The 42,119-nt window shown below is 40.3% G+C and carries 52 protein-coding genes and 1 pseudogene; 51 read left to right on the top strand and 2 right to left on the bottom strand.

What is annotated here, in order from left to right; genetic code table 11:
• Positions 1-99: 99 nt before the first annotated feature.
• From MSG33_RS23005 to MSG33_RS22630, 47 genes and pseudogenes are all read left to right on the top strand, one after another.
• On the top strand, positions 100-594 hold the full coding sequence (locus MSG33_RS23005) for a GNAT family N-acetyltransferase (protein WP_248382255.1): 495 nt from the start codon (positions 100-102) through the stop codon (positions 592-594).
• A 200-nt stretch (positions 595-794) separates the two neighbouring features.
• On the top strand, positions 795-1,076 hold the full coding sequence (locus tag MSG33_RS23000) for a type II toxin-antitoxin system Phd/YefM family antitoxin (RefSeq protein ID WP_000086647.1): 282 nt from the start codon (positions 795-797) through the stop codon (positions 1,074-1,076).
• Entirely contained in the window at positions 1,073-1,360 is a 288-nt protein-coding gene (locus tag MSG33_RS22995; protein ID WP_248382253.1) for a type II toxin-antitoxin system RelE/ParE family toxin, read from the top strand. Before MSG33_RS23000 ends, MSG33_RS22995 begins: the two co-directional genes overlap by 4 nt.
• A gap of 149 nt (positions 1,361-1,509) precedes the next feature.
• Entirely contained in the window at positions 1,510-1,878 is a 369-nt protein-coding gene (locus MSG33_RS22985) for a VOC family protein (protein WP_248382251.1), read from the top strand.
• Positions 1,879-2,027: 149 nt separating this feature from the next.
• Complete coding sequence (locus MSG33_RS22975) at positions 2,028-2,420, top strand: nuclear transport factor 2 family protein (RefSeq protein WP_248382249.1); 393 nt, start codon at positions 2,028-2,030, stop codon at positions 2,418-2,420.
• 187 nt (positions 2,421-2,607) lie between these two features.
• Complete coding sequence (locus tag MSG33_RS22970; RefSeq protein WP_248382247.1) at positions 2,608-3,039, top strand: hypothetical protein; 432 nt, start codon at positions 2,608-2,610, stop codon at positions 3,037-3,039.
• Between the two features lie 142 nt (positions 3,040-3,181).
• Entirely contained in the window at positions 3,182-3,841 is a 660-nt protein-coding gene (locus MSG33_RS22960) for a hypothetical protein (RefSeq protein ID WP_248382243.1), read from the top strand.
• A gap of 138 nt (positions 3,842-3,979) precedes the next feature.
• On the top strand, positions 3,980-4,438 hold the full coding sequence (locus MSG33_RS22950; protein ID WP_248382241.1) for a GNAT family N-acetyltransferase: 459 nt from the start codon (positions 3,980-3,982) through the stop codon (positions 4,436-4,438).
• 164 nt (positions 4,439-4,602) lie between these two features.
• Positions 4,603-4,959 carry a hypothetical protein gene (locus MSG33_RS22940; RefSeq protein ID WP_041061979.1) on the top strand — a complete coding sequence of 119 codons (357 nt, stop codon included), beginning with the start codon at positions 4,603-4,605 and terminating at the stop codon, positions 4,957-4,959.
• A gap of 194 nt (positions 4,960-5,153) precedes the next feature.
• Positions 5,154-5,519, top strand: a complete 366-nt coding sequence (locus tag MSG33_RS22930) for a DUF6404 family protein (RefSeq protein ID WP_248382239.1) — start codon at positions 5,154-5,156, stop codon at positions 5,517-5,519.
• Between the two features lie 137 nt (positions 5,520-5,656).
• On the top strand, positions 5,657-6,088 hold the full coding sequence (locus tag MSG33_RS22925) for an NUDIX domain-containing protein (RefSeq protein WP_248382237.1): 432 nt from the start codon (positions 5,657-5,659) through the stop codon (positions 6,086-6,088).
• Between the two features lie 142 nt (positions 6,089-6,230).
• Positions 6,231-6,740 (top strand): Sbal_3080 family lipoprotein, encoded by a 510-nt coding sequence (locus tag MSG33_RS22920; protein WP_228071953.1) that lies wholly within the window; start codon positions 6,231-6,233, stop codon positions 6,738-6,740.
• Between the two features lie 12 nt (positions 6,741-6,752).
• Positions 6,753-6,855, top strand: a pseudogene (locus tag MSG33_RS22915) (DUF3265 domain-containing protein).
• 35 nt (positions 6,856-6,890) lie between these two features.
• Positions 6,891-7,379, top strand: a complete 489-nt coding sequence (locus tag MSG33_RS22910) for a hypothetical protein (protein WP_020840814.1) — start codon at positions 6,891-6,893, stop codon at positions 7,377-7,379.
• Between the two features lie 213 nt (positions 7,380-7,592).
• The gene (locus tag MSG33_RS22905) at positions 7,593-8,435 is read left to right on the top strand and encodes a DUF4062 domain-containing protein (protein ID WP_248382235.1); all 843 of its coding nucleotides are present in this window, start codon (positions 7,593-7,595) and stop codon (positions 8,433-8,435) included.
• Positions 8,436-8,584: 149 nt separating this feature from the next.
• Positions 8,585-9,121 (top strand): GNAT family protein, encoded by a 537-nt coding sequence (locus tag MSG33_RS22895; protein ID WP_248382233.1) that lies wholly within the window; start codon positions 8,585-8,587, stop codon positions 9,119-9,121.
• Positions 9,122-9,201: 80 nt separating this feature from the next.
• Positions 9,202-9,690, top strand: a complete 489-nt coding sequence (locus MSG33_RS22890; protein WP_248382232.1) for a hypothetical protein — start codon at positions 9,202-9,204, stop codon at positions 9,688-9,690.
• A gap of 699 nt (positions 9,691-10,389) precedes the next feature.
• Positions 10,390-11,406, top strand: a complete 1,017-nt coding sequence (locus tag MSG33_RS22880; RefSeq protein ID WP_248382230.1) for a DUF4365 domain-containing protein — start codon at positions 10,390-10,392, stop codon at positions 11,404-11,406.
• 146 nt (positions 11,407-11,552) lie between these two features.
• Positions 11,553-12,623 (top strand): PIN domain-containing protein, encoded by a 1,071-nt coding sequence (locus MSG33_RS22875; RefSeq protein ID WP_182035287.1) that lies wholly within the window; start codon positions 11,553-11,555, stop codon positions 12,621-12,623.
• 170 nt (positions 12,624-12,793) lie between these two features.
• Positions 12,794-13,642: a hypothetical protein gene (locus MSG33_RS22865; RefSeq protein ID WP_248382228.1), complete on the top strand. Its 849-nt coding sequence runs from the start codon at positions 12,794-12,796 to the stop codon at positions 13,640-13,642.
• Positions 13,643-13,777: 135 nt separating this feature from the next.
• A complete protein-coding gene (locus tag MSG33_RS22860; RefSeq protein ID WP_140275656.1) occupies positions 13,778-14,506 on the top strand; it encodes an FRG domain-containing protein in 729 nt (242 codons plus the stop codon).
• Positions 14,507-14,651: 145 nt separating this feature from the next.
• Positions 14,652-15,068 (top strand): hypothetical protein, encoded by a 417-nt coding sequence (locus MSG33_RS22855; protein ID WP_248382226.1) that lies wholly within the window; start codon positions 14,652-14,654, stop codon positions 15,066-15,068.
• A gap of 755 nt (positions 15,069-15,823) precedes the next feature.
• Positions 15,824-16,333 carry a GNAT family N-acetyltransferase gene (locus MSG33_RS22845; RefSeq protein WP_248382224.1) on the top strand — a complete coding sequence of 170 codons (510 nt, stop codon included), beginning with the start codon at positions 15,824-15,826 and terminating at the stop codon, positions 16,331-16,333.
• Between the two features lie 633 nt (positions 16,334-16,966).
• Complete coding sequence (locus tag MSG33_RS22840) at positions 16,967-17,461, top strand: GNAT family N-acetyltransferase (RefSeq protein ID WP_161609123.1); 495 nt, start codon at positions 16,967-16,969, stop codon at positions 17,459-17,461.
• A 138-nt stretch (positions 17,462-17,599) separates the two neighbouring features.
• Positions 17,600-18,004: a DUF1801 domain-containing protein gene (locus tag MSG33_RS22835; protein ID WP_108678066.1), complete on the top strand. Its 405-nt coding sequence runs from the start codon at positions 17,600-17,602 to the stop codon at positions 18,002-18,004.
• 180 nt (positions 18,005-18,184) lie between these two features.
• Positions 18,185-18,529, top strand: a complete 345-nt coding sequence (locus MSG33_RS22830) for a hydroxylase (protein WP_248382222.1) — start codon at positions 18,185-18,187, stop codon at positions 18,527-18,529.
• A 14-nt stretch (positions 18,530-18,543) separates the two neighbouring features.
• Positions 18,544-18,660 carry a DUF3265 domain-containing protein gene (locus MSG33_RS23600; RefSeq protein ID WP_324169922.1) on the top strand — a complete coding sequence of 39 codons (117 nt, stop codon included), beginning with the start codon at positions 18,544-18,546 and terminating at the stop codon, positions 18,658-18,660.
• A 27-nt stretch (positions 18,661-18,687) separates the two neighbouring features.
• The gene (locus MSG33_RS22820; RefSeq protein WP_045407178.1) at positions 18,688-19,068 is read left to right on the top strand and encodes a DUF4087 domain-containing protein; all 381 of its coding nucleotides are present in this window, start codon (positions 18,688-18,690) and stop codon (positions 19,066-19,068) included.
• A 2,771-nt stretch (positions 19,069-21,839) separates the two neighbouring features.
• The gene (locus tag MSG33_RS22795) at positions 21,840-22,334 is read left to right on the top strand and encodes a GNAT family N-acetyltransferase (RefSeq protein ID WP_054868420.1); all 495 of its coding nucleotides are present in this window, start codon (positions 21,840-21,842) and stop codon (positions 22,332-22,334) included.
• Positions 22,335-23,026: 692 nt separating this feature from the next.
• The gene (locus tag MSG33_RS22785) at positions 23,027-23,425 is read left to right on the top strand and encodes a hypothetical protein (RefSeq protein ID WP_025624121.1); all 399 of its coding nucleotides are present in this window, start codon (positions 23,027-23,029) and stop codon (positions 23,423-23,425) included.
• A 735-nt stretch (positions 23,426-24,160) separates the two neighbouring features.
• Entirely contained in the window at positions 24,161-24,481 is a 321-nt protein-coding gene (locus MSG33_RS22775) for an STAS-like domain-containing protein (RefSeq protein WP_238969943.1), read from the top strand.
• A 4-nt stretch (positions 24,482-24,485) separates the two neighbouring features.
• A complete protein-coding gene (locus tag MSG33_RS22770) occupies positions 24,486-24,923 on the top strand; it encodes a hypothetical protein (protein ID WP_238969942.1) in 438 nt (145 codons plus the stop codon).
• Between the two features lie 145 nt (positions 24,924-25,068).
• Positions 25,069-25,908, top strand: coding sequence for a hypothetical protein (locus MSG33_RS22760; protein WP_248382220.1), 840 nt, complete (start codon positions 25,069-25,071; stop codon positions 25,906-25,908).
• 146 nt (positions 25,909-26,054) lie between these two features.
• Complete coding sequence (locus MSG33_RS22755; protein ID WP_248382218.1) at positions 26,055-26,576, top strand: GNAT family N-acetyltransferase; 522 nt, start codon at positions 26,055-26,057, stop codon at positions 26,574-26,576.
• Between the two features lie 247 nt (positions 26,577-26,823).
• Positions 26,824-27,579 carry a hypothetical protein gene (locus MSG33_RS22745; protein WP_047707634.1) on the top strand — a complete coding sequence of 252 codons (756 nt, stop codon included), beginning with the start codon at positions 26,824-26,826 and terminating at the stop codon, positions 27,577-27,579.
• A gap of 121 nt (positions 27,580-27,700) precedes the next feature.
• Positions 27,701-28,093 carry a hypothetical protein gene (locus MSG33_RS22740; protein ID WP_031850676.1) on the top strand — a complete coding sequence of 131 codons (393 nt, stop codon included), beginning with the start codon at positions 27,701-27,703 and terminating at the stop codon, positions 28,091-28,093.
• Between the two features lie 172 nt (positions 28,094-28,265).
• Positions 28,266-28,550 carry a MazG nucleotide pyrophosphohydrolase domain-containing protein gene (locus tag MSG33_RS22730; RefSeq protein WP_248382216.1) on the top strand — a complete coding sequence of 95 codons (285 nt, stop codon included), beginning with the start codon at positions 28,266-28,268 and terminating at the stop codon, positions 28,548-28,550.
• A 146-nt stretch (positions 28,551-28,696) separates the two neighbouring features.
• The gene (locus MSG33_RS22720) at positions 28,697-29,347 is read left to right on the top strand and encodes a hypothetical protein (protein WP_248382214.1); all 651 of its coding nucleotides are present in this window, start codon (positions 28,697-28,699) and stop codon (positions 29,345-29,347) included.
• Positions 29,348-29,487: 140 nt separating this feature from the next.
• Positions 29,488-30,276, top strand: a complete 789-nt coding sequence (locus tag MSG33_RS22710; RefSeq protein ID WP_025623988.1) for a hypothetical protein — start codon at positions 29,488-29,490, stop codon at positions 30,274-30,276.
• A 151-nt stretch (positions 30,277-30,427) separates the two neighbouring features.
• Positions 30,428-30,970, top strand: coding sequence for a GNAT family N-acetyltransferase (locus MSG33_RS22700; RefSeq protein WP_029793164.1), 543 nt, complete (start codon positions 30,428-30,430; stop codon positions 30,968-30,970).
• A 617-nt stretch (positions 30,971-31,587) separates the two neighbouring features.
• Entirely contained in the window at positions 31,588-31,995 is a 408-nt protein-coding gene (locus MSG33_RS22690) for a hypothetical protein (protein WP_005377015.1), read from the top strand.
• A 146-nt stretch (positions 31,996-32,141) separates the two neighbouring features.
• Complete coding sequence (locus tag MSG33_RS22680) at positions 32,142-33,035, top strand: hypothetical protein (protein WP_248382212.1); 894 nt, start codon at positions 32,142-32,144, stop codon at positions 33,033-33,035.
• 721 nt (positions 33,036-33,756) lie between these two features.
• Complete coding sequence (locus MSG33_RS22675) at positions 33,757-34,362, top strand: hypothetical protein (RefSeq protein ID WP_248382210.1); 606 nt, start codon at positions 33,757-33,759, stop codon at positions 34,360-34,362.
• A gap of 136 nt (positions 34,363-34,498) precedes the next feature.
• On the top strand, positions 34,499-35,281 hold the full coding sequence (locus MSG33_RS22665) for an HNH endonuclease signature motif containing protein (RefSeq protein ID WP_248382208.1): 783 nt from the start codon (positions 34,499-34,501) through the stop codon (positions 35,279-35,281).
• 137 nt (positions 35,282-35,418) lie between these two features.
• Entirely contained in the window at positions 35,419-36,267 is an 849-nt protein-coding gene (locus tag MSG33_RS22655; RefSeq protein ID WP_248382204.1) for a DUF6602 domain-containing protein, read from the top strand.
• Between the two features lie 231 nt (positions 36,268-36,498).
• Entirely contained in the window at positions 36,499-36,876 is a 378-nt protein-coding gene (locus MSG33_RS22645; RefSeq protein WP_025506701.1) for a hypothetical protein, read from the top strand.
• 982 nt (positions 36,877-37,858) lie between these two features.
• Positions 37,859-38,368, top strand: a complete 510-nt coding sequence (locus MSG33_RS22630; protein ID WP_248382203.1) for an AAA family ATPase — start codon at positions 37,859-37,861, stop codon at positions 38,366-38,368.
• A 125-nt stretch (positions 38,369-38,493) separates the two neighbouring features.
• On the opposite strand, the gene MSG33_RS22620 is transcribed toward MSG33_RS22630, so the two are convergent.
• Entirely contained in the window at positions 38,494-38,784 is a 291-nt protein-coding gene (locus MSG33_RS22620) for a type II toxin-antitoxin system RelE/ParE family toxin (RefSeq protein ID WP_005377002.1), read from the bottom strand.
• A complete protein-coding gene (locus MSG33_RS22615) occupies positions 38,774-39,022 on the bottom strand; it encodes a type II toxin-antitoxin system Phd/YefM family antitoxin (protein WP_005377003.1) in 249 nt (82 codons plus the stop codon). Before MSG33_RS22615 ends, MSG33_RS22620 begins: the two co-directional genes overlap by 11 nt.
• Before the next feature lie 216 nt (positions 39,023-39,238).
• Here MSG33_RS22615 and MSG33_RS22605 point away from each other — a divergent pair, with 216 nt between their 5' ends.
• From MSG33_RS22605 to MSG33_RS22580, 4 genes are all read left to right on the top strand, one after another.
• Positions 39,239-39,709, top strand: coding sequence for a GNAT family N-acetyltransferase (locus MSG33_RS22605; RefSeq protein ID WP_248382201.1), 471 nt, complete (start codon positions 39,239-39,241; stop codon positions 39,707-39,709).
• 167 nt (positions 39,710-39,876) lie between these two features.
• The gene (locus tag MSG33_RS22595) at positions 39,877-40,236 is read left to right on the top strand and encodes a VOC family protein (protein WP_025542660.1); all 360 of its coding nucleotides are present in this window, start codon (positions 39,877-39,879) and stop codon (positions 40,234-40,236) included.
• 144 nt (positions 40,237-40,380) lie between these two features.
• Positions 40,381-41,058, top strand: a complete 678-nt coding sequence (locus MSG33_RS22590) for a hypothetical protein (protein WP_248382199.1) — start codon at positions 40,381-40,383, stop codon at positions 41,056-41,058.
• Between the two features lie 133 nt (positions 41,059-41,191).
• Positions 41,192-41,965 carry a DUF2971 domain-containing protein gene (locus MSG33_RS22580; RefSeq protein WP_248382197.1) on the top strand — a complete coding sequence of 258 codons (774 nt, stop codon included), beginning with the start codon at positions 41,192-41,194 and terminating at the stop codon, positions 41,963-41,965.
• The last annotated feature ends 154 nt before the right edge of the window (positions 41,966-42,119 follow it).

Raw genomic sequence — 42,119 nt, 5'->3', positions numbered from 1 at the left:
TATGCGTTGAGTTCAGTGTTTATGGCGCCATGCGGTAGCTTTTGTATTGCGTGCCGGCACCCCTTAACGCGGCGTTATGTGCTTATGAGGAAAATCGACATGGAAGTGGTAGAGGCCAACCCTGATTTGGCTCCAATATTAGTGAGTTATGCGAAAGAGTGCCTAGATTCGGGTATCCCTAAGTATTTGGGTGTAGAGCAAAATCCGGAAGCTTATTTGTCAGATTTGCTCGAACGTTCTAAGGCAACTTCTGAGTTATCAAACGGGTATTTACCCAGCACAACTTATTATTGCGTATCTGACTCTGAAATCTTAGGTGCTATTCGAGTTCGTAAAGGTACTAATGCCAACGTAGAAAATGTCATTGGGCATATTGGCTACGAAACTAGACCGTCAGCTCGTGGTAAAGGTGTAGCCTCATTTCTCCTCGCTTGGGTGCGAGAGCATGTCGTCACTGACTCAGTTATTGTTACTTGTTCAATTGACAATCCTGTATCCCAAAAGGTTATCGAAAACTGCGGCGGTGAGTATCTTGGTAACTACACAAGTGAAAACGAGGGCACTGTAAGGCGCTACCGTTTAGCACGCACATAACAAAGCGTTCAAGAGGGATTCTCAACGCTTGGCAGTTTTGGTTCAAAGTTTAGCTTTTGTGATTATGGCACAATGGGTTAGGTCAGGTGGTGGCGTTGTTCACCCCTTAACGCGGCGTTATAACACAGAATCAACTTCTTGCCCAAAAGGGTCAGTTGAACTATTATTTGTACGCTATTTTGTACTAACTGGAGTTCAATATGAGTCGTATTCATTTCGATCAAGATATTCAGCCTTTGTCTGAGTTTCGTGCCGGTGTAGCTTCATACATCAAACAAATCAATGAGACTCGTCGTCCATTGGTTATTACGCAACGAGGCAAAGGCGTTGCTGTTGTTCTTGATGTTGCTGAGTATGAAGCAATGCAAGAGAAAATCGAGTTACTGGAAGAAATGCGCACAGCAGAAGCTCAGTTAGCTTCTGGTCTTGGTGTTTCCAATGATGATGCGCGTGCTCAAGTACTTGGGCGCATTAAAAAATGAAAGTAGTCTGGTCTCCATTAGCACTTCAGAAACTAGGTGATGCAGCGGAGTTTATTTCTTTGGATAATCCACCTGCAGCAGAGAGGTGGGTAAACGAAGCTTTTGATAAAACTGAACTACTTGGAAGTATGCCTGAAATGGGGCGGTTTGTTCCTGAAATGCCCCACACGAACTATCGTGAAATCATCTTTGGTCACTATCGTATTATCTACAGTTTAAGTCACGAAATCCGCGTACTAACGGTTCGTAATTGTCGTCAAATTTTATCGGAAGATGACGTGTAAAACTGTGTTATAACAAACTGTTCAAGAGGGATTCGCAACGCGTGGCATTTTTACTATGCGTTGAATTTAGTGGTTAAGGTGTTATGCGGCGGCTTCGGTATTGCGTTGCTCACCCCTTAACAGGGCGTTAGGGCGCAAGGAGTAAAACGATGATTAATCACATAGATCATATTGTTCTCACAGTCTCCGACATAGAAAAATCAGTGGACTTTTATAAACGGGTTTTGTGCATGGAAGAAGTAACTTTTGCCAATGGCCGTAAGGCTGTAACGTTCGGAAATCAAAAGATTAACTTTCAGCTTCTTGGCCAAGAACCGCGAAATGTAGCTAATGTTGGTTCAGGTGATGTTTGCTTAATTTCAGATTGGCCGTTGACATCAGTGGTAAACCATTTAGTCAAAGAAAATGTCAAAATCATAGAGGGTCCAGTCGAAAAATTAGGAGCTGTTGGTGCAATCCAATCGGTCTATTTTTTGGATCTTGATAACAACTTAATAGAAGTCAGCGTGTATCAATAGGCTCTACGCCCTAACAAACTGTTCAAGAGGGATTCGCAACGCGTGGCATTTTTACTATGCGTTGGTTTTAGTGATTAAGGTGGTTTGCGGCGGCTTAGGTATTGCGTTGCTCACCCCTTAACAGGGCGTTATGTGCTTGAAGGGAAATAATGAATTCAAAGGAAGTCGTCTTAGCTTATTGGAACGCAATGAAAACTAATGATTTCGCGAAAGCAAGTGAGTGGCTTAGCCCAGATTTTGAAGGGTTTTGGCCTCAATCTGGTGAGCTTATTGTTGGACGAGACAACTTCACAGCAATCAACTCTTACTATCCAGCAAATGGTACTTGGGAGTTCGTCGTTCATTCAATCGTCTGCGATGGCGAAACAGTAGTCACTGATGTTTCTATAACTGATAGCGTTCAAAAGGCGCGTGCTATTACTTTCCATACGGTAGAAAATGGGCTTATCCGTAAACAGAAAGAGTTCTGGCCAGACCCAATGGAAGTGCAGGAGTGGCGTTCCAAGTGGGTGACGGTGGTGCAAGAGCAGGCACGCACATAACAAAGCGTTCAAGAGGGACAGTCAACGCGTGGCGACTCCGGCTCAAATCTTTGTATTTGTGTTTTCGGTGGTAAATTGAAGTTTGGTGGCAATGCGTTGCTGCCCCTTAACGCGGCGTTATGCATCAATGGTGATTTGACTAGCTTAGGCTATGATTAAGTTTTGTTTTCAAAATGGAGGCTTAATCATGGTTCTGAATGAGTTGGACAAAAGTCTTGAAAGTATAGAAGCGCATATGGGTTCTTGTTTTAAGTTACATCTGATAAACGAAGGGCGGTTAACGCGAAACCAAGAAAAAAACTCAGATTATAGTTATGCTGTCTCAGGAATTGACTCTGGCTTGGAACCATTGACAAGGGATGAACGAGAGCAAAAGTTTATTCGGTTAGCGGTCGGTAATGTGAGAAATGCCCTTTTCGAACACTCAGTGGCAATTAAATATTTAGTATGTGATCAACTTAATTATTGTGCAAATAAAAACCATGAAGGGATCGGCATAGCTTTGACCACGCTTGATAGTCTGATAATAAAATCCATAGGGTACCCAGTACCAATTTTAATGATTGCGGCATGGGCAATTAAATCAAATTTTTTTGATAATTTATGTGAATGTAAGTGATGCATAACAAACTGTTTAAGAGTGATTCGCAACGCGTGGTATTTTTACTATGCGTTGGGTTTAGTGTTTAAGGTGGTATGCGGTGGCTTCGGTATAGCGTTGCTCACACCTTAACAGGGCGTTAGGCAAAGAAGGAAGTATTGTGGAATCTATAATTTTTAGAAATAAGGCTAGAACTGGTAGGTATGCGGATGAAATTGGAGCATACCATTTAGCTTCAAGAGTGTTTTCAAAGACGATTAATCCAGGTGATATGTTTGAGTTTGAGCAATATATTACAGGATATGGCGATATCCAAAGTCCCAAAATCCAATGCTATATATCATCTGAAATATTTGATAAAGAAAACTCTTGCGTAGTAAACAGTATCAAAAAAGATGGCGACCAAATATCATTTGGTAATCAATCGGATAAAATTGGTGATGAAGGCTTCACCTGTCATTTGTCAGGGGTTATGGCGGAAGGGTGGGATGAATCAACTTTAATCTTTGATAAGAGTGGGAATTCATCAGGCTCTAAATCTGTATTTACCGAGTCAAAAGCCGAGAACGCTCCATTTCATTACAAGCTTAAGTTAAAGGATGATGTAAAAGCAGGTGATTACTCAATTGACTTCTACTTCACATATTATGACGGGCATAGGTGGCAATGTAGTAAGGAAAGTGTTGATTTCAAAGTCAGAAATTTTTTTGAGAAACATGCAAAGGTAATATCCTCATTAGCCATCATAGCCACAAGTTTAAGCATAATTCGCTTTGGTGTTATACCACTCTTCAACTGGTTGTTGTCATCTATTGCCTAACAAACTGCTCAAGAGGGATTCACAACGCGTGGCATTTTTACTATGCGTTGATTTTTGTGATTAAGGTGGAATGCAGCGCCTTCGGTATTGCGTTGTTCACCCCTTAGCAGGGCGTTATGTGCTTTGGTGGAAATGAATATGGAAATCACAATCAGGCGTATTGAAACAGAAAGTATTGAGGACAAAAGTATATTCGAGACTCTGTTCAAAGAGTATCTATCTGGATTCTCAGTTGAACTAGATCTCTCAGTAATTGCTCAGCTATTTGCGTTGCCTTATTTCCACGGATTTATTAGTTTTGTCGACGATAAGCCCGCCGGTTTTGCGGTTTGCTTTGAATCGTTTTCAACTTATCGTGCGCAAAGAGTGATGAATATCCATGACTTTATGGTGTCGGACAACTTTCGTGGTAAAGGTGTGGGCAAAGCGCAACTGAACGGTATCGAACAGTATTGTCGTGATAATGATTACCTCAAAATCACACTAGAGGTCGATGATGATAATGTTGCAGCTAAAAAGCTCTACAGTTCATTGGACTACGAAGATTACAGAGTAGTTTTGACAGGGCAACAACATTGGCAAAAGTACCTCAATTAGCACGCACATAACAAACTGTTCAAGAGGGATTCGCAACGCGTGGCATTTTCACTATGCGTTGGTTTTAGTGTTTAAGGCGGTATGCGGCGACTTTTGTATTGCGTTGCTCACCCCTTAACAGGGCGTTAGTACCAAAATTAAATTAGGTTTCGGAGTATTTGAAAATGTTCTTTTCTAGTTCATCTCAACCCTTAGTTAACGGCGCTCACTTGTGCGAAGAGTTAACTAGATTTCTATCTGAAAACAAAAGTGACTTTGAACAGAAACTTATCCCAGATCTATCTCATATAGATCATATGGCTCACAATGTTAATGGTATAGAAGTCGAAAACATTTCTTTTGTGGGCTGTAATCAATATCAACTCGATTATTCATACGATTGGGAAGTCTATCGTGGTTGTTCTGATATGAATGAAGCTGATATCGAACATGAAAGCGTATTGTTTGTCCTTAATGATGACGGCTTCATCGAAATTGATTTCCCAGAATATGAAGAGCGTGATACTCGCGAGGAATTTTAGTACTAACAAACTGTTCAAGAGGGATTCGCAACGCGTGGCATTTTCACTATGCGTTGGTTTTAGTGTTTAAGGTGATATGCGGCGGCTTCGGTATTGGCGTTGCTCACCCCTTAACAGGGCGTTATGGCGCATGGTGGTATTTGAGCTCTCTATATAACTGAAAAATGGATATTACGAATATAAAAGGACTTATAATGGAAAATATTGCATTTATTCAACAGCATTTAGTCGAGAAAGGCGTCCCCAAAGATTTGACTAAACTAAATGCTAACCTTTGGTCAAAGCTCATTTTCTCCGAGACTAAGCCTCTAGTCTTTCAATCTCCAGTTCAAGTTTTCTTTAAGCAAGGGATAGTTTTCGGATTAATATGGGGCTTATTTATGTGGCTGTTTCTTTGGCGTGTAGAGCCAGGTAATTGGCTCATTCAATTAGTTTCTACAATATGCTTCGGATGCATTATGGGTGGCGTGTTATCATATCGTATCACTAGAGCGCATAAAAAATTGGGTAACACGAGTTGGGAAAATTGGTGTAGTGCTAACTATAAGTCTGCGCCATAACAAAGCATTTAAGAGTGATTCCCAACGCTTGGCATTTTTCATTCCATCGTTGGGTTTTGTGTTTATGGTGGTTTGGTTAGGTTTCGTGGTAGCGTTGCTCACACCTTAATGCGGCGTTATATGCACGGGAGAGTTCAGTGGAAGAAAGAATCCGAAAGAGGGAAGTCAAAGTTTGCCCTATAGTGCTTAGAAAATCAGGAAACAATCGCGAGTTACTGCTGTTTGAACATCCATTAGCTGAAGTTCAGTTGGTTAAAGGCACATTAGAACAGTCGGATATTTCTATTGAAAGTGCCGCCTTGAGAGAGCTGAAAGAAGAATCAGGGTTATCTAGCGTATCAAGAACTCGCTACCTAGGTAGTTGGGAAAGCGGGTTTCAAAATCATTTGTGGCACTTCGTGCTTTGTGAAATAGAGCAACAATTACCGAATAACTGGAGTTTCTTTACTCAAGACGACGGCGGGCATGAATTCAATTTCTTTTGGCATAAAGTAGGCAGTCAGCCCAATTTTAAGTGTCATAAAGTATTCTCTGACGCCATCAAACAAGTGGAAATTCTGTGCATATAACAAACAATTTAAGAGTGATTCCCCACGCTTGGCATTTTTGGTTTGGGTTTAGTTTAGTGTTTACGGTGTCCAATTTGAGTGTCGTGGTAACGTGGCTCACACCTTAATTGGGCGTTATAGCGCATAAACTAACAGATACAATGTGTCTGAAAAACAATATGAGAAAATAAAAATGAAAAAAATTATAGTGTTGTCTTTAGCTTCTCTTACACTAGTTGGTTGTGGGTCTCCCAGATATATGGGCACCCCTGTTCCTGAGACTAATATTAAGTCGGAAATAGTTGTTGTTAAAGATAATGAAACTCGCTCTGGGTTCCAAAATACAATTGAGTCTTGGCTACAAGAACATAACTATTCTTATGTTGTCGTACCTGATAATTCTAAGCACGACCTGAACAAATTGACTCTTGAATATGAAGGTCACTGGGGGTGGGATCTGGCGTTATATTTGAAAAACGCGGAGATAACAGCTTATCAAGGCGGGCAAAGAGTTGGGGAAGTGAAATTTAAAGTTCCTTATACCGCTAATCCTAATAAATTTGGTGATGCAAGTAAGAGAATTGGTTTTATGATGGACACGCTTTTTGGCCAAATGACACCAGAACAAGCAACTCAAGCAGCAAACGCGTCTTCATCAACTACGCCAAACTAGCGCTATAACAAACTGTTTAAGAGTGATTCGCAACGCGTGGCATTTTTACTATGCGTTGATTTTAGTGTTTAAGGTGGCATGCAGCGGCTTCGGCATTGCGTTGCTCACACCTTAACAGGGCGTTAAATGTAAATGGAGATAATTTAGTAAATGTCGAAATCCCCCTATTTAAAAAATCACAACCGGTTAGGTAATGTTATTTCAGCTATCCAAGTTATGGGTAAGTATGGGTTCTATAAGCTTGATTATGCTGGCTGGGCGATGAGAATTACAGGTGATGAAAATAATGCAGATTATTGGAAAACGATATTTGAAGAGCACCCAGAGTTTTTTCGTGTTGACGGAGAAGGTAAAAAGGTTTCTTTAGCTTGGAGGCGAAGCTATCGAAAACGATATAATGTTGATGAACAAAGAGATTTGAGTTTTCAAGAATTTAATGCGCTGAATGATGAAGAGAAAAAGAGAATCTCACGAACGCCGCTTAGTGGAGAAGAAATAACCGTTCTTATTCAAACTGCCATTGAACTTCATTCTAGAGCTATTGAACAAAATAAGGAATATAGATGGCTATCTAATCCATTATTGAGCATTCTAGGTGGTGTTCTTGCTGCTTTTATTGGATGGTTGGCCAAAGGTTGATTTACATTTAACAAACAATTTAAGAGTGATTCAGCACGCTTGGCACTTTTGGTTTGGGTCAAGTTCAGTGTTTTCGGTGGTCAAATTAGGTGTCGTGGTCGCGTGCTTCACACCTTAATTGGGCGTTATGTATACAATCTTCCAAATTGATGTGCTATCACTTGTATATTGATGAGCAGTCCCCATATCCATGCTAAAAATGGAGTACTAATAATGAGTTACAATGCTAGAGTCTTCAACGTCATGATCGCTTCACCAGGTGATGTAGCATCTGAGCGTTCAATTATTCGAGACGTAATTTACGAATGGAATGCAGTCCATTCATCCTCAAGGAATATAGTTTTACTACCAATTGGTTGGGAATCGCACTCTTCTCCTGAAATGGGGCATTCAGCTCAAACAATAATCAACAAACAAGTGCTTGATAGGTGCGATCTTCTGGTAGGTGTTTTTTGGACAAGGATTGGTACGGCTACGAATGAGTATGCCAGTGGAACAGTAGAGGAAATTGAAAAGCATATAGCTTGTGAAAAACCATCAATGCTGTATTTCTCTAGTCAGCCAGTTGTAATGGATAGCGTTGATTTTGAACAGGTCAAAGCTCTGCGTGAGTTCAAGGAAAGCTGTCAAAGTCGTGGTTTATATGAAAGTTACGATAGTCACAGCGACTTTAAAGAAAAGTTTTATCGCCAACTACAACTTAAACTTAATGAACACCCCTTGTTTCTTCCCAGTGACAATAACTTAGATGAAAGCGAACTAGTCGAATCAAAAACTAAGTATCCTTCTTTATCGAATGAAGCGAAAATATTGCTGAAAGAAGCAAGTCAGGATCAGCACGGAACTATTATGTACCTAGAGTTTCTAGATGGAACAACGGTACAAACTAATGGCAAGAACTTTACCCCAAGTAGTGAAAGGCGTGAGGTTGCCAAATGGGAAGCTGCAATCAAAGAGCTTGATGCAAATGAACTTATAGTAGCTAGAGGCAATAAAGGTGAAACTTTTGAGGTAACTAACATAGGCTATCAAGTGGCTGATATGATTGAATTGTAAACATAACAAACTGTTTAAGAGTGATTCGCAACGCGTGGCATTTTTACTATGCGTTGCCTTTAGTGTTTAAGGTGGTATGCGGCGGCTTTGGTATTGCGTTGCTCACACCTTAACAGGGCGTTATGCCTCACAAGGAAAAGGAACTTTCGATGTTTAAAATCGAGACTAAGCGTCTGATTATTAGGGATATGACTCCGAACGATGAAGACGCTTTTGTTGCTATGTCTCAGGATGCTAAATATCAGCGTTTCTATGACGAAAGCGATTGTGACCCTAATAAATACCGAGAGTTAACACGCTTGTTTATCGCTCAGGCTTCTGAGAAACCAAGAAAATCATACCAATTAGCTGTCGAGTGTAAGGTGTCAGGTGAGTTCGTTGGTACTGTTTGTTTACGGCTAGAGGATAATCAGCAGGCTTCGATGGGATGTGCATTTTCCAGAATATCTCAAGGTAATAAGTTAAGTCATGAAGCTGCTTTGGCTCTGGCAGATTTTGGGTTCTCGGAGTTGGGAGTTCACCGCATTTATGCGGAGACAATCAGTAAAAACCTGCCAGCTATTAAGCTTTGTAAGTCTCTGGGCATGCGCCAAGAAGCACATTTTAGAGAACATCGTTTTTTCAAAGAGCAGTGGTGGGATACAGTGGTTTTGGCAGTCCTGCGAACCGAGTGGGGCAAGGCATAACAAACTGTTTAAGGTGGTATGCGGGAGCTTCGGCATTGCGTTGCTCACACCTTAACAGGGCGTTATGCGATTGAGAATTTATGAACGAAGAAATTGAAACGACACTTAGAGAAAACCCAGAAGTAGCAGAACAGGTCATTGCCTCTCTTAGACAATTTATCGACCGTGATCGATATTTGTTAGAAGTTAATGCGAATGAACGTTCTCTTACTCATCGAATTGGTATGTATTTGCAAGCACAATTCGAGCGTTATGATGTTGATTGTGAGTTTAATCGAGATGGACATGACCCAAAGGAATTGTATATTGGTACAGAAGACACCACTGTATTCGATGATAATGCAATGACAGTTTATCCGGATATTATTGTTCACCGTAGGGGCAGTAATAATGATAATTTACTGGTAATTGAGTTTAAAAAATCGTCATCAAGTGTTGGTAGTGGCAAAGATATGCTCAAACTTCGTGCTTATAAAACGGATCTCCATTATAGGTATGCACTATTCGTTGAGTTAGGTACGACCAGAATGAGAGCTGAACCTGAAGTTACTCAGGCTAGGTGGGTCTAATCGCATAACAAACTGTTTAAGAGTGATTCGCAACGCGTGGCATTTTTACTATGCGTTGGTTTAGGTGATTAAGGTGTTATGCGGCGGCATCGGTATTGCGTTGCTCACACCTTAACAGGGCGTTAGTACGGGTTTGGCATCAAAGGTCACAAGCTCTGGTGTTTATCTGTTTTGGCGCTCGAATTTACACCTTTCAGTTAGTGCCTTTCACGTTCTATCCGGTGGCACTATATGCGGAGTGTTCGCTTTGATTTCACCGTTTACGGTTTCTAACTCTTAACCTATTTCTTTGGTGCTTCTTCATTTTAGTGGTGGCTTTTGAGAGAACCTTGGTTGTAATTGATGCTGTCGTCGGAGTACGAGGACCGAATCCTTTTCTAATTTGAAGCAAGTAAAAGTAGGGCAGTTCAGTGCGTTTATCTTCTAACCAACTTTCGTCTCTCAATTGCGGTAAAGTTTTGTAGCTGCCCGTCTCACTTCAGTGTTCAAAGCCTTTCATATCATGCCACTTTTCAATATCTTGGAGTGCACAAATAGAAGTAGCGCATGTACTAACAAATTGCTTAAGAGTGATTCGTAACGCGTGGCATTTTTTACTATGCGATGGCTTAGGGTGATTAGGGCGCCATGCGGTAGCTTTTGTATTGCGTTACTCACACCTTAGCAAGGCGTTATGAAACACAGGAGAACTTCGATTATATGAATTTACCAATGTCAGATACTGTGCTTTTCGAAGAAGATTACCTCGATGAGTTCAATACTAATTTTAAGAAAAAATTTGGGCTTGAACTGGCAATTCCAAAGGACTTCATCGGAATTGATACTGGCTTAATTCTCTATTCTGATGACACTCGCAAAAGCATTGGCAGTAGAAAAGTATGGTTTCAATTCAAAGGGATCGCAGCTGGTAAGCAAACATCAGATCGTTATGATACTGATTCATACATTACGGCAAGAAATATAAAAATGACGCACATTAAGTATTGGGGCAACTTCGGTGAACCCGTATATCTGACAGTGTATAGTCAAAAAGATAATAAGTTTTACTATATTGATTCAGAGCAGATTCAATGTTTCTATGACGCTGGTAAAACTCAAACTGACATCAAAATTGAGAAGAGTGCTCTTCTCAATGATAGTTTCTTTGAGAGTCAGCGATGTCTTGTCCCATCAGTTAGAGCAGAAGCTACTTACAAGGGTAGAGTTCTCGCTATAAACCTTGATCCTTTGAGAAGTTCAATTGCTAGGTTGGATCCAAATACATATACGAATCTGATTTCACGCTTATTAACGAGCCATAATTTTATTGAGTCGAGTGTGTCATCTTTTTCGACTGGTGAATGTAAAAACGGAATTTTGCTAGACTCTTTGGAAACGCCAATATATTGGACAATCAGCTATGGTTTTTCTGATTCTGTATACCGAGACAATGGAGAGTTTGAGAACACCAGTGGTGAACTGGAAATTTATATTGTCCCAAATGTAAGTGACTTTGATTTTGAAGCACTACCGATCATACCGAAAGGTAAACAGGCTATACTTTTTTATAATGACGAAGAGTCTGATGTTTTGTTTGGAAAGATGCGTTCAAAAAATATACTTCCAATATCAAACCATTCAGTGACTTATAATTTAATTTTGGCTCCAATACTCTTTAATGAGTTTAAAACTGAAGTTAAATGGGAGACTATGAATACGCCGGTAAGTGTTTCATAACAAAGCGTTTAAGACAGATTCCCAACGCTTGGCATTTTCGGTGTTAATCGTTGGGTTTTGTGTTTAAGGTGGCAATGTTTAGTTTTGTGGTAGCGTTGCTCACTACTTAACGCGGCGTTAAATTTCAAATTGACATAGGTGTCATAATGTTAGAAACAAGAAATGTATTTATAGATACGCAGTATTTTGTAAAAAGTAATTATAATTTTGAATCTATCTCTTTTTTGTCTTTGAAAGAGCTTTGTCAAAAGGAAGAGTTGCGCTACCTGATGACCAGCGTAGTTGAAAGAGAAGTTGAAAATAAAATCGCGCTTTCCATTAAGGAAGCGCTGGGGTCACTTCAGTCTTTTAAAAGAAAAGCTCATATCCTGTCTACAATAGCCGATCCAAGTTTGTCTTCTTTATTTGCAGATGTTAGAGAGGAGGATGTATATAGTAAAGCAAACGAAGTTTTCCATAGTTTCAATGCAGAATGTAATTATGAATATGTTGAAGCAGACCAAATAGATCCTGAAAAATTACTAGAGCTTTATTTTGAGAAAAAGGCTCCTTTCGGTGATGGTAAGAAAAAATCTGAGTTTCCAGATGCAATTTCTTTATTGTCTCTAGAGACATATCTCGAAGATAACGAAAAGCTATACGTCATCTCAGACGATAAAGATCTCAAAACATATTGTGAGGGAAATGACAGACTTATAGCTGTTGATAGTTTGGAAAAGTTACTTGATATTTACAACCTCCATACCAATGCTCGAACAGAAAAGATAAAGCAATTTATCGAATCAAAGACGGATGATATTAAAGCTCAAGTTTCAGAGTATATCTCTGGGAGTGACGTATACAACAGCTCAACTTGGGAAGACGCGGAGGTTGATAGTTTTTCGGTTTCAGAAGTCGGTGATTTTGAAGTCAACGTTGTTCATGTAAGCGACGAAGAGTGTCAACTGACTTTAGACTTAACTATTGAGTTAGATGTGACAGTTACTGGTCCAGATTTTTCCAATGGTGTTTACGACAAAGAAGATGGACATTTCTATTCGTTCGGGTCAACTACAAGAGAAGAGGTAATTCCATTTGACTTTACATGCGAGCTTAACTTGAGCTACGAGTTTGTCGGAGGGGAGTTAGAAAATATCGACATTGTAGACTTGTACATACCTAAGGCACATAGCATTGAGGTAGATGTTGAAGAGCATGAACAGTCAGAATGGTACTAGTTGAAATTTAACAATCTGTTTAAGAGTGATTCGCAACGCTTGGCATTTTTACTATGCGTTGCGTTTAGTGTTTAAGGTGGTATGCGGCGGCTTCGGTATTGCGTTGCTCACACCTTAACAGGGCGTTATGTGCTTTGGGGAAAATTTAAAATTCTTATTATGGAGAAGAGATGGACACCTATTATGATTTATTTGGCAAGGATCTAGTTGAAGGCTATAAGCCTTTGATTATCAACGCGTTGAATGATAGCGAAGGGGTAAAGTATACATTTGTAAGTGACGTTAGTTCGCTTCAGTTGCTTAACAGCACTTACATGTCAGAACTTATTTATAGAGCGCACTTTGGTGGAGCTTCGTCGCTCGTCCGAAATCTGGAGTGGGTAAAGGGTATGGCAGTGGCATATGAGCATGGTATGTTGTTACCATTTGCTTCCTCTTTTCGCTCGCTAATTGAATCAACAGGTGATAGCTCGCAAGCCCTTATTGCCGTTGCCAAGACTCTGGCTGACAACCACAAAATTATTTCAGATTGCATTGCTGAAAAAGCGAATAATGTTTATAGCATCAAAGAACTAGAAGATTTACTCATCCACTATTCTCACGGTCGCCGGCTCCAAAGAGGAGAAGAAGCTCCAGAAACTCATAAAGCAAAAAGTGCAGCTTTTTATGTTAATAACCTCAAGGAACAAACGGGGAAAGATTTTTATGAATGTTATTCAGAATTATGCCAGCTAACACATCCAGCAGCGGATAGTGTATTGCATCTGATGCTACCAAAAGCAGGCAACAATTATGAGTTTTCTGTTGGTGATGGTAAGAAGAAAATTGAAGAATTAATGTCAAAGTATGATCACTTGATTACTGACTTACTAATGTTTGCATTTAATCCGGGTCTACTCATTTTAAAGACACTTAACCATTTACCAGTAAGCGATTGTCACTCTGCCTCTTTAGTGCATGCAGACTTTAGTTGGTTACCTCTTTGGGTGAAATGCGAGCAATCACTAAGTCGCACATAACAAAGCATTTAAGAGTGATTCCCAACGCTTGGCATTTTTCATTCCATCGTTGGGTCCTGTATTTACGGTGGTGAGGTTGAGTTGTGTGGTAGCGTTGCTCACACCTTAATGCGGCGTTAACTGCAAGGAGAAAAAATGAATTTAGCTGAATTTTTTGAACACCTAGCAAATGAAGCAAATGTAATGCTTCCTGGTAGAACTGATCAGGTATGGTATCGAGGGCATAGTAACTTTGAGTATCAGCTAGTGCCAACGATTCATCGAAGAGAAGGTATAAATGAAGCTGGACTTTTTTATGAATATAAAGCTCATGTAGCTGCAATAAATGGTTGTACAAAAGACGACTGGGATACTTTGTTGGATATGCAGCACTACGGGCTTCCAACGAGGCTACTGGATTGGACTAACTCTTTAGGTACAGCGTTATATTTTGCTTTAAAAGGCGCTCCTTCCTCTCCGTGTATTTGGATGCTAAATCCATATAAATTGAGTTTTGAAAGCACTGGAGATTCCATTATTTATGACACAACACGCTTGGCTCCTGGTTCAGCAAGTTACAGTTCAAACTATGACATAGCAGACATAATTTTAGGTCGAACAGAAATTAACAAACCATTTGCCATTCAGCCTCCTCATGGTAACCGTCGAATCGCTGCTCAACGTGGGCGCTTTACCGTTCATACTCAAAGTAAGGAGGCGATCGAAAGTCAGTGCCCAGACTGCGTAAAACAATTTGAAATCCCTAGTCATCTGGTAGCGCAATTAAAGACAATTCTACAGATGCTTGGTATAGACGATTACAGCCAGTTTCCCGACCAATATGGCCTTAGTGAATATCTAAGAGGGCAATTTGCTCTTGCGTAGCATTGCAGTTAACAATAAATTTAAGAGTGATTCACAACGCTTGGCGCCGTCGCTTTAAGTAAGTTTAGTGTTTATGGCGCAATGGTTTAGCTTAGGTGGTAGCGTTGTTCACACCTTAATTTGGCGTTAGCTGCTAGAGGACAACATGAAGTTAAAGTCAACAAATACAACAGTGGTTAAACTATTAACTAACGATGATGAATTGGTCTTTGAGATGACCAATTTTGAGTTATTTAGGGGTAGCTCATTCAAGTGCCGAGTTCTTGTGTCCTCTATAGGGTTTGGTAATTGCGGACAAGTCTGTTTCGACAACGGGCAGAGTTTTGTTGAAAGCATTGAAAAGATGGCTGAAAACATAGTTGGAAGTGCAGAGCTAACAGAAGACTACCGTGAACATTTCGTAAAGTTTGAGGTGACTAAACTTGGCCATGTATTAGTCAGCGGTTACTTTACTAAGTATGGCGATTTTACTCACAATTTGGAGTTTGGATTTAAGATAGATCAGACATGCTTAGCTCCTTTTGCGACCGATCTGCGAAATGTGCTACAGGAACTCAGCTAACAAGGCGTTTAAGACGGATTCACAACGCTTGACGACTTCAGGTCCAGTAGGGTTAAGTGTTTAAGGTACAATACTTTAGGTTTGGTGGTTAGCGTTGTTCACCACTTAACGCGGCGTTAGTTTGCAAGAGGAAACACGTAGTTATATCGCAAGATTTAGCGGTAAAAGTTCAAAGACAAAGTTGTGGTTTTGGATATCAAATTCAGCGTTGACGACCTCGGTTAAAATCCAAAATTGGCGTCGTTTCAAGGGGTGATTTGTTCTTTGGTGTTGCGACTTTGGCGTTAATTGAGTCGAACTTTTTTGCTGAAACTCTGCTCTGTGACTTTATTGGTACAAAAGCAGATTTACTTGCTGAAAGGACGCTTTCTCTGGTGTGGTAAGTTCACTTGGTTTCAGTGGCTTTGTTGAAAGTCCGCATTGTGAGATTGGTTTTCCAAAAGTGCTTTTTGGTGTTTTGAGTTCGTTTTCTGCTGCGTTGTTTGTTCCAAGTGGTTTCATTGACTAGCCGCTGTGAGACTACGCCTGACTCAGGTGCATCAAAGCACATTAAGTTTGTTGTTCGCAAAGTTTAAAATAACTTAAAATCAACCATTTGGGTCTGCAAACTAACAAACTGCTCAAGAGGGATTCACAACGCGTGGCATTTTCACTATGCGTTGATTTTAATGATTAAGGTGGCATGCAGCGGCTTCGGTATTGCGTTGTTCACCCCTTAGCAGGGCGTTATAAAGCTCGAAGAAAAAGGACATTTCTTGGAAATTCGAACAGGTAAACTTGAAGATGTTGCTGGTATCACCGACATCTTTAATTTTTATATTGAGCATACTAATGCACGTTTTGAGGAAGTTCCATTTACTCTGGAAAATCGTCAGAAATGGTTTTCTCAGTTTTCTAGCACTACCAAATATCAACTATATGTAGCCGTAGAAAACGGCGTGTTGCTAGGTTTTGCATGTTCCCAACAGTACAGAGCAATTTCAGCTTTTGACGACACCGTAGAAGTGACCGTTTATTTGGCACAAGAAGCAAAGGGGAAAGGTTTAGGTTCTAAACTATATACTCAGTTGTTCTCATCAATTCGTGCTTATGGTGTCCATCGTGTATTGTCGGGTGTTGCATTACCAAACGACGCATCAGTTGCATTACATAAGCGGTTTGGTTTCAGAGAAGTCGGAGTTTTCAATGAGTATGCAAAGAAACATGGACAGTACATTAGCTCGGTGTGGTTAGAAAAGGCGTTTAACGTAGAGTCAGCTTTATAACAAACAATTTAAGAGGGATTCCCAACGCTTGGCATTTTTGCTTCTACTTCAATTTTAGTGGTTACGGTACAATGCTTTAGGTTGGGTGGTAGCGTTGCTCACCCCTTAATTGGGCGTTAGTTGCCAACGAGGACAAGTGTACCTAACGAAGAATGTTTAGGGTTAATGTCCATGTGTTTTTGGCTAGGTTTTCGTATTTCCATTTCTAGTTATTTGGGGCTGTGAAAATCGTGCTTCGGTTCCTTGTGCGGTTTGATTTTTGTGTTTCAGACACTGATTGGCTTGTTGAAAGTCTGCTCTGCGGCATTGTCGTTCCAAAAGGTTTGTTTGGTGTCAAAGTTCGTTTTCTACGGCGTTGTAAATTCCAAGTGGTTTCAGTGACAGGCGCTTTGAAACTTCGCCTGATTTGAGTTGTTCAAAACACGTAAATCTAGTATTGGCAAAGCTGCAATCAACTTCAAGTTAAAGTTAAAGCCTTAGCCTTGGCAACTAACAAACTGTTCAAGAGGGATTCACAACGCTTGGCGGTTTTGGTTTGAATTAGCTTTAGTGTTTACGGCACAATGGTTTAGGCTGGGGGGTAGCGTTGTTCACCCCTTAACAGGGCGTTATGTGCTTTTGAGGAAAATTGACATGGAAGTAGTAGAAGCGAGTCCAGATTTAGCTCCAATATTAGCAAGTTACGCGAAAGAATGTTTGGAGTCGGGTATCGCTAAATATTCCGGCGTTGAGCAAGATCCTGAAGCTTATTTATCCGGTTTGGTTGAACGTTCTAAGGCAACTTCTGAGTTACAAAACGGTTATTTACCCAGCACAACTTATTATTGCGTATCTAACTCTGAAATCTTAGGCGCTATTCGAGTTCGTAAAGGTACTAATGCCAACGTAGAAAATGCCATTGGGCATGTTGGCTACGAAACTAGACCGTCAGTTCGTGGTAAAGGTGTAGCCTCATTTCTGCTCGCTTGGGTGCGAGACCATATAGTCACTGATTCAGTTATTGTTACTTGTTCAATTGACAATCCAGCGTCCCAAAAGGTTATTGAAAACTGTGGCGGTGAGTATCTTGGCAACTACATAAGTGAAACCGAGGGCACTGTAAGGCGCTACCGTTTAGCACGCACATAACAAAGCGTTCAAGAGGGATTCTCAACGCTTGGCAGTTTTGGTTCAAAGTTTAGCTTTTGTGATTATGGCACAATGGTTTAGGTCAGGTGGTGGCGTTGTTCACCCCTTAACGCGGCGTTATGTGAATAGGAGGTTCCAGTGAACAAGGTAGTCAAAGAACGCTTCGATGAATATCCGGAAAATGCTCGTATTAGGCTAGAGGAGCTACGAAATCTAGTCTTTCAAATCGCATCTGATTTGGAGCTGGGTGAAGTCGATGAAACTCTAAAGTGGGGTGAACCTAGCTATAGTGTAAAAACAGGCAGCCCGCTAAGAATGGACTGGAAGCTGAAATCTCCTAACAATTATTACCTGTTCTTTAATTGCCAAACTAAGTTAGTCGATACATTTCGAGAATTGTATGGTGAAGAACTGGTGTTTCAGGGAAACAGAGCAATAGTTTTGTCCTTAGCGAAAGCGTTACCAGAAACAGCAATCAAGTCCTGTTTAGAGTTAGCTTTAACCTATCAGCAGCGTAAACATTTGCCTCTTTTGGGCGTGTGAAAAATTCACATAACAAAGCGTTCAAGAGGGATTCCCAACGCTCGGCATTTTGGGTTTGATTCAGCTTTAGTGATTACGGCACAATGGTTTAGGTTGGGTGGTCTGCGTTGTTCACCCCTTAACGCGGCGCTATGTGACAAAATTAATTTCATCTTAGTGACGGCAATTACGAGAAAAAATATGAAAGTTCAGTATCTAGAAATTGTTACTCCTGACGTGGATACGATCTGTAATATCTACGCTGATATTTACAATGTTCAGTTCGGTGAGGTTGATTTTAGCCTTGGTGGAGCGCGTATTGCGAGTCTATCGAATGGTGGTGTTATAGGAATTCGAGCGCCACTTCGTGAAACAGAAGATCCAGTTGTTCGTCACTATACTCTTGTCGAAGATATTCAATCAGCAGTGGATGCTGCCGAAAAGTGTGGTGCTGTAGTTGCAGTTCCCCCAATGGAATTACTTGGTCATGGTATGTGTGCAATTGTTATCCAATCTGGTGTCGAGTTAGGTTTCTGGCAGCTTTAACTGTCTGTGGGTAATTGTCACATAGCAAACAGTTCAAGAGGGATTCAGCACGCGTGGCATTTTTGGTATGCGTTGGTTTCGGTGTTGAAGTGCAATGCGGAGGCTTGGTTATTGCGTGCTTCACCCCTTAACTGGGCGTTAGGCGAATGGAGTAAGTAATGAGATTTTTGATTGTTATTCTGGGGATGTTTTCTGCATTAACAGCGACGGCAGAAGAGACTCGATGTGGATGGCTTGAAAACCCTTCTCCTGCCAATATGTGGTTGATTGATCGCGATGGCTCGTGGGATATATCAGTCCAAGGTACTTCAAATGCATTGGACGATAAATCGATGGAACTGCTTTATCAAGCGACTGCAAATGAAAATGAATTTGTTAGAACAAATCGAAACTATGGTTTTAGTTGTGCTTGTTTAACAGTGGACGTAGACCAAGAGAAAAATTCGATTACAACAATCTATAAATCCAAGCAGTTACCTTTGAAGCAGTGTTTAGAGGACATATCCATAACGAAAGATATTCCACTTCCTTTTAAGTAATTCGCCTAACAAATTGTTCAAGAGGGATTCGCAACGCGTGGCACTTTTACTATGCGTTAGTTTTAGTGACTAAGGTGGTATGCGGCGGCTTCGGTATTGCGTTGCTCACCCCTTAACAAGGCGTTAGTACGGGTTTGACATCAAAGGTCATAAGTTTTGGTGTTTATCTGTTTTGGCGCTTGTCTTTACACCTTTCAGTTTGTGCCTTTCACGTTCTTTCCGGTGGCACTATATGCGGAGTGTTTGCTTTGATTTCACCGTTTACGGTCTCTAACTCTTAGCCTATTTCTTTGGCGCTTCTTCGTTTTCGTTGTACTTCCTGAGTTAATCTTGTCGTTCGTTGGGTGTTGCCATCAAAGTGCGAGGATCGAATCCTTTTCTAATTTGAAGCCAGTAAAAGTAGGGGAGTTAAGTGCGTTTTTCTTCTAGCCAACTTTCGTCTTTCAACTGGAATTAAGTTTTGTAGCTGCCCGTCTCACTTCAGTGTTCAAAGCCTTTCATATCATGCTAGTTTTCAATATCTTGGAGCGCATAAATAGAAGTAGCGCATGTACTAACAAATTGCTTAAGAGTGATTCGTAACGCGTGGCATTTTTACTTTGCGGTGGCTTATGTGATTAAGGCGCTGTGCGGTAGCTTTTGTATTGCGTTACTCACACCTTAGCAAGGCGTTAGTTGCCAATGAGGAAAACGCAGCTAAAGCAGAATGTTTAGAATTAAAATCAGTGTGTTTTTGGTGACGTTTCGTACTTAAATTTTGAATCGTTCGGGTTCGTGAAAATCGTTCTCAGGTTTCTTTTGAGGTTGGATTTTCTGTTTCAGAAACCGGTTTATATGTTGAAAGTTAGCTCTGTAACATTGTTTGTCCAAAGGCGATTTTTGGTGTTGTTAGCCCGTTTTCTACGGCGTTGTATATTCCAAGAGGTTTCAGTGACAGGCGCTTTGAAACTGCGCCTGATTTGAGTTTCTCAATACACGTCAAGTTAGTGTTGGCAAAACGGCAATCAACATCAAATCAAAGCGTTAGGTTTGGCAACTAACAAAGCATTCAAGAGGGATTCACAACGCTTGGCAGTTTTGGTTTGAATTGGCTTTAGTGTTTACGGCACAATGGTTTAGGTTGGGCGGTGGCGTTGTTCACCCCTTAATGCGGCGTTAGTCGCCAGAAAAAGCTAGCAATCAAAATCATGTTTCTGAGCTCAAAATTTGGCAGCTGTTTGTTTGGTACACAGATTCATCGTCGATGGTCAAAACTCAGTTTCTGCTGTTCTAAGCCCAAAGTTTTGCAAGTGTCCTAGCGCTTGTTTTGTTCTTTGGTGCTGACAGAGTAGGGCAATCGAGAGTCTGTTTTTGATTACAACTCCGCTCGGTGAGTTTGTCGGTACAAAAGCCGATTTACTCGCTGAGATGGCGTTTTCTCTGGTGTGGTAAGTTCATGTGGTTTCAGTGACTTTGTTGAAAGTCCGCACTGTGAGATTGGCTTTCCAAAAGCGCTTTTTGGTGTTGTCAGTCCGTTTTCTGCGGCGTTGTTTGTTCCAAGTGGTTTCATTGAGTAGCCGCTTCGAGACTACGCCTGACTTAAGTGCATCAACACACATAAAGTTTATTGTTTGCAAAGTTGAGTTTGGCTTAAAATTGTCGCTCGGTGCCTCGCGACTAACAAACTGCTCAAGAGGGATTCGCAACGCGTGGCATTTTTATCATGCGTTGGTTTTAGTGATTATGGCGGTATGCGGCGGCTTCAGTGTTGCGTTGCTCACCCCTTAGCAGGGCGTTAGTATGGGTTTGGCATCAAAGGTCATAAGTTTTGGTGTTTATCTGTGGCGCTCGCCTTTACACTTATCAGTTTGTATCTCTCACGTTCTTTCCGGTGGCACTATATGCGGAGTGTTTGCTTTGATTTCACCGTCTACGGTTTCTAACTCTTACCCTATTTCTTTGGTGCTTCTTCATTTTCGTGGTGGCTTTTGAGAGAACCTTGGTTGTAATTGATGCTGTCGTCGGAGTACTAGGACCGAATCCTTTTCTAATTTGAAGCCAGTGAAAGTAGGGCAGTTCAGTGCGTTTTTCTTCTAGCCAACTTTCGTTTTTCAATCGAGTTTAACTTTTGTAGCTGCCCGTCTCACTTCAGTGCTCAAAGCCTTTCATATCATCCCAGTTTTCAATATCTTGGAGTGCATAAATAGAAGTAGCGCATGTACTAACAAATTGCTTAAGAGTGATTCGTAACGCGTGGCATTTTTATTATGCGGTGGCTTATGTGATTAAGGCGCTGTGCGGTAGCTTTTGTATTGCGTTACTCACACCTTAGCAAGGCGTTATGCCTTTTATCACTATTCAAGTAATAATCGACAATTTTCGCTAGATTTGGGTTGAATCAAATTCCGAAGTTTCCAATCACGTTATTGTTGATCTTAGTTTGAAGTGACTTGGGTAGGTATTAAATGGAACGTTGTGGAAAGTGTAAGCAATTTACGCGAACGAAAGAGAATAATAAGGATTTGTGTGGTGCTTGGGAGCAGCCAACCACAGCAGATAGACAAGCTTGCCAGTTTTACATTCCGAAGAATCTGAGCTTTTTTCAAAACAAAGAAAGTTCAAAATTGTAGCAAGCCAAAAGCAAAGGCATAACAAAGCGTTTAAGGCAGATTCACAACGCGTGGCATTCTCAGCTTAAATTGAGTTTTGTGTTTAAGGTGTAATGGTTTAGGTTAGGTGGTAGCGTTGCTCACTACTTAACGCGGCGTTATGTGCTTATGAGGAAAATTGACATGGAAGTGATAGAGGCCAACCTTGATTTGGCCCCATTATTAGCGAGTTATGCGAAAGAATGCCTAGAATCGGGTATTCCAAAATATTCGGGTGTGGAGCAAGATCCGACAGCTTATTTGTCAGGTTTGGTCGAACGTTCAAAGGCAATCTCCGAGTTACCAAAGGGATATTTACCTAGCACAACTTACTACTGTGTATCGAACTCCGAAATTTTAGGTGCAATCCGAGTTCGCAAAGGTACTAATGCCAACGTAGAAAATGTCATTGGTCATATTGGCTACGAAACTAGACCGTCAGCTCGTGGTAAGGGTGTAGCCTCATTTCTGCTTGCTTGGGTGCGAGACCATGTTGTCACTGATTCAGTTATTGTTACTTGCTCAATTGACAATCCCGCATCTCAAAAGGTCATCGAAAACTGTGGTGGTGAATACCTCGGTAACTACACAGATGAGAGTGAGGGTACGGTAAGGCGCTACCGTTTAGCACGCACATAACAAAGCATTCAAGAGTGATTCGCAACGCTTGGCAGTTTCGCTTCGCTCAAGTATAGCCAAGCGCCGCTCACACCTTAATGCGGCGTTAGTACGGGTTTGACATCAAAGGTCATAAGTTTTGGTGTTTATCTGTTTTGGCGCTCGTATTTACACCTTTCAGTTAGTGCCTTTCACTTTCTTTCCGGTGGCACTATATGCGGAGTGTTCGCTTTGATTTCACCGTTTACGGTTTCTAACTATTAGCCTATTTCGTTATTGCTTCTTCTCTTTTGTGGTTTTTACAAAGTAAAAATTGTCTTTCTTTGGTGTTGCTGTCGAAGTTCGAGGAACGAATCCTTTTCTAATTTGAAGTCAGTAAAAGTAGGTGAGTTCAGTACGTTTTTCTTCTAGCCAACTTTCGTCTCTCTATCGATTTTAAGTTTTGTAGCTGCCCGTCTCACTTCAGTGTTCAAAGCCTTTCATATCATGCCAGTTTTCAATATCTTGGAGCGCATAAATAGAAGTAGCGCATGTACTAACAAATTGCTTAAGAGTGATTCGTAACGCGTGGCATTTTTACTTTGCGGTGGCTTATGTGTTTAAGGCGCTGTGCGGTAGCTTTTGTATTGCGTTACTCACACCTTAGCAAGGCGTTATATTTTTTTGAGTTCTCACTATCTTAACGAAAAGGTGTACGAAATGAGAGAAGCAAGGTGATTACGATAGTTAATGACATTAACTGGGGAGTAGTTTCGCTATTGAATTTCATGAATAGTTGGTTGCCGGGGATTTTTACGTTTTTCTTAGGGTTTCTCTTTGAAAAGTGGTCAAGTCGTAGGAAGCTTAAAATAGAGTTAAAAAACAACTTACTTGAGATATTTATACCAACATTTAATTCAGGTGAGAACATAAGCATTGATTTGGCTAAATCTACTAACTTCAAGCTCAGGGCAACATTAAATGCATATAAGCGGATATACCCGAGCACTTTAAACGAAAAATCAGTGGAAGAGTTAGGTAAGATTTTTTCGGACGGTTTTATTGTTGGTGATAAAGTAAACCCAAACTACTTAGACCCTGATAAAATACAAGATTTAATTAGCAAACTTTAGTAGTGGTGTAGTAAAAATATAACAAAATGTTCAAGAGGGATTCGCAACGCGTGGCATTTTTACTATGCGTTGATTTTAGTGATTAAGGTGGTTTGCTGTGACTTCGATATTGCGTCGCTCACCCCTTAACATGGCGTTAGGTTAATTGGTTTAATTATTAGGAGCATTTAAAGTGCTAATTTATAGGTGGAGTGATGATTGTGTTCAGGCTGAAAGCGTCAGGCACATTCTCGATTATATCCAGAGTAGTTTAAGGGTTGAGGACAAAGGAATATTGAGGAGTGTATATTCAGCATTAACTGAGCTTTTATATAATATTCGTGAGCATGCCTACCCCGAAGTAACGGATAACTCTTATTGCCCATGGAGCGTGACTTTGACTCGCGTGGGGGATGGCCGGCTATCTATAGTTGTTGAAGACAACGGGATCTCAATTCCGGTGTCTATCTTGCAGAAGGTTTTTAACCATAGAGCCAGTTTGAGCAATGCGAATTGCGATGATTCGATGTTAATTACTCAAGCCGTAAATTATACGTCTACTAATAATTCTTCAGGGCGTGGGAAGGGGTTGAAATCGATATTGAGGTTAATTGACGCAGACAGTTTAGAGGCATTGTGCATTTCGAGTCGAAATGGAGTTTTTTGTTATCCTTCAGAGGCATCTCTTTCGAGTTATGCTGGCAATAACTCTGTCAACGGTACTGTAGTTGAAATAATTATTTCTGAGGGGGCTGTATGAAATTCTCAGAGATCGTTATAGCAAAAGACTTTTCTGAGTATCCAGGACCTAGGTATAAGAGCTTGGGGTGCTTCTCTGCTGAAGAGTTTATGGATGAACTTTTGCTCCCAGCGTTAGATAAAAGCAATGTTGTCACTGTAATTCTCGATGGGGTTTTAGGGTTTGGAAGCTCATTTTTAGAGGAGGCATTTGGAGGGTTAGTGAGAAAAGGGTACTCAATAGATGAGCTAGCCTCTAGGCTCAACTTTATATCTGAAGACGACAAATATCTAATCCCTGAGATATGGGGCTATATTAAAGATGCAGCTAAGGAGTGACGGAATGGAGACATATCACTGGATGTTAGTTTCTGCTTTTATAGGAGCCTCGTCAGCGCTTTTTGCAGCCTATTGGAGGACGAGGTATACCATTAAGTCTCAAGATCTATCGAAGAGGCTTGAAGACTTATGTGATGCAATTGGAATATTAGAAGAAGTATCCTGCAAGTATTGGTGTAATACAACAGCGAAAAAAGAAAAGCCCTCTGAGCATTATATATTGGGATATAAAACAAAGATTAGCATGATAGTCAACTATCTAGATGATGCATACTCTCAATTTAGCAAAGAAAAGACTTCAAAACTTCTAGCTGAGTTTTTTGAAGCGTGTACAGGCGGGAGTTTTCATAGTGGTGATGAACCTCAGAGATTACGTAAAATTCTCATAAAAGGTGAGGCCCTAAAAATAGAGCTTCTAAAAATTAGAAGTCAGTTATATTAACCTAACAATCTGTTTAAGAGTGATTCGCAACGCTTGGCATTTTTGCTATGCGTTGCGTTTTGTGTTTAAGGTGGTTTGCGGAAACATAGGTATTGCGTTGCTCACACCTTAACAGGGCGTTATGTGTCTGTCAGAGATAGCAGAAATGGAAGAATCAAAAACAATTAGAGCCTTCAAAAGTGAGCTTATAAAAATAATGCCTTACTTTCCAAACACAAAGGAAGTTCAGGCAGAGTTACTAGAACAGCATTTAAGCTCGATTATGTTCCATTACCTGCATTGGGCGTCTAGGCTAATTCCCGTTAGACCAAGGGTGGTTAGTATAGAGCCTTATTTGTTACAGGACTCTCGCTGGAGTGAATACGAAAACGATGTAAGGGAATTACTTAGAAAAGTTGAGTTAGGAGAAGACTTAACTGAACATCTCTCCAATAAGGTGCTCACGAAAGGCTACACTCCTAAGGACTACATCCTTGCTAAGGGTGACGCATGGACAGATAAAGATCAGTTGTTAAATACTAAAGGTTTTCATCATCTGCATTTACATGCGGGTAAGTCGAAAAAAGGGAGTGTTGTACTGTTTGCGCAAGTTAGCAGAGATAAATTTACGGCGGTAGCTTTGTTTGACCACTCTGTTTTTGATTATGACAAACATGAAATGTCCGAAGAAAGGAGGCGAATGTGGGCTATATCTGACCATATAGCAGCTAGAGAGCTTCCACCGAATTCAGTTTACATGTCATACCCTATAACTACGTCAGGGCACCCACTCCATATCAATTCTATGACTCATGAATACTGGCATGTAATTAGTCAAATTGATCACAAGGTAGATAGCCGAAAATTTGCAGAAGAAATGTTTACAGGTTGCAGTACACAAATGCCTAAGAAACCCAAATTTAAATGGTTGCTGTATGGCCTTGATTTGGGACTATTAGAAACTAAAACCAGCAATTTCTTTGTGTTTAGAAGGGGTTATCTATAAAGACACATAACAAGCAATTTAAGAGGGATTCACAACGCTCGGCATTTTTTCCTCTACTTCGAATTTAGTGGTTACGGTACAATGCTTTAGGTCGGGTGGTAGCGTTGTTCACCCCTTAATTGGGCGTTAGCCCTCAAAGGTCAAATATGGATATTTACCCAGAAATTGAGTTATCTAAAGAGCAGCATAACTCAATTGAAGTCCTCAGAAACAAGTCGTTTCCTGAACATCAAGTAACTCGTTCTTACTATAAGCAACTCCCGCATATGAGAGCTTTAAAGTACAGAGGTGATCAACTGGTTGGTTACATGGGGCTGGACTACAGAGTTGTCAGCGTCGGCGATGAAATTTATAAAGTATTGGGCGTTAGTGACTTCTGTGTTGAACAATCATCTCAAAGAAATGGTATTGGCACTGCCATGTTGTCTCAACTCAGTGAGTATGCCTCAAGCAAAGACGTTGACTTTATTATTTTAATCTCCGATTTAGATGCTTTTTATACGGCTAATGGTTATCTTCGTCTTAGTTCTTTAAGCTCTTGGTTGCGAATACATGAACATAAGAATTACGGCATTGCAGTTGATCAAGTCGATGATTTATATGTTAAACCGATTAGCGGTAAATCTTGGGCTGTTGGTCATATAGACTGGTTAGGGTATATGTACTAGTCGGGTATCGGGCTAACAAATTGTTCAAGAGGGATTCAGCACGCGTGGCATTTTTACTATGCGTTGGTTTTAGTGATTAAGGCGGTATGCGGTAGCATTGGTGTTGCGTGCTTCACCCCTTAACAAGGCGTTAGCCTACTACTTAGTTTTTCCTCATTTTGAGTGCTTAGTTGTATATTTGATTTTCATGTTTGGATAGCATTACGCTTCACCATATAAATGATTTCATGGAGGTCAATACAGTCAAATGGAAAAAGTAAAATCGTGGATTCTAGTTCCGCTATTAGGTGTTTTAAACTTAGTAGTAGGCTATTTTATAACTAAGTTCTTAGACTCGTTTATGTCAGGTGATGTCTCGAAGATAACAGAAATTCCCATATCGTCTGTACATTGGAGTCGCTACTTTCCAGCAATACTCATCGGTATTGCTGTGAGTATTTTGCTGTTTTATCTATGCAAGAATTTAAATGCAACCAAGTTGACTAAGTATCTGGCTTATATGGGATCTTCTTTAGTGGTCATTGGCGTGTTCCTTTCTGGGACATGGTACAAGGACCCAATTTATACTTTCTTTCTACCAGAAGATGACTATTACACTGCCGAAAAAACAAATTTTGTTAGCTCAAATGGGACTCTAGTAGCTTGGTCAGATAAATGTGTGCAGTCCGGTCGTGTAATGTACTGCTATGTCAATTTAAAGAATATTTCTGATAAAGACCAGCGAGTATCCATAGATACTGGAAGTACTTACGTAATCACTGGCGAAAAAGCTCATGTTAGAGTAAGTACATACGGTAAATTAGGGAATCAAGATGGTAAAAGGCTTTGGGACTCTATTGTCGCCCCAAGCCAGTTGACTGTAACGTACGGTTTGAAGTTCGAATTACCCGAGCCTACAACGTTCGAAACCATTCCAAACCTTCGAGTGGGTTTAAAGAATGGGCGTTACGAAGATCTATTTTCTATGGCGAATAGACCTTTAGTTAATGTCGCAGGGCATTAGGCTAACAAAGCATTTAAGAGTGATTCGCAACGCTTGGCAGTTTCGCTTCGCTCAAGTATAGCCAAGCGTTGCTCACACCTTAATGCGGCGTTAGGCAAATATTGGTGAGGTGATAATTGAAATGAGTTTAGAAAAAGCACTTATTAAAAATTTATTTACAGATGTTCTTATGGCGCCAGAGTTAGATGTTGCATTAATTGAGCAGTACGTCGACCCATCTTATATACAAAAAGTGGATGGAGTGGAGTTGGATTATGATAGCTTTGTAAATCATATAGAGGCACAGAAGAAAGTTATTAGTACATTAGATGTCAACTTTCTTACTTTGGTTCAAGAGGGCAATGTTCTTTTCAGTAATCATGTAGTAACAGCCCACAAAAAAGATGGCTCGATTATAAAAGTCAAAGTTATAGCCCAGTTCACGATACATAATAATCGTTTAGTCTTGTGTGATGAATTAACAAGGTTAATTGAGGGCGGTGATGAAGATCATGATATTGGGTCGAGGCATTAAATCACTTTGACTATTTGCCTAACAAACTGTTCAAGAGTGATTCGCAACGCGTGGCATTTTCACTATGCGTTGGTTTTAGTGATTAAGGTGGTATGCGGAGCTTCAGTATTGCGTTGCTCACACCTTAACAGGGCGTTATACGCTTTATGAAAAATGATACAAAAAGGATGTTATGAAGTTATCTGAGTTACAAAGTCATATAAAAGAATTCGATTATGCGCCAGAGCAATCTGAACACTATTTTTTGAAACTAATCGAAGAAGTTGGCGAATTATCGGAATCAATTCGCAAAGGTAAACGTGGGCAACCAACGCTAGATGAACTTAAAGGTTCAATCGCAGAAGAGTTATATGACGTCTTGTACTATGTTTGTGCTTTAGCCAATATTCATGATGTAAACCTTGAGAAAACGCATGAACTAAAAGAAGCTTTGAATAAGGTTAAGTACAACCGATAGGACGCGTATAACAAATTGTTCAAGAGGGATTCAGTACGCGTGGCATTTTTACTATGCGTTGGTTTAAGTGATTAAGGTGGTATGCGGTAGCATCGGTGTTGCGTGCTTCACCCCTTAACAAGGCGTTAGTTTAATAGGATAACTTTATGAGAAATCGTTTAAATGCAGATTTAGTTTTTCAGGAACTTGAACCCAAGCTAAAAATATTAATTGATAAGTATGAAAGTGAAAGAATTTACGCATTAGTTATTTCTGAGGGCGTTGTTTACATCCATACAGAAGTTGGTCTTAACAAAACTCTAAATGAATACATTGAGTGGTGGGATGTAGAGAATAAACACCTAAACAGTTGGGAAGAGCTTGAAGCATACGAAGAGGGTAAGTTAGATACTTGGTCTGATTTGGATGGAATTGTTGGTAGGCGTATTCAAAAAAAAGTTAAGGATAATGAATCTGAGTTAACCGACGCACATAAAGTTGAATTGTTGAAGTTAATTAATGCTGATCGCCAGAGAAATAGGCTAGAGGACACTTACAGGTCAGAAGAAACCCGTGAACGAGTAAGGAAGAACATAGGAGATTGGAGCAACAAATATTCAATTGCACTTTATGGTATGCCTGGGTACGACGAAGCAGCATATTGTGAGCATTATGAATTGGGGGATGATGATCAAAAGGTGAGTGAATATGGAGTCGCAATGCAAGCTCTGCTCAAGCTGATTATGTCTAGCGATCTTTTTAAACTTGTAAACTTAGCTCCCGACTTTTATCACCGCACACAGGAGCACAACTATTAAACTAACAAACTGTTTAAGAGTGATTCGCAACGCGTGGCACTTTCACTATGCGTTGGTTTTGGTGTTTAAGGTGGTATGCGGCGGCATCTGTATTGCGTTGCTCACACCTTAACAGGGCGTTAGGCGATAGAGTATAAATAATGCAATCAACAGACGATAAGTATATTAATCATCAAATATTCGACGAGCTGAACTATTATGCACAGTTTTACGAGTATTTATCTGATGCAGTTATGAGTTTTTCTACTGCCGGAACAAGTGCAATCATGAGCATAGATACATATGTTTTTATGTCTATGAAAGGCACAATTGAGTCTATAAACTTGGTACTAAAAGATGGAAAGTTGAATGATGCTTATGCTCTTTTAAGGAAGTATTACGACTCGGTTATGGTTAATGCATATACCAATTTATATCTAAATGAAAATGCAGGTAGAGCTGGTTACTACATTACAGAAATAAATGACTGGTTACATGGTAAAAAACCATTACCGCGAATGCCGAAGATGTCTAAGTATCTTGATAACTCGGAGTTTTTGTCTGAGCTAAATACGTTACTCAAATTAGATAAAAGATATGACGGTATTAGAGACCGTTGCAATGATAATATGCACTACAACTTTTTTGCATTACTGATGCTCAATGAAGGTAAAATTCATATGAAGGAGCGCATTCATCATTTAGAGCAACTCAGGTTAGATGTGCGTGATGTGTTTATTTTAAACATGTCATACATACTGACAATAAAAGAGAGCTACATGATGTCATCGGATTATGTGGATCACTTAGAGGTAGGTATGACTCCACCCGAAGGTTCACAATATTGGGTTGCTCCATTCATACAAGACATGGTGACCGATGTTCTTTTTCAGGAACGTCCAGATATATATGAGTTGCTAAAAAGCAAGACATGTATGGAGCTAGCTTGAAAAATCGCCTAACAAATTGTTCAAGAGTGATTCGGCACGCGTGGCATTTTTACTATGCGTTGGCTTTAGTGGTTAAGGTATTCTGCGGAAGCATTGGTATTGCGTGCCTCACACCTTAACAAGGCGTTAGGCTTCAAGGAGGAAGTTGTTAGTGTTGATACCACAATGGGAATCCAAAAATTTGGTTTTCACTGAGTTTTCAAGTGACGAGGCGGAGTTAGCCAAGTCAATTTTTGATAGTAACTTAAATGTAAAAGCAATGGACCCAACGTTCAGGGAATGGTCTATCACCGAGTATGAAAAATTAATAGCTGAAAGCAACAAGTCAAAATTATCTGACGAGCAAGGTGCATTTTACCTCAGAAAAATTAGCACAAAGAAAGGTGAAGTGGTTGGTTACATACAGTTGGAGTTTCATGCTCCGTCAACTGGCACACTTTGGCTTCCTATGTTAACAATTCTACCGAGTTTTAAAGGTAAAGGCTTGGGTTCAGAAATAGTTAGTAGTGTTATCGCCGTAGCCTGTGAGTACGCAAATCTACAAAACGTAGGTTTAAATGTTTATGCAGAAAACATTTCTGCTTTTAGGTTCTGGTACAAACAAGGTTTTACGCAAATTCGAGCTTTCGAACAAGAAATAGAATTCGGCAAAGAATACAATTGCTTGGTGCTATATCGTGAGCTAGAAGCCTAACAAACGCTTTAAGACGGATTCGCAACGCGTGGCATTTGTGGTTTGCGGCAAATTTAGTGATTTAGGTGGTATGCGGAAACATCGTGTTGCGTTGCTCACCACTTAAGCGGGCGTTAGTTGTCAACGAGGAAAACGCAGCTAAAACAGAATGTTTAGAGTTAAAGTCAGTGTATTTTTGGTGGGGTTTCGTACTTCAAATTTGAATCGTTCGGGTTTGTGAAAATCGTTCTCAGGTTTCTTTTGTGGTTGTATTTTCTGTTTTAGAAACCGATTCGCTTGCTGAGAGTCAGCTCTGTGATGTTGTCATTTTCAAATGAGCTTTTTGGTGTTGTTAGGCTGTATTCTACGGCGCTGTTTGTTCCAAGTGGTTTCAGTGACAGGCGCTTTGAAACTGCGCCTGAAATGAGTTTTTCAAAGCACATAAAACTAGTGTTGGCAAAACGGCAATCGACTTCAAATGAAAGCTTTAGGCTTGGCAACTAACAAAGCATTCAAGAGGGATTCACAACGCTTGGCAGTTTTGGTTGAATTAGCTTAAGTGTTTACAGCACAATGGTTTAGTTTGGGTGGAATGCGTTGTTCACCCCTTAATGCGGCGTTAGCTGTTTGAGGAAAAAATGAGAAAATTCGATAAGCCGCTATTCTGGCTGTATATAAAAACAAGAGACTCATTGTTGTCATCTTTTAAGGGCTTTCTGGGAATGCTTTTAGTGTTGATCGGGGCAGCAGTAGTTTTAGGTAATGAATCCCCTGAGAATGTCTGGATTTCGGTGGGAATTATTTTATTAGTATCTAGTCTTCCAGTCTCAATGGGCTTGATGATGGTAAAGTTCAAATTTAAGAGCTTTGCTGGATCAATACCTACAGCAGAACTAGCGTACTTCTTACAGCACGATGAAGGTGCAAACTTAGATAAAGCTGTGAGAGGTTTATTTTCGTTATACATATCTTTTATGATTTACCTTTGGTTTACGATGGTAGCTATCGCAGCTCTTGGTATGTTGGGAGCAAAGCTCGTGTTGTAAAACACAGCTAACAAACTGCTCAAGAGGGATTCGCAACGCGTGGCATTTTTACTGTGCGTTGAATTTAGTGATTAAGGTGGTTTGCGGCGGCTTAGGTATTGCGTTGCTCACCCCTTAGCAGGGCGTTATAAGTTTTAGGTAAGTTCATGGAAAATAATACAAAAAATTATGTGCATAAGTTTGAAGAACTACTTACTATGTATGAAGATGTTTGTAGTTGGTTCGATGAACTCGGATTTAGCTATACTCGTCATCGCTATGGAGTATACAAAAAGCATTTAGAAAACTTCTTGCGAATGGCAGAAGAGAAATCTTTCCCTAAAGACAAAAAAGATCTACTAACATTCAAAACTAGCTTCGACAGCGCTTATATAGAAGTTCATGAAATAATTAGAGTCTACAATGGGTTAAAAAACATTGAATCAAGTGAATTTTTAGAACAAATTAAAAAAGTCGCTTCTGGTAGAGAAATTCGCCAAAAAGAAGGTGATGATCAAGCCCGTGACTTCTTATTTGAGCTATCGATTGCAGCAAGATTTATCAAAGCAGGTTACTCGGTCTCACTAACAGGTGTTTGTGACGTAGTAGTAGATTTAGGCGCTAACGGAACATTATTCGTTGAATGTAAGAGAATAAAGTCTCAAAACAAAATTGCAGTAAATGTTAAAAAAGCAAACAAACAACTTACTAGGCGCATCAGGGTAGCAAAGACATCAAAAGTAAGAGGTTTAGTCGCTATAAATGTAACCGATTTATTGCCTTATACATTAGACCTTCAACCTGATTCTCCTCAGTCGGTAACTTGTATTCACCGTGGAGTGTCTAATAAATTTACCTCAGATAATGCAACCTCCCTTGCTGAAGGAATGAATCGCAAGTGTTTGGGTGTAATGTGCGAAAGCGCAAAGATGCAATACTTTTCAAAGGATGCTGACATCGTAGGTTTTAGTTGCTCTAGGCATACAGATTATGTTCCATATTACAGTGACCCTTTGTTTAAACAATTATCGCAGTTACTAAGTAATCAAGATATCAAGTAAAACTTATAACAAAGCGTTTAAGACGGATTCACAACGCTTGGCATTCTCAGTTTGCTTCGGCTTTAATGTTTACGACACAATGGTTTAGGTTAGGTGGTAGCGTTGTTCACCACTTAACGCGGCGTTATGTTTCACTTTGATTTAGAAGAAATAAAAGGTTTTTTTGCGCTTATTTCTTTGGTCTCTTTGGCAATTCGTTCGAGTTGCCTCAGCAATTCAATATTGTCTGCCCAAGTTCATGAATCCCTCAAACATAATCACGCTTCAAAGTTCGTGGTTTGCTTCAATTCGAAGTCGCGTCTGTGTGTTGAAAATTGAGCTGGCTTAAAGTCGCTTCGGTTATGTTTCCCAATTAGCAAATCGGCAGCGGGGCTTTCGGCAATTTGAGTTTTGTTTTTCGCTGTTTTGAAAGGGACGCCATCACGTCATCAAAGTTGCCTCAATCAAATTCCCGAGAATTACACGTTTTGTGTTTATCGCTTTTGTCGGATTATTCCACAACATCGTGTGACGCAAGTTAAACAATTCTTTATGCAATAGAGTTCTTTGCCATGTGAGCGAGTCAGTTGTGGTAAAACATAACAAAGTGTTTAAGAGGGATTCGTCAACGCGTGGCACTTTCACTTTAAATCGGTTTAAGTGATTAAGGCGGTCATATCCGCTTTGGCGGTAGCGTTGTCTCACCCCTTAACACGGCGTTATATACCTAGGGAGAATAAAGGTGAAAAATAAAATAAAGTTAGTTTACTCATTGTTATTGTTAGTAGTTCTTACAGGCTGTGCATCTACGTTGAAACCGCAAGATCTTAAGGAAGTTGAGACCGTCGGGGTAGTTAACGAGTTTCCTGAATATCCTAACTTTGTAACGACTGGTACAACGATATTTAACAACGATTATGATGCAGTTAAAGATAGTTCTTTCTCTGATTTACTTGTTAAAACGGTCAAAGACTATGTCGAGGCAAAAGGGATGGCGGTTAAGCTTATCTCGGAGTCAGAAATCGGTGATGTTGATATGGCTATAAAGCTTGTACCTAGAGATATTTATAGTGTATCGAATACTTTCGGCTATGGTGTCCATCAACAATCAATCTTTGGTAAACGAATGGGTGCAATAACATATGTATCGTTAAATGTTGTTCCATATATTGATGGCGACAGCAAATGCAGTACGTGTTACTTAAAAGGGGTTAAGGTTCTCGAAATCGAAGAGCTTCCCGCGCAGTTCTCGCTTTTATCTCAAGATGAACAAGCGCATGTAAAAGATAGTCTTGATAACAATATCCAAGAAACACTGACTAAAATTTTAGTCGATAGCGGTATATAACAAACTGTTTAAGAGTGATTCGCAACGCTTGGCATTTTTGCTATGCGTTGCGCTCAGTGTTTAAGGTGTTATGCGGGAGCTTCGGTATTGCGTTGCTCACACCTTAACAGGGCGTTATATTTTTCACGAGGTTAATATGTCAAAGTATAGTTTCTCACCACATCAAAGGCATGCGGTTTGGACAGTACACTTGGAAAAGTGCTATCTGTGTACGAAGCCAATTGACCTGCTATCGATGCAAGTCGATCACATAATTCCCGAAAGTCTTTTGGATTCCCCACAAGAGCTCAGTTCCGTTTTAGCATCATTTGGGCTATCTAAAGACTTTGATATCAATTCGTATTCAAATTGGCTACCATCTTGTGCAAGTTGTAACCGTAAGAAGTCTAACAATATATTCACCCCCTCTCCGCTAATTCAAGTTCAAATAGAAAGTGCGATCAGCAAAGCTGATAAAGCTCAAAGTATTGCTGAAAAATCAGCTAAGCAACGAGACATAACCAAAGCACTGAATGTATTAATGAAAGCCCACTCTGAAGAAGGGTTAAGCGAAGAAATAAAAAACACATTAAAGCCTTTAGTCGAATTTCAAGAGCAAGAACGTAGTAGGGAGAATACGTATTATGGTATTCGATTAGCTCCTAATTACGAGGTATCGCCGGGGAGGCAATACATAATCAAAGAGATAACGCAGTACTTGGGGCATGAATTTGTTCTGATTGCACCACCAGAAAGTCTAGTTCTGGCATTTGACATAGTATATCGAGATACAGAAAAGCATAGAATGCACCCGTCCATTCCTATCAATGGCGGTGCAATGACAGGTTTACGTAGTGTAGGTCTGATAAATCAAGAAAATAAGCTGACAGAGTTTGGTGTTAGAGTGTTTAAGACCATTGCGGCTGAACAAAAAATATAACAAATTGTTCAAGAGTGATTCGGCACACGTGGCATTTTTACTATGCGTCAAGTTTAGTGGTTAAGGTGATATGCGGAGGCTTCGGCATTGCGTGCCTCACACCTTAACAAGGCGTTATACGATTCAGGAGGTTGTTTATGCCTTTACCGTTTATCGAAAAGGTTATTAAAAGCTTAAATAAAGAGGTGCTTGAAAAGCTTGAGCTGTCAAAATTAATAGAGCATCCAGCAGAAAGTGGTCGAGCGCGAGAGCAAATCATCACAGATTACTTTAGAGCAATTCTTCCAAAGAGCGTGAAGATTGGTACAGGCTTTGTAATTGATGCTAGAGGTGGAGTAAGTAAACAGATAGATGTGTTGATCTTTCGAGATGATTATCATCCGGTAATTACTGTTGGGAATGTCAATTATTTTATGGCAGAGTCTGTAGTTGCTGTGATTGAAGTAAAAGCTTCGATAAATAATAATAAAACACTAAATCAGGCTCTTGAAAATATAAAATCAGTCAAGTGCTTAGACCGAACCAACAATGGTTTTAATAGTATTATTAGTGGTGGGCGAAATGTCGGAAAAGTTCATCCTGACAGGTTTGAACATCAGATATTTGGTGCAATTCTAACAGAGAGTTCGTTGTCGACAGAGTCTTTAATGGAGGCTTTTCAGTATTTTTTTCAATCGAATCCTGATATGTCAGAGTGGCCAAATATGTATGTAGATGTGAGGGGGTCATCTTTCAGGTATATCGAGGAAAATTTTACGGTAACAGCAGTTCCCACTAAGGCATATGATTTTATTATTTCGGATGCTAAAGCTGAAAATTACACCCCTCCATTGTTAGAAATTACTTTTGAACTTCTTAACTTTTTGCGTGTTGCTCCTTTAGTTGACTATAACCCTTGTGATTACTTTTATGGTTCAGTTGGGGAAAGCCTAGAGGTAAAAAAGTTTCCCATATCACTATTGGGGCAAAGTAGAAAAATCGTATAACAAATTGTTCAAGAGTGATTCGGCACGCTTGGCATTTTTACTATGCGTTGGTTTTAGTGGTTAAGGTGGTATGCGGTAGCATCGGTATTGCGTGCCTCACACCTTAACAAGGCGTTAGCTTTCATGGCTATTACACACGAGTTTTAACTCCATCGTATATTTAATATCGACAATTAGGTCACTTGTTAGTTCGTAATTAATGTTCAGGTTTTGTTTCATCTGGAGTTAATTATGTTTCCGAAAGATTTTTACATCTTACCCGAAGAACTATTTAGGATTGGTAATAAGGAAACTCCCAAGCTATCGCATGTGAGAGCTAGGGATGTGGACACGATGCAGTTAAACGGTATAACGGTAATTATTGCTAATGGAAAGGGGATCAGTGTGTTTGACAAGACTGGGATTAACCAATCTAATATGACGGGTTGGGTTTGGAGGTTTCCACCCAACACGCGCCCTCCTCAGGGGCTAAAGCTTGTAAACGATAAGCCACATCATTACGGTATCGCACCTGTCACAAATATGCCTTTAGATAAGTATAAGGGGTTACTGGAAGAGATGGCTTTGAAAGCAACAAGGGTGTTTAAAAAAGAGGGTAAAGTAGTTTGAGACGGATAACTTTAGATTTAGCATCTTCGGATATGAAATTAGTCCTAGAAGGTTTGGAGTCATTGGAAAAGCAATGGGCACATGTTTGTGAGAACTCTGACGATGAGGATGAAATATCAGACTACGGTAACGATCTGATTGAACTGAGGTTGCTCATTAAATCACTACGAAACGATGCTATAAGTGTATTTGGAGATAATGTGGTCAATTTTTCAAGAGACCTTCTCTAAAATAAAGCTAACAAACTGTTTAAGAGTGATTCGCAACGCGTGGCATTTTTACTATGCGTTGCGTTTATCGTTTAAGGTGGTATGCGGCGGCTTTGGTATTGCGTTGCTCACACCTTAACAGGGCGTTAGTTTGCAAGAGGGAAAACGCAGCTATATCGCAAGATCTAGTGGTAAAAGCTTAAAGTCAAAATTGTCGTATTGGCGTTCAATTTCAGTGTTAACTAGCGTGGTGAAAATTCAAAATTGGCATCGTTTCAACGGTTGATTTGTTCTTTGGTGCGGCGACTTTTGGGTTAACTGAATCGAACTTTTTTGCTGAAACTCTTCTCGTTGAGTTTGTTGGTACAAAATCGATTTACTCGCTGAGATGGCGTTTTCTCTGGTGTGGTAAGTTCATGTGGTTTCAGTGACTTTGTTGAAAGTCCGCACTGTGAGATTGGCTTTCCAAAAGCGCTTTTTGGTGTTGTCAGTCCGTTTTCTGCGGCGTTGTTTGTTCCAAGTGGTTTCATTGAGTAGCCGCTTCGAGACTACGCCTGACTTAAGTGCATCAACACACATAAAGTTTATTGTTTGCAAAGTTGAGTTTGGCTTAAAATTGTCGCTCGGTGCCTCGCGACTAACAAACTGCTCAAGAGGGATTCGCAACGCGTGGCATTTTTATCATGCGTTGGTTTTAGTGATTATGGCGGTATGCGGCGGCTTCAGTGTTGCGTTGCTCACCCCTTAGCAGGGCGTTAGCATGCGGGAGTAATATGAAGAAAATTCTCATCATCGGTAATTCTGGCTCAGGCAAGAGTTGGTTGTCGAAACAGTTATCCCGAAAACTTCAGTTGCAAGAAGTTAACTTGGACTCGATTGTATGGGAGCCAGGTGGCTATAATCAAAAACGCTCCACCGGAGCAATCGAAAATGAAATTGCTAGTATAAAGTCTCAATGCAACTGGGTAGTTGAGGGAGTATTTGGTGCTTTAGCCGAACAGCTTATTTTTTCTGCTGACATGCTGTTGTTTTTGGATTTGGAGTGGTCTGAATGTGAAAGTTATCTTTATGCTCGTGGTTCGGAGAGCTCGAAGCAACTTAATGAGGAACAGGCGGAGAAGAGTTTTCGTGAATTATTAAAATGGGCTTCTGAATACTCGGTTCGCGAATCCAAAAGTTCACGACAGTTCCATCAGCAATTGTTCAGAGATTTTCACGGTTCTAAAGTACGTTTCACAACACGCTCTCAAGTGAATGAGTTTGTAGCGGAAACAACATGCTAACAAACTGTTTAAGAGTGATTCGCAACGCGTGGCATTTTTACCATGCGTTGATTTTAGTGATTTAGGTGGTGTGCGGAGGCTTTCGTATTGCGTTGCTCACACCTTAACAGGGCGTTATACCGCAATCAATCATCTAACCTTTTCATGGCTTTACGGTAAACATCGCTACGTTCGCGTTTTCCGACTGCTAAGACGGTTACAATGATGACATCGTCTTCAACTTTGTAGACGAGACGGTAGCCCGATTGACGCAACTTAATTTTATACATGTTGTCAGCTCCAGAAAGCTTTGAAGCCGGAACATGTGGGTTATCTAAGCGCTCGATTAGCTTTTTCTTAAATTGTTGTTGCAGAGTAGAGCCAAGCTTTTTCCACTCTTTGAGTGCACTCTTTTTAAAGTCGAGTTTATAGGTCATCAATATTTACCGAAATGCTTTCTTCAGATTCACGCTCTTTAGCGATAGCTAGTAGTTCAAGATCTTCGAGTCTGTCCATCATCATTTCGTACGCTTCGGCAGGTACGCAATAAAATGCGGGCTCATTTCGGTTTAATACAGCAACAGGTTCGCCGTAAGCACTAGTTGCAACTTTCATAGGATTAGCTTTCAACTCAGTAATGCTTGCAGCAACATCGGCTAAAATTCTAGTGGTCATATAATCGGTCTCTTAAGTGGTCTTTATGTTGGTCATTTTAGCCTCAACCAAGCGGTATAACAAGTTGCTTAAGAGTGATTCGCAACGCGTGGCATTTTTACTATGCGTCGGTTTATGTGTTTAAGGTATTATGCGGAGGCTAAGGTATTGCGTTGCTCACACCTTAGCAAGGCGTTATGTAGCCGCGAGAGGACGGTAAGTTAAAAGGAGTTATATATGTTAAATATTCGCCAAGCCCGCATTGAAGATATCTGCGTTATCAAGAAACTACAGTTTCAGCTTAATGAGTATCATCAAGCAAATTTACCTGATGACTTTTTATCACCGGAAGAAATTGAGCAAAAAATAGACCTACACAAGATAATCGAAAGTGAAAGCTCGATTTTCCTGGTAGCCGAGAGCAATAGGCAGTTAGTAGGTTTTATTTTTGGTGAGCTATGGGTTCGTAAGTCTTGGACGCTAAAACAGCGAAAGATCGCAAGCGTTGAACAGATTGTTGTGGATTCGTGCTTTAGGAATCAGGGTGTTGGACTTACGCTAATAGAGGCATTTGAGGAAAGGGCTATTTCTAACGGCGGAGAAGAGCTGTGGTTAGAAGTATATTCTTTCAATGAATCTGCTTTAGGTTTGTATCGTAAAGCCGGTATTACACCCAAAATCCAAATTGGACAGAAAGCGCTAACCTGAAAGTCGGCTACATAACAAATTGTTCAAGAGTGATTCGGCACGCGTGGCATTTTTACTATGCGTTGGTTTTAGTGGTTAAGGTGGTATGCGGAAGCTTCGGTATTGCGCGCCTCACACCTTAACAAGGCGTTGTACGCTTATCAGGGCAATCAACAAGGAGCAAGGAAATGAATCAGCATGAAAAACTTAATTATGTTGAGTTTGGCGCAAAAGACTTAGAGTCGACAAAATCATTCTTCTCTTCAGTTTTTGGTTGGGAGTTTGTCGACTACGGACCTGAATATACAGCTTTTTCAAATCAGGGATTAGACGGTGGTTTCTTCAAAGCTGATTGCTGCAACCAAACTAATACCGGTGGAGCACTTTTAGTATTCTACAGCTCTGACATTGAAGGTACTCTAAAGAAAGTCGCTCAAAGTGGTGGTGAAATCATTCGCCCTATATTCGAATTTCCTGGTGGTTGCCGTTTTCATTTTCTAGAACCAAGTGGTAATGAGTTCGCAGTTTGGTCGGAAGCCCGCGTATAACAAAGCATTCAAGAGGGATTCACAACGCTTGGCAGTTTTGGTTTGAATTAGCTTGAGTGTTAACGGCACAATGGTTTAGGTTGGGTGGTGGCGTTGTTCACCCCTTAACAGGGCGTTAGCTAGCTAGGTCAAATTGGAGGTTATATGGGAAAGAAAGAGTTTTTATATAGTGTATTAGCATCGATAGTTGCTGCTGCAATACTGGAAGTGTCAGGTGTTTTTAGCCTGTTAAAATATTTAAACGCTCCGCTGGTATTGCCAGCGTGGTCAATTTTAGCATTAATTATCGCCCCGATATTTTTATCGTTATACTGGTTTAGAAAAACAAAGACTCCTGAACATGAAGCTATTATCGAACAGTTTAATGAATTGGGTGAAAAATACCGACAGCTAGAAAATAGTTTAATGGAATCTCGTTCTCATACTAGCTCGTTAGAGTTAATAATTGCTGATGATCGAAAGCAACTAGACAACTTAAATGAGCAATTGAGTGATTGGGTTGAAAGAGGCGTTAAGCTATTAAACGAGAATGATGAGCTTGAACAAATTGTTAACCAGAGATTTGGTCCTGAAATTGTTGAACTCGATGGTAAAGAGTTCACAGGATGTCGTTTTGAAGGAACAATTATGAAGTTCAAAGGTACCGGTCCTGTACGGTTCAATCATGATACATTTTCTGATGTACGTTGGGTCATGGATAATCCAGCCGCTCAAGCAATCTCAATCTTAGGGGCAATGTACGCATCAGGTATGCCTGAAATGATCCAGCTTGTAGAGCAAACATTTGATAATATTCGCCAAAATTCACGTCAAGCAAGCTAACAAACTGTTTAAGAGTGATTCGCAACGCGTGGCATTTTTACTATGCGTTGCGCTTAGTGTTTAAGGTGGTATGCGGGGGCTTTGGTATTGCGTTGCTCACACCTTAACAGGGCGTTATATTATTTGGAGATTTATGCACAAACCCGAAATTTCTCATCTGTATAAGTACAGACCGTTTAATGAGTTCACGTTAGACATCATAGCGAGTAACAAGATTTTCTTTCCTAAGCCAGCTATCTTTAATGATCCTTACGATTGCAAAATAGAGATCGATAAAAAGGTTTCTCTTGACGACTATATTAAAATGATGAGGCATGACGCAGCACGACAATTTGTCCCTGAAAATGTTTTGGAGGGAGAGATCGCGAAAGTTAAAAAGGTTGGTATTGTCCCATCTGAATTCCTAGAAAACTTATCACTTGGAATTGATGAATATCATAATGAAAACCAAGGTATGGGTGTCCTATCACTCTCATCAGACCCCAAAAATATCTTAATGTGGGCTCACTATGCAGATGATCATAAAGGAATGTGTATAGAGTTCGAAAGGACTGAAGAAAATAGCCTAGGTCGCGATGATGTGACTCAACCTGTAAAGTATCTTGTAGGTTATCCTCGTGTGAAAGCTATCGATTTTATTACTGCGCCAGCAGGGAGTGCAACGCGTAAAATGCTCTGGTCGAAGTCAAAAGATTGGGAGTATGAAAAAGAGTGGCGCATGTTGGTTACTAAAGGCAATGAAACGATGCCATTACCAGGAAAGATAACCTCAATAATAATAGGTATGAGAATGCCGGAGCGAAATATAAATATCATACGACAATTAATTAAAGGCACTGGCATAAAGTTAAAGTTGGCAGAGATGCTTAAGAATGATTACGGCATCAAAGTGCAAAAAATAATATAACAAACTGTTTAAGAGTGATTCGCAACGCGTGGCATTTTTACTATGCGTTGGTTTAGGTGATTAAGGCGGTATGCGGCAGCATCGGTATTGCGTTGCTCACACCTTAACAGGGCGTTATGGCGCAGGGCGAAAATGGACAAGATCGTAGAACTAA

Source organism: Vibrio sp. 1CM7H (assembly GCF_023161645.1).
In the GTDB taxonomy this organism is placed as follows: domain Bacteria; phylum Pseudomonadota; class Gammaproteobacteria; order Enterobacterales; family Vibrionaceae; genus Vibrio; species Vibrio diabolicus.
This window is presented reverse-complemented; position numbering and strand designations above follow the sequence as displayed.

Excerpts from the sequence above, each read along its gene's own strand:
- MSG33_RS23005 (WP_248382255.1), top strand. The coding sequence starts at position 100 with ATGGAAGTGGTAGAGGCCAACCCTGATTTGGCTCCAATATTAGTGAGT.
- MSG33_RS23000 (WP_000086647.1), top strand. The coding sequence starts at position 795 with ATGAGTCGTATTCATTTCGATCAAGATATTCAGCCTTTGTCTGAGTTT.
- MSG33_RS22995 (WP_248382253.1), top strand. The coding sequence starts at position 1,073 with ATGAAAGTAGTCTGGTCTCCATTAGCACTTCAGAAACTAGGTGATGCA.
- MSG33_RS22985 (WP_248382251.1), top strand. The coding sequence starts at position 1,510 with ATGATTAATCACATAGATCATATTGTTCTCACAGTCTCCGACATAGAA.
- MSG33_RS22975 (WP_248382249.1), top strand. The coding sequence starts at position 2,028 with ATGAATTCAAAGGAAGTCGTCTTAGCTTATTGGAACGCAATGAAAACT.
- MSG33_RS22970 (WP_248382247.1), top strand. The coding sequence starts at position 2,608 with ATGGTTCTGAATGAGTTGGACAAAAGTCTTGAAAGTATAGAAGCGCAT.
- MSG33_RS22950 (WP_248382241.1), top strand. The coding sequence starts at position 3,980 with ATGGAAATCACAATCAGGCGTATTGAAACAGAAAGTATTGAGGACAAA.
- MSG33_RS22940 (WP_041061979.1), top strand. The coding sequence starts at position 4,603 with ATGTTCTTTTCTAGTTCATCTCAACCCTTAGTTAACGGCGCTCACTTG.
- MSG33_RS22930 (WP_248382239.1), top strand. The coding sequence starts at position 5,154 with ATGGAAAATATTGCATTTATTCAACAGCATTTAGTCGAGAAAGGCGTC.
- MSG33_RS22910 (WP_020840814.1), top strand. The coding sequence starts at position 6,891 with ATGTCGAAATCCCCCTATTTAAAAAATCACAACCGGTTAGGTAATGTT.
- MSG33_RS22905 (WP_248382235.1), top strand. The coding sequence starts at position 7,593 with ATGAGTTACAATGCTAGAGTCTTCAACGTCATGATCGCTTCACCAGGT.
- MSG33_RS22895 (WP_248382233.1), top strand. The coding sequence starts at position 8,585 with ATGTTTAAAATCGAGACTAAGCGTCTGATTATTAGGGATATGACTCCG.
- MSG33_RS22890 (WP_248382232.1), top strand. The coding sequence starts at position 9,202 with ATGAACGAAGAAATTGAAACGACACTTAGAGAAAACCCAGAAGTAGCA.
- MSG33_RS22880 (WP_248382230.1), top strand. The coding sequence starts at position 10,390 with ATGAATTTACCAATGTCAGATACTGTGCTTTTCGAAGAAGATTACCTC.
- MSG33_RS22875 (WP_182035287.1), top strand. The coding sequence starts at position 11,553 with ATGTTAGAAACAAGAAATGTATTTATAGATACGCAGTATTTTGTAAAA.
- MSG33_RS22865 (WP_248382228.1), top strand. The coding sequence starts at position 12,794 with ATGGACACCTATTATGATTTATTTGGCAAGGATCTAGTTGAAGGCTAT.
- MSG33_RS22860 (WP_140275656.1), top strand. The coding sequence starts at position 13,778 with ATGAATTTAGCTGAATTTTTTGAACACCTAGCAAATGAAGCAAATGTA.
- MSG33_RS22855 (WP_248382226.1), top strand. The coding sequence starts at position 14,652 with ATGAAGTTAAAGTCAACAAATACAACAGTGGTTAAACTATTAACTAAC.
- MSG33_RS22840 (WP_161609123.1), top strand. The coding sequence starts at position 16,967 with ATGGAAGTAGTAGAAGCGAGTCCAGATTTAGCTCCAATATTAGCAAGT.
- MSG33_RS22830 (WP_248382222.1), top strand. The coding sequence starts at position 18,185 with ATGAAAGTTCAGTATCTAGAAATTGTTACTCCTGACGTGGATACGATC.
- MSG33_RS22820 (WP_045407178.1), top strand. The coding sequence starts at position 18,688 with ATGAGATTTTTGATTGTTATTCTGGGGATGTTTTCTGCATTAACAGCG.
- MSG33_RS22795 (WP_054868420.1), top strand. The coding sequence starts at position 21,840 with ATGGAAGTGATAGAGGCCAACCTTGATTTGGCCCCATTATTAGCGAGT.
- MSG33_RS22775 (WP_238969943.1), top strand. The coding sequence starts at position 24,161 with ATGAAATTCTCAGAGATCGTTATAGCAAAAGACTTTTCTGAGTATCCA.
- MSG33_RS22770 (WP_238969942.1), top strand. The coding sequence starts at position 24,486 with ATGGAGACATATCACTGGATGTTAGTTTCTGCTTTTATAGGAGCCTCG.
- MSG33_RS22760 (WP_248382220.1), top strand. The coding sequence starts at position 25,069 with ATGGAAGAATCAAAAACAATTAGAGCCTTCAAAAGTGAGCTTATAAAA.
- MSG33_RS22755 (WP_248382218.1), top strand. The coding sequence starts at position 26,055 with ATGGATATTTACCCAGAAATTGAGTTATCTAAAGAGCAGCATAACTCA.
- MSG33_RS22745 (WP_047707634.1), top strand. The coding sequence starts at position 26,824 with ATGGAAAAAGTAAAATCGTGGATTCTAGTTCCGCTATTAGGTGTTTTA.
- MSG33_RS22740 (WP_031850676.1), top strand. The coding sequence starts at position 27,701 with ATGAGTTTAGAAAAAGCACTTATTAAAAATTTATTTACAGATGTTCTT.
- MSG33_RS22730 (WP_248382216.1), top strand. The coding sequence starts at position 28,266 with ATGAAGTTATCTGAGTTACAAAGTCATATAAAAGAATTCGATTATGCG.
- MSG33_RS22720 (WP_248382214.1), top strand. The coding sequence starts at position 28,697 with ATGAGAAATCGTTTAAATGCAGATTTAGTTTTTCAGGAACTTGAACCC.
- MSG33_RS22710 (WP_025623988.1), top strand. The coding sequence starts at position 29,488 with ATGCAATCAACAGACGATAAGTATATTAATCATCAAATATTCGACGAG.
- MSG33_RS22690 (WP_005377015.1), top strand. The coding sequence starts at position 31,588 with ATGAGAAAATTCGATAAGCCGCTATTCTGGCTGTATATAAAAACAAGA.
- MSG33_RS22680 (WP_248382212.1), top strand. The coding sequence starts at position 32,142 with ATGGAAAATAATACAAAAAATTATGTGCATAAGTTTGAAGAACTACTT.
- MSG33_RS22665 (WP_248382208.1), top strand. The coding sequence starts at position 34,499 with ATGTCAAAGTATAGTTTCTCACCACATCAAAGGCATGCGGTTTGGACA.
- MSG33_RS22655 (WP_248382204.1), top strand. The coding sequence starts at position 35,419 with ATGCCTTTACCGTTTATCGAAAAGGTTATTAAAAGCTTAAATAAAGAG.
- MSG33_RS22645 (WP_025506701.1), top strand. The coding sequence starts at position 36,499 with ATGTTTCCGAAAGATTTTTACATCTTACCCGAAGAACTATTTAGGATT.
- MSG33_RS22630 (WP_248382203.1), top strand. The coding sequence starts at position 37,859 with ATGAAGAAAATTCTCATCATCGGTAATTCTGGCTCAGGCAAGAGTTGG.
- MSG33_RS22620 (WP_005377002.1), bottom strand. The coding sequence starts at position 38,784 with ATGACCTATAAACTCGACTTTAAAAAGAGTGCACTCAAAGAGTGGAAA.
- MSG33_RS22615 (WP_005377003.1), bottom strand. The coding sequence starts at position 39,022 with ATGACCACTAGAATTTTAGCCGATGTTGCTGCAAGCATTACTGAGTTG.
- MSG33_RS22605 (WP_248382201.1), top strand. The coding sequence starts at position 39,239 with ATGTTAAATATTCGCCAAGCCCGCATTGAAGATATCTGCGTTATCAAG.
- MSG33_RS22595 (WP_025542660.1), top strand. The coding sequence starts at position 39,877 with ATGAATCAGCATGAAAAACTTAATTATGTTGAGTTTGGCGCAAAAGAC.
- MSG33_RS22590 (WP_248382199.1), top strand. The coding sequence starts at position 40,381 with ATGGGAAAGAAAGAGTTTTTATATAGTGTATTAGCATCGATAGTTGCT.
- MSG33_RS22580 (WP_248382197.1), top strand. The coding sequence starts at position 41,192 with ATGCACAAACCCGAAATTTCTCATCTGTATAAGTACAGACCGTTTAAT.